Genomic DNA, 57,671 nt, shown 5'->3' with positions numbered 1-57,671 from the left:
ACACGCATCCGGTGGCCTTCGTCAACAATCGACTGACGCAATTCAGGTGTAACCCCGTAAAGCATCTGAAATTCGTACATGCTTTTCGGAATATTCATTTCCTGAATCATCTTTTTCGATTCGTCAACCAAATATTTATCGTGTGTAGCAATACCTGCGTACATTTTATTCTCGAACATGTATTTCAAGTCGGCCAGAAAATTTTCCTGCACTTCGTGGAAATCTTTAAATGCAATGTTTTCGGGTTCAACATAAATTCCTTTGCAAAGCCGGAAGCTTATTGGAGCATTTTCGGAATTCAGGTCGTTGAGTCCTTCAAGATCGCTTTTCGTGCGTCGCATATAGGCCTGAAGGACCAGACCAACGTGCTTTGGAAACTCCTGGCGCAGCTTCCTGAACATATCTATTTCCATATCGACACACTGCGAATCTTCCATGTCGATTCGAAGAAATGAATTTTTACTGGCGACCAGTTCAACAACCTCACGAAGGTAGTTGTAACAAACTTCCTGGTCAATCAGCAATCCAAAACTGGTTGGTTTTAACGAGAAATTTCCCTTAACGTTCTCGTCTGTAAAACGCTCGATCACTTCCAGGTATTCATTCTTGTTCTTTTCTGCCTCGTCGATTGAATGAATAAATTCACCAAGTATATCAATAGTAACTTCAATTCCTTTTTCGTTAAGCAGTTTCGATGCCAGCAAACCGTCCTCAATGGTTTCGCCCGCAATATATCTTTTCGAAAATACCCAGATCAGCTTTTTGGGCATGTAAGGAAGTATATTGGCTATTAATTTATTCAACATGGTAGATTTTACGTTATACAAAAAATTGTCATTGTCAAAAATACATTATAAGCCAAGTTCAATTCAATGATGTTTATCAGTGGAAGAATATGATTTACCGCATGTTTTTTATAGAAGTGATTGTAAATTAGTGAGATAAAAAAAGTTCCTGATTGAGTTATTGCATTTCAATGAAACAATTATCTTTGTCCGAACTTAAAAAAACAGTCGAACCGATACGTTGAATAAAAAAAGAAGTTAATAATGAAAGGAACATCATTAGTTGTAAGTGTACTATTATTTGTGGCAGTGGCTGTATTGTATGTGCTGCATTTTACCGGAAACAGCAAAAGTACTCAAGATAGACCGGTTATGAACGACGGAGGAACATCGGTCAATGGATTAAAAATTGCATATGTTAAAGCCGATTCAGTAATTCTGAACTACGATTTGTCGCAAGACCTTCATGACGAGTTCGCTAAAAAACAGGAAGCATATACAACCGAATACGGAACAAAACGTCAGAATTTCGAAAAAGAAGCTGCTGCTTTTCAGGAAAAATTACAACGGGGTGGATTTCTTACCGAGCAACGTGCTGTTCAGGAACGCGATCGCCTGATGGGAAAAGAGCAGGAAATTATGAAGCTCGATCAGGAATTGTCGAACAAACTGGCTGAAATTCAGCAGGCCAACAACAAACAAATTTTGGACAAGTTGATGGCTTACCTCAAAGAATACAACGAAATGGCACATTACGATTATATCTTTAATGGTGCAGATGTGTTGATCGGAGATGAAGCACATAACATCACTGCAAAAGTGTTGAAAGCTCTTAACGAAGAATACAACGCCAACAAGTCGGAATAGAAAATTTCTATATACAAATCAGAAATCCGGGTATTGCCCGGATTTTTTTTGCCTTTTATTTTAGCTTTGTAAGCCATGTTTGCCGATAAGTATTTACTTAAAAATCAGAATGTAGCATTCATTAAGGATGAGCCGGACAGAAACACCGGGATGATCGTTGTGATCCCGTGCTTATACGAACCGGATATTTTAACTACACTCGAAAGTCTGGCAAGTTGTGATGTTCCTGATTCGGTAACTGAGATCATCGTATTGATCAATCATTCTGAAACGGCAACCGGGGATGTGGCAAAGCAGAACAAAAAAACAAAATTACAGCTTGATAGTTGGATGCAACAGCATTCCTCCCATAAATTAAAGTTTTATGCGGTTGGTCCTTTTGAGTTGCGAAAGAAATGGGCCGGGGCCGGTTTGGCCCGCAAAAAGGGAATGGATGAAGCAGTTCGACGTTTTAACCACATTGCAAAACCGGACGGCATAATCGTATCGCTCGATGCCGACACCCTGGTCGAGAAAAATTACCTCGTTGAGATTGAGCGTCATTTTACAAGTAATCCAAAGCAAGTTGGTGCAACCATCGCATTTGAACATCCAAAAGAACAGCTCGATCCCAAACACCGCGAAGGAATTGAACTGTATGAACAATACCTGCTTTATTACAAACAGGCACTTCATTTTACGGGCTACCCGTATGCCATGTTTACCATTGGATCGGCATTTGCAGTTACTGCAGGGGCTTATGTGAAGCGGGGTGGAATGAACCGGCGACAGGCGGGAGAGGATTTCTACTTTTTGCAAAACCTGGTTCAAATGGGTGAAGTGGGTGAATTAACGCGCACAAAGGTCTACCCGTCAGCGCGTCTATCCAGTCGTGTGCCTTTTGGTACAGGCCCCATTCTTTCCAAATGGATGGACGGTGAAGAGGATCTGCTTAGAACCTACAACTTTAAGGCTTTTATTGATTTGAAAACGTTTTTCGATCAAAAACACATTTTGTATAAAATCAGTCGGGAGGAATACGAATCACTTTTAAATCTTAATCTGCCGGAGAGCATTTCTTCCTTTCTTTATGAAACGGAATTCTGGAAAGATGTGGAAGAATTAAACAGAAATTGCTCGAAAAAGGATACATTTATTAACCGTTTCTTTCAGAAGTTCAATGCGTTCAAAGTTCTGAAATACCTCAATTTCGTTCAGGAAAAATATTATCCGGCAGACGATTTAAGTACCCAAATGCAATTGTTGAGAACTTCAGTCCGGTAACATCCCTGTTTTGTTTCCTGATTACGGGCTTCAACGTTAATAATTTAAATCATTCTTAATAAGACAAGTTTGATTTAAGTTGCAGTATATCAGCGGTTAATACAAATGTGTGTTAATGCCGGATAATAATTTAAATTCTGAACTTTGTATTTTTGCCAAACTTTGTACTTTTGTCCCAAACGTTAATGTTAAACTAAAAATTCATTGTTATGGCATATGTAATTTCAGATGAATGTATTGCATGCGGAACTTGTTTAGATGAGTGCCCGGTTGACGCGATTGCAGAAGGAGATATCTATACTATCGATCCGGAGCTTTGCACCGACTGTGGATCATGCGCAGAGGTTTGCCCGGTAGAATGTATTTCGATCGACGAATAATCCGGACAACATAAAATTCAATAAAGCTCGCTTTTAGCGGGCTTTTTTTGTGTGTACCTATCACCTATAATCCCTGAAATCAATTTAGATGAACCTCAACCTCAACATTGTCTGATCCATATACATTTTTCCTTTAAGAAGCTATTAATCCGGAATATTTTCTTTCTGAAGATTACTAATTATCCCATCCTTCAGGAATTCTGACTAATTCATAAGAATTTTCTGCGCTGAGGCTGTTGATTTATTACTTCAATTTTGTACCTTTTTTTTATCAAACAGAACAGCATGAAATTACTTTTAGAAAATATAAGGGAACTGGTTCAGGTTGAAACTGAAAACCTTGAGTTTCGGGCGGGCAAGGAAATGGCCAAAGTGGATACAATAAAAAATGCATTTTTAATTATTCGCGACGAGATTATTGAGGATTTTGGTCCCATGAGCGAATTGAAAGATAAATACCACGATGACGATTTACTCATTGAAATTGATTGCTCCGACCGTCTGGTTTACCCCAGTTTTTGCGACTCACATACTCATTTGGTGTATCCGGCAGCCCGCGAAAGAGAATTTGTGGACCGCATAAAAGGTCTTTCCTACGAAGAAATTGCACGACGCGGTGGCGGTATTTTGAACTCTTCGAAGCTTTTACACGAAACTTCAGAAGAAGAGCTTTACAACAGCGCGATGGAACGTATTGTTGAGATCATTAAAATGGGTACCGGTGCTGTTGAAATTAAAAGTGGTTACGGGCTGAATCCGGAGGATGAACTAAAAATGCTGCGTGTTATTCGCTGGATCAGGGAAACTTCGCCAATTTGCGTACGATCAACTTTTCTTGGTGCGCATGCCATACCACTCGAGTACAAAAGCAATCCATCGAAATATGTCGATGTGGTGATCAACGAAATGATCCCTCAGGTAGCGGCCGAAGAACTGGCAGATTACATCGATGTGTTTTGCGACCAGGGATTTTTCTCGGTTGAAGATACTGAACGGATTTTAATGGCCGGTATGAAATATGGTCTCCGACCCAAGATTCACGCCAACGAACTGGGGCTTACCGGTGGTGTTCAGGTGAGTGTTAAATACAATGCTCTTTCCGTCGATCATCTCGAATTTATTGAGGAAGATGAGATTGCAGCGTTACACGGAACTGAAACCATGCCAACTGTTTTGCCGGGAGCCGCTTTTTTCCTGGGCATGAAATTGTCGCCCGTTCGCGAAATGATCGATGCCGGATTGCCCATTGCGCTGGCATCCGACTACAATCCAGGATCGTCGCCAAGTGGTAATATGAGCCTGATTTCGGCAATGGGATGTATTAAGTATAAAATGCTTCCTGAAGAAGTGATCAATGCAACCACTTTGAACTCGGCTTATGCGATGGGGCTGAACGAATCGTATGGCAGCATTGCAAAAGGTAAGATTGCGAATTTATTTATCACGTCCGAAATGCCCGGAATCGAGTACCTCCCTTATTCATACGGATCAAATCTTGTTGAAACTGTTATTTTAAACGGAGAAGTGCAATCTTTCTGAACGCTGTAAAAAATCATTCTCTTTCTGTGCTTTGATGGCTAATTTCGCCATGAACCATTAACTGATGTTTGGTTTTCAAAGTCTTTAAATATTGTATGTAATTATGAAAAAAATAATCGAATGCGTGCCTAATTTTTCTGAAGGCCGCAATGAAAGTATAATCAAAGAAATAACCGACGCGATTGAAAGTGTTGCGGAAATCAGCTTGTTGGATGTAGATCCGGGAAAAGCAACAAATCGTACAGTAGTCACTTTTGTTGGCGATCCCGACGATGTGATCGAAGCCGCGTTTCGGGGTATAAAAAGAGCCGCTGAACTGATCGATATGAGCAAACATCATGGCGAGCATCCACGATTTGGAGCTACCGATGTTTGTCCGCTGGTACCGGTGGCCAATGTAAGCATGGAGGAAGCCGTAGAATATGCTCGTAAATTAGGGAAAAGGGTAGGAGAAGAATTGGGAATTCCGGTGTTCGCCTACGAGTTTGCGGCGTTTAAAGACGAGCGTAAAAGTTTGGCCACTTGCCGGTTAGGGGAATATGAAGCCTTAAAAGAACGCATCACCACCAACGAATGGAAACCTGATTTTGGACCTGGCGGATGGAATAAAAATGTGTCCGGAAGCGGAGCAACAGCTATAGGCGCCCGTAATTTTCTGATCGCTTATAATATAAATTTGAATACCACTTCAACCCGTCGTGCCAATGCCATCGCTTTTGATGTGCGTGAGGCAGGCCGGGTAAAACGCGAAGGAAATCCGATCACCGGGAAAATTGTAAACGACGAGAACGGTGAGCCGGTTCGTATTCCGGGAACTTTGAAAAAAACACGCGCTATTGGTTGGTACATTGAAGAGTATGGCGTTGCACAAATTTCGATGAATCTTACAGATATTACTGTAACTCCGGTTCATGTTGCCTTTGATGAGGTTGCAGAAAAAGCACGCAAACGCGGAATTCGGGTCACGGGTTCCGAACTGGTAGGGCTGATCCCATTGCAGGCCATGTTGGATGCGGGTAAATATTTCCTGAAAAAGCAACAACGTTCAACCGGTATTGCGGATGAGGAGATCATAAAAATAGCCGTAAAATCGCTTGGACTGGATGAGTTGTATCCTTTTGATCCGAAGAAGAAAATTATCGAATATGTCATTGAATGCAAATCGGCAAAAAAGCTTATCGATATGACATTGACTCAATTTAAAGATGAAACGGCGTCAGAATCTCCCGCACCGGGTGGTGGTTCTATTTCAGCGTATGTGGGCGCGCTGGGTGCTGCGTTGGCTTCTATGGTGGCCAATTTATCATCGCATAAACGCGGCTGGGACAACCGCTGGGAAGAGTTTTCGGAATGGGCAGAAAAAGGTAAGCACTTCCACACTGCTTTGTTGAAATGCGTGGATGAAGATACGGATGCTTTCAACAAGATTATGGCCGCTTTTGGACTGTCCAAATCAAGTGAACAGGAGATTGCCGAACGCAAACAAGCCATTCACGATGCCACGAAAAATGCCATTGAAGTACCGTTGAAAGTAATGCAACTGGCACACGATTCCATGGAAGTAATGGCTGCAATGGCCGATTTCGGGAATCCAAATTCGGTGTCGGATGCAGGTGTTGGAGCACTTTGTGCACGCACAGCCGTTGAAGGAGCTTACCTGAATGTGAAGATCAACGCTGCAGGATTTAGTGACAAAGTTTTCGTGGAAGAAAAACTGGGGCTCGCCGAAGATCTGTTGAAGTCGGCCAAAGAAAAAGAACGGAATGTTCTTGAAGTGGTCAGCAAAAAAATTGAGGGATAACAGGTTAAAGTTATCCTTTTAAAGCAGTGATAAACTGGATTTTTCACTGCTTTAATTTTGCAATCTTGTCAGCTATCGATCCCCGCTCACTTACTCTGATGATCCAAAACAGGAACAAAATCCATTTTCCCGGTTGAATAATTATTTTGGTTTTTGCCGCTACTTTCTGGTCTCTGGCAGCAATTTCTTCCAACCAATTTGTGGAATTTGCTATCGCCATTTTTTGCGCATATTTCCAGGCACCTTTGCGTGCAATTTTCATGCTCCAGTCGATAATGTAATTATCTACCTTATTTAAAAGTCGGAGAATTTTTCGCAAAAACGGCCAGATCGAGGAAATTCCATGTTGTACTTCATCTACCATCGAAGCAAGAATTTCGTTGATGCGAATAAAATCTGCTTCCAGATCTTTGATGTTATCGGCGCCAGAGATTTCTGCTGCTGCAATTCCAAGATCCAGATTAATGTGCGCATTCATACCCAGCAAAAGATGTTGAACGACCAGAAGGTTTGAATTTCCGGCTTCATTAAAAGCAATCTCCCACGATTGTGTAGCCGGCTTTTGATTTTTGTAGTCGTAATAGGCATCGATATATCGTTTGGCAAATAATACATCCAGTTTTTCCATTCTTGGCCCGTCATCAAAAAATCCGGCGGTAATTTTTTCTTTAACTTTGATGGTTACTTTTTGGTAGAGCACAGCAAAATAGCCCATTGTGCTATTTTTGGCTGAAGATTCCAGAATTATTTCATCCAAAACTGAAATTACATCGTCGATATGGGTAAGCGGCTTCATTTGTTGGGCAAAGTTTATGTATTCATCAACAACAAAATACCGCCAGTGTTTAAACACAAAAGAATCCACCCCGATGGATTCTGTATTGTCAAACTACATTACACTGGTCTAATTGTTTGTTTTTTCCCAGTATTCTGAACAGCGATATTCCTCAGCTACTTTCAAAATTGAAAATCCCAGTTCAATTGCCCGAGAAAAATCATCGCAAGCTTTTTCTTTCTGGCCGAGTTCATATAAAGCAAGACCGCGAAGGAAAAAGGCATTTTTATTTTCCGGTTCCAAAGCAATTGCTTTGTTGCAATCTTTCACAACACCTTTCATGTCACCTGGAAATCGTGTTCCGGCCCGGTTGATCAGCGCGCGGGCATCATCCTGATTTTTCTCAAGATAAACATCAAGGTCTTTTCTTGCTTCTGCTGATTTTCCGAGCGCCAGGTAAATTCTGGCTCTTGACAGGTTCAATGTTGTATTTTGTGTTTCTGAAATCTTTTGGGAAAGCTCATCAAGAAGTTCCTCGAAATTGGGTTTTGCCCAAAATCCCATGGTCATTTTTGTGCGGCCATTACACATGTCTTCGATATAATCAAAAGAAAGGTAATAATCAGTTATTTCAAATTTGTATACTCCCGGATCCAGGCACATGGCACCTTCTTTATCACTAAACTCGACGGTGTTTTTATCGATTTTATAGTTGCTTACCACATCAACGCTTTGGTCATTGTTAAAATCAACTTCAACAATTCCGTCCTTTTTAAATTCCAGCGCAACTGGTCCGTTCTGGCTCATTCGAAGCCATTTCCCGATCAAGTCAGATTTGGTATTTTTCTGGGCAGTTAAGGTTACTGTTGTGATGCAAAATGTAATTAGTGCGACAAGTTTTAGTTTCATTTTAGGTATTGGATTTCGTTCATTTTTTCCGTGCGACTAGAATTACGATGAGAATGCGTGCAATTATAAAAGCAAACAGTCCTACAAGCGGTCCAACAAGAGCCATTTTTAAATGACTGGCAAACATGCTGGGGCTGATATCTCCCGCGGCCTGGATTTTGTCGAAAGCTTGAATCAAACCAATAGTGCGCCCCAAATAACCCCAGGCAATACAAAACCACGAAATGGAAACGATGAGCGATTTTGTTTTATCAAAATCGGTCTTTCCCAACATTGCACGAACAAAAAGCACAACCATTACAAGAAGTAAGATCAGAATTGGATAAGTGATATAAACACCTCCGTCGTTTAGAATCTCAATAAGATGCGACATAGCTTAATTTTTTTATGAATACTGAATCGAATTTACAGAAGATTCATTATCCATTTTTTTTATTGCGACCGGGTAAACAATTAAAATGCTTTTCGACGGATTTAAAGGTATAAAATGAAATTCAACCAAAAAACTGCAAAAGGCCGTGTAAAATGGTTCATTGGTCTATAAAGAACCGACGATTCAAAGAAAATGCGTAACATTGTTTGAATGAATTTGTTGCGTTTTATAAAGACAAGGCTGATTTGGGTGCACCTGTTGTTATGGATAGCGGTGTGGTTTTTCTTTGTATACTTTTTTAGCTACAACAACAACAATACACGATACATTTTATGGTTCTCCAGTCTGCTGCTGCCACTCACCATGGGCATTACCTATTTTATGGTTTACTTTTTAATTCCGCGGTATTTACTCACAAAAAAGTACTGGAAATTTGGGCTTTACACATTTTACCTGGTGGTATTTACCTCGTACGAAATTGTGTTGTTACTATACGGTTGTCTATATTTTCTGCTGAATTTCGATATAACCAATATGCCACCGATGAGCAAGAATTTTACGTTTGTAATTGTGCTTGTCGTATTAGTAGTTGGCTTTGTAAGTTTCGCAAGTTTGTTGAACCACAATTTCAAAACCCTGTCGAAAAACAAAGAGCTTCAGAATAAAATTCTGGAAACGCAACTTCAGCTAAAAGAACAGGAGTTGCATTATTTGAAGCGACAAATTCATCCACATTTTCTGTTTAATACACTTAATACGATATACGGATTTGCGCTAAAGCTATCGATTCATACACCGGAAATTATCTTGAAATTGTCGAACCTGCTCGACTATATTCTTTACCAGGTGGATAAACCGCGGGTAAGTTTAAAGGAAGAGGTTCTGCATATAAAAGAATACATCGACCTAGAGAAGATTCGTTTTAAGGATACTTTGAAAGTGATTTTTCTTGCTGATGAAATTGATGAAACGATTCAGATTGCACCCATGCTTTTAATTCCTTTTGTTGAAAATGCTTTCAAACATGGTAATTTGGTTGATGGCTTTTTGCAAATAAAAGTAGTGGTGAAACTTATTGGCAACCGTCTTGAGTTTTCAATCGATAATACGTATCTACAGGATGAGGAAGAAGAGAAAAACGGCGGAATTGGTTTGATAAATATTCATAAGCGTTTGGAGCTGAATTACAAAGATAATTACCGCTTAACCGGCAAGGTAGAAAGGCAGTGGTATTCGGCTAAACTTGTAATCGACGATATTAGAAAAGTAAAGAAGGATGAGTAATATAAAATGCATTATTGTGGATGATGAGCCCGTGGCGCGTGAGATTCTTGAAAGTCACCTTGCAAAAATCGAAAACGTTGAAATCTTAGGGAGCTGCAAAAATGCCATGGAAGCTTTTCAAATAATTAGCTCGCAGGAAGTTGATTTGATATTCTTGGATATCAATATGCCTGAAATATCCGGATTATCACTGGCCCGATCGATCAACAAGAACATTAAAATAATATTTACAACTGCATACCGCGAATATGCCGTGGATGGTTTCGACCTGCAGGCTGTAGATTATTTGCTGAAGCCCATTTCTTTTGAACGTTTGTTGCAGGGCGTCAATAAATATTTGAATGAAACGGTTCATGTGCCGCAGGAACCGCTACAAAAGATAAGTTCGGAAAGTGCAGAAACATTCTTTGTCCGGTCGGATCGAAAAATGGTAAAAATTGATTGCGATGAAATTCTTTACATCGAAAGCATGGCCGACTATATTCGTATTTTTCTGAAAACAAAAAATGTGGTAACCCGCGAAACCATTTCAAATATCGAGGCAAAATTGCCAAAGAATGAGTTTTTGCGTGTTCACCGCTCGTATATTGTGGCTCAAAATGCTATCGATTCATTTACCGCCGAGTACGTCGAAATTGGTAAAAAGCAAATCCCCATTAGCCGCAGCTACAAGAATGAAGTGCTTAAATGGCTGGAAGATTGATGCTTGCTGCTTATATAGATGACTTAACTGTTTTGAAGCGTTAAGGCTTCAACTTCTTCCATCAATCGTTTGTGTTTTGTAGAAGTCAATCCCAGTTTGTCCAACTCGTGCCTGTTGGCAAGAATTTGCCTGCAAAGAACAACGCCGGCTTCCATGAGTGCCTGTTTCTGTTTATGGGTTAATTGAGTAAGCGACGTTATTGGAAATAGGTGATGCTTTTCAATCCGATCTTTTAGCCCTGAATTTTTCGGGAAATCCCAACTCAGCATTTTCAGTCCGCTGCACATTCCGTAAGTTGTGGCATCTTCCGAGAATCGGGTATTGGTAACTACCCAGCCTTCGAATTCCAGATCTTCGTATTCCGGATCGTTTTTACGTCGCTCAATTATGTCGTTCATGCGCGAACGAATATAAAGCGGAACCTGTACATTTGATATTTTATCGGCACTGTTGTGGTATTTACATTCCATCAAACACTGGGTATTCGAGTTTGTGGCCACCACATCCACCTCGTGTTGCACGCAAATTCCTTGTATCAGCTGGCCGGTTTTCACTTTGTAGCCTTCAGCTTTCATTAGTTCGCCAACAAAATGTTCAAAAGGATAACCGGTTGGGCCGAGTTCCATAATTGCCTTTTTAAGTTTGTACCGGGCGGCTAAACTGCCGCGTTTTTGCCGCAACAATTTAAAAGCACGTGTATAAATCTTTTGAGTTGTCACGCCTTCATAAAGCCAGTTGACAATGTCGTTTACAATGAATGATATATTTGCTTCAGAAGCGCCGGCTTTACGTAGCGAATTTTCAAGTTTTTCTTGAGAGAACGGTTCCGTTTCTCCCGAAGCTTTTCTTACGAAATGTTTGTTCTGCATTGCTTCAGTTTGAATACCCTAAATTACCAATTTTCTGACTTAAACCATTAGGAGTTCATTATTACGAATGCGTTTGCTGGAATGCCACACCTCACAAGGTTTTTCTTGCCTGGTTTGAAGATGTGTTAAGTGTTTTATCCGAGCATGGAATTGGAGGGGGGCTTTGGGAATTTAAAGGGACTTTCGGGATACTGAATTCGGGACGTAAAGATGCGGATTACCAGGATTGGTACGGTTATAAACTGGATGAGGACTTATTAACGCTGCTTCAGAAATACTAGCCGAATATCATTTGTTGACTTGCTGAGAGAGGGACATAAAAAAGGACGGGTCAACACCCATCCTTTTCATCTAACTAAACCAATAAAACTAATCAAACCTAAACTTATGAACTAAAACTATGCTACAAATGTAAGTCAAAAAGCACATTGTTGGGTTAACAGAATGTTAAAAAATGTGTTTTATAACATCTTTTAAATCTATGCGCATTCGAGTCTGTCTATCGTAGATTTTGGAATTATATGCTAATGGATTTTGACAAGGTGTTTTGAGGATTTTGTGAAGGGAGCATAGTTTTGAGAGAGGACATAAAAAAAGGACGGGCCAACACCCATCCTTTTCATCTAACTAAACCAATAAAACTAATCAAACCTAAACTTATGAACTAAAACTATGTCTCAAATATAAATCAAAAATTCCATACAACAACTAACAAGGTGCTAAAAAAATGACACTTTTTGTATTCAATTTGTCTATGAAGTATAAGCTGGATCTATTAATATCTGAAAAAATCAGCAAATAGTATCAATATGATATTGCGCGTAAATGTTTTGCTGGACTGATGGTTTTTGGGCATAAAAAAAGGACGGGTCAATACCCATCCTTTTCACTAACTAAACCAATAAAACTAATCAAACCTAAACCTATGAACTAAAACTATGCGTCAAAGATACGGTGAAAAACATGAAACGAGCGTATTAAAATTAAAAAAGTGTATTTTTTACACCTTTTTTTAAGTGAATGTTAACTTGCAAACAAACGTTAATAAAAAAAGCCTACTGTTAAGCAACAGTAGGCTTTATGTATTTGAAACAATTATAGCTTATTTATCCTTACTATCTTTTGGGTCATCACCGGCAATGGAATCGCGCATTGAAGTGTCGGCCATAATGTTTTTGTATTTCATATAATCCATTACACCGAGATTGCCTGAACGGAATGCTTCAGAAATGGCGAGTGGAACCTGAACCTCTGCTTCAATTACTTTAGCGCGTGCTTCCTGTGCCTTGGCTTTCATTTCCTGCTCAAGCGCAATGGCCATAGCTCTGCGTTCCTCTGCTTTAGCCTGTGCAATATTCTTATCCGCTTCTGCCTGATCGATTTGCAGCACCGCACCAATGTTCTTACCAATATCTATATCAGCAATATCAATCGATAGAATTTCGAATGCAGTACCTGCATCCAATCCTTTCTCGAGCACTACACGCGAAATGAAATCCGGGTTCTCAAGTACTGCCTTGTGCGAGTGCGACGATCCGATAGAGGATACAATTCCTTCACCTACACGAGCCAGTACGGTTTCTTCGCCGGCACCACCCACCAATTGTTTAATGCTCGCACGAACAGTAACCCGGGCTTTTGCGATTAACTGAATACCATCTTTTGCTACCGCGGTAACCGGAGGAGTATTAATAACTTTTGGATTAACCGACATTTGAACCGCCTCGAAAACATCGCGGCCGGCAAGGTCGATTGCCGTGGCCATATTAAAGGGTAATTCAATGTTTGCTTTTGAAGCCGATACCAGCGCATGAACCACATTTGCAACGTGTCCGCCCGCCAAGTAGTGGGCTTCCAGAGCATCGCGGCTTAAAGGTACATCCGCCTTTGTTCCTTCAATAAGTGCACGAACGATAATTCCGGGTGGAACTTTTCGGAATCGCATCAGGAATAACTGGATCAGCGAAATTCGAACTCCCGAAACAAGGGCCGAAAACCACAAGCCGATCGGTATAAAATACAGGATGATGAAGAGGAGTACAATTACTCCGATTATCAATCCCCAGGTGCCAAGTGTCTCAATCATTTTATTTTTTATTTACAGGTTCAACAATAATTCTATTGGATATAATTTTTAATACTCTAATTTCGGTGTTGTGGTCGACAAAGGCTCCGGTTGATTGGGCTTCCACAACTTCGCCATTCACCCGCGCTTTCCCGGTTGGTGCTAGTCTTCCAATGCTTTTTCCGGTGTCGCCAACAGCAATCTTCTGGCTGTTAACGAATTCAACTTTACCGTCGATGTTTTTTTCGAGGATCATCTTTTTGCCTGTCCTCGATTTAAAGAAATAGTAAATCATGGCCGGTGCTACAATCAGTACCACCAGCAAAGTAATAAATCCGGCCGTGTTTCCCAGTTCGCTGAAAGCAATATAAACGCTGGCTCCCAGGAGCAAAAAACCTCCGATTCCCGCAATTGTAACACCCGGGATGACCGCAAACTCAATGAGTAATAGCACCAGTCCCAGCAGGATGAGTAGAATGATAGCAAATATCGACATAGTTTAGTCTATTGTGGCATTAAGTTCGCGTTCAATCAGTGCATCTTTCATGGGTTTAAGCTCTTCCTGGCTCCCTTTTCTAACGTCACATTTTCCCTTGTAATGAACCAGGAAAGTACACTGTGTGGCTTGCTCAAAATCGTGATCGCATACTTCGATCAATGCATCGATCACATAATCAAATGTATGCACATCGTCGTTGTGCAAAATCAGGAATTTCTCCTCTAACACCTTTTCGTTGGAATCCTGTATCGGGATATTTTTAGGCTCTCTTATCGTCATTTTTCCTGTTCGAGTTTTTTTGCCTCACTCAAAGTTATTCTTTTTCCGTTAAAATATGGCACAACAAATGCATCTTCTATGCCTTCCTGCCGCACCTGATTTTGCATTTTTACGGCATCATCGTAATTAGTCAGGTTGCCGGTAGTGTAAACTACAACACCACGGTCATCGGTATAATTCTCTATTTTACGGATATAGGATAATTTTTCGTAAAGCTTTTTTACATACGAGGGAAGACCACGACTGTAAGCTCCAATCTGAATTTTATAAACCAGTTCATCGGTATCGCCCGGTGATTGACTCGTTGCTGTGGCAGGAATACTTTGAGGAATTTCCTGTGGTATAATTATGGTTGTATCGAGCGGAGGATCAACGGTTTGGTCAGGAACTAAATAAGATCGGTCCAATGCTTTCAGGTGTTTGGTAAATTTCAGGCGATCTGTTTCGGATTGTGATTTCCAGAAATCGTCTTCAGCTTTAATGGCAAGTGTGTTGTATTCTTTTGTCTTTTTTTGAAGGGTAAATAATTCATTTTCGCCCGCAATGATCTTATTCCCCAACTGATCTCGTTGTGAAGTCGTTGTTGCCTGGGCATACGATTCGCGCCAGTTATTCATTAACGATTTTAATGAATCGAGCTGTGAAGCCGATTTTTGCCACATCAGAAAATTATGGAGTCCTTCACGGGTTTGAAAATTGGAGGTATCGATGTAGGTCATTTCACCGTTAATGGTAAAATCGATGCGTTCCGCTTTTGGTTGTTCAGGTACCGGTTCTTTAGCAACAGCGATTTGGAGGAGTGTATCGGTTGCCGCCGAGTCGATAGCCACCAATGCAGTGTCGGCCATTAAAGTATCGTTTCCCATTCCCGGATATACAGCTCCGCCAGCTACTGAAGCACTTTCTTCTATCCTGGCCTGCTCTTCTTCAGGGCGTGGAATAGGAGCTATAACGGCCTGTTCTTCTTCGTAAGGTGTGTAAGGATTGATGTGCTCTTCGCACTGTCTGATTTTTTCGGTTATGTTTAACTCGGCTTGTTCTTCGTTGCCAACCTGATTTTGATAAGTCTTATAATGCCTGATTGCATCTTCCCACCGGCTTTGTGCCTGGTATTGAATTCCCAGGTAATAATCGGTTTTCAGGGGCGCCTCCCCGGTACTCCCTTTTAATAAATATGCAATCTCCTTATTTTCGTAGTGCTGATTTTCAGTTCGGCAGGCACCATAAAAATAATTTACCATCAGGTGATCGGGATTCTTATCCAGTAATCCTTTTAACAATAATTCCGCCTCTTCATATTCCTGTTGATCGAACAGTTTTATGGCCTTCACCAAAGTGTTATCCTGTTCGCTTGCCAAATTTGAAAATGAAGCAAACAATAAAAAGAAGCTTGTTGTTACTAGTACGCAGGTTCTTCTAAAATCCATCAAAAAAACAAATTCAGTTTCTGATATGTAAATTTAACAAAAAACTGTGTTTTGAGAATTTAAATTAGTCTGAATTAAACCGTAGGAACTAATTTGGAGACCGCATAAATAACATTTAATAACTTATATTTGTAAAACGTAACAACTCAAAAAAATGACAAGCTTAAAAGTTGGAGACAAAGCTCCTGAATTTGAGGGAGTAAATCAGAATGGAGAAAAAATAAGCCTGAAAGATTACGCCGGAAAAAAATTGATCCTTTATTTTTACCCCAAGGACAATACACCCGGATGTACGGCCGAATCGTGTAACCTGAATGATAATTACGATGCGTGGCTGGAAAAAGGTTTTGAGGTTGTTGGAGTTAGTCCCGACAGTCAGAAGTCACATCAGAATTTTATTAGTAAATTTGGTTTTCGTTTCAATCTGATCTCAGACACTGAAAAAGAAATTCTGGAGGCTTACGGAGCCTGGGGATTAAAGAAAATGTACGGGAAAGAGTACATGGGAGTTTTGCGTAAAACTTTTGTGATCGACGAAAACGGAGTAATTCAGGAAATTTTTGACAAGGTAAAAACGAAAGATCATACCAACCAGATAATAGAAGCATTAAATTTATAAGCTAATCTTAAATGACCAAAGAAGAAAAAACCGAAATGAATAAGGAAAAGCTGAAAGCGCTTCAGCTTACAATGGATAAGATTGAAAAGAGCTATGGAAAAGGCTCGATAATGCGCATGGGCGACCACGGCGATGAAAACGTGCCGGCCATTTCTTCCGGATCCATTGCACTTGATGTGGCATTGGGAGTTGGAGGATATCCGAAAGGAAGAGTAGTTGAAATATATGGACCGGAGTCGTCGGGTAAAACCACTCTGGCCATTCACGCGATTGCCGAGGCTCAAAAAGCAGGAGGAATTGCCGCCATTATTGATGCCGAGCATGCTTTCGATCCTTATTACGCCAGGAAACTGGGAGTGAACATCGATGAGCTATTGATCTCGCAGCCCGACAACGGAGAGCAGGCACTGGAGATCGCCGATAACCTGATCCGTTCAGGAGCTTTGGACATTGTAGTGATCGACTCGGTGGCTGCATTAACGCCTAAAGCCGAACTGGAAGGTGAAATGGGTGATTCGAAAATGGGCTTACAGGCACGTCTGATGTCGCAGGCACTGCGTAAACTTACAGCCAACATCAACCGCACAAAAACATGCTGTGTTTTTATTAACCAGTTGCGTGAGAAAATCGGTGTAATGTTTGGTAATCCGGAAACCACAACTGGTGGTAATGCTTTAAAATTTTATTCTTCGGTTCGATTGGATATTCGTCGAATTGGTCAAATAAAAGATGGCGATGAAGTCAACGGAAATCATGTGCGGGTGAAAGTGGTGAAAAACAAAGTGGCACCGCCATTCCGCAAAGCCGAATTTGACATTATGTATGGCGAAGGAATCTCAAAATCAGGTGAGATCATCGATTTGGGAGTACAGTTCAATATCATTAAAAAGAGTGGATCGTGGTTTAGTTACGGCGAAACCAAACTCGGGCAGGGACGCGAAACCGTTCGCACGCTGATTGTTGATAATCCTGAGCTGGCTCACGAGCTGGAAACCAAAATTATTGAAGCCATTACAGAACCTCAAACGACCGTTTAAGCGAAAAATAATGACAGAATATACCGGATGAATTGGTTCTGTCGATTCATCCGGTTTTTTTATAAGCAATTTTGAATGGAGAATAAATCTCCGTAAAGCATTGGAAAAAAGAGAATAAAACTTAACTAAAGAAGTATTAAACGAATCCCTAATGTTCGGACAAGTTTAATAAGATACCATTTAAATAAACAATTTAATTGTATGAAAGTCTTGAAATTTGGTGGAACATCCGTAGGTTCTGCCGCAAACATTAAACGAGTGAAGCAGATCGTTCTTGCAGAAAAGGACGATGTGATTGTAGTAGTGTCCGCGCTGGGCGGAATAACCGATAAAATTCTAAATGCAGCAACCAATGCTGCAACGGGAACAGGCGACTTTCATACAGAACTTACGGAAATTAAAACAAAGCACGAGGAAACTCTTCAGGAGCTTTTTAACGGCTCAGGAAAAGTACAGGAACTGGTAAATAATTTGCTCGATGAGCTGGAGCAGATTCTTACAGGAATTACTCTGGTTGGGGAATTAACGGCTAAAACGCTTGACCGTATCGCCGGGATTGGCGAACGCGTTTCATCGCACATTGTAGCCCATTATCTTGGGGCCGATCGTAAAGATTCATCGGAATTTATCCGCACCAACAGTAATTTTGGCAGAGCTTCAGTTGACTTTAACGTTACCAATCAGAAAATTCGTGATGCATTTTCCGGCTTTAGAGGAAAAGCAGTTGTTCCGGGATTTATTTCAAAAAACAATAAGGGTGAATTTACTACACTTGGCCGTGGAGGATCTGACTTTACTGCCGCAATTATTGCTGCTGCCCTCGATGCCGAGATCCTGGAAATCTGGACCGATGTAAATGGGTTTATGACCGCTGATCCACGTGTGATCCGAAAAGCGTATACCATTCCTGAACTAACTTATTCTGAAGCAATGGAGCTTTCGCATTTCGGTGCAAAAGTAATTTATCCCCCTACCATTCTGCCGGTTTATCAAAAGGGAATTCCAATTCAGATTAAAAATACATTCGAGCCTGAAAACGCCGGAACAAAGATCATTAAAGGCGTTAAAAACGGACTCGACCGACCAATCAAAGGTATTTCATCCATTTCGGGCATCACCTTGTTAACGATTCAGGGAATTGGTATGGTAGGAGTAACCGGTATCTCGATGCGATTGTTTACGGCGCTGGCCAGTGTTAACGTCAATGTTATTCTTATCTCGCAGGCATCTTCCGAAAATTCAATAAGTATTGCAATCGAGGAGAAAGCGATTGAAGTGGCAGAAGCGGCGATCAGGGAAGAGTTTGAAAAGGAAATTAACAGCGGACAGGTCAATAAAATTGAGCTGGAAAGCGGAGTCTCAGTGGTTGCAATTGTTGGTGAGAACATGAAGCACACTACGGGTATTGCCGGAAAACTTTTTTCTACCATTGGTAAAAGCGGTGTAAATATAATCGCCATTGCGCAGGGTGCTTCGGAGTTGAATATTTCGTGGGTGGTGAAAAACGAGGAGCTGCGTAAAACACTGAATGTAGTTCACGAATCCTTCTTCCTGTCGGAGTTTTTGGAGATCAATGTTTTTCTGATGGGAATTGGAACGGTCGGTGGCAATTTATTGCAGCAATTGCAGCAGCAGCAGAATCGTTTGCTGAAAGAAAAACACCTGAGAGTAAAACTTACCGGCGTGGCCAATTCGAAGAAAATGGTTTTTCACCGCGATGGAATTGAAATTGAAAAATTTAGGGAGTTGCTTGAAAATTCAGACCATGTTTCGGGTTTACACGCTTTTGTTGACGAAATGGAAGCGATGAATATTTATAACTCCGTTTTTGTTGATTGTACGGCCTCGGAAGACGTTGCAGCACTTTACAAAAGGATTCTTGGTTCCAATATTTCAGTGGTGACAGCCAATAAAGTAGCGGCATCGTCGGAGTATTCAAACTACGCCGAACTGAAGAAAATTGCCAAGCAGAAAGGTGTGAAATTCTTATTCGAAACCAACGTTGGCGCCGGATTACCTATCATTAATACGCTTAACGATTTAGTGAATTCAGGCGATAAAATCTTAAAGATTGAGGCGGTTCTTTCGGGTACTTTAAATTATATATTCAATACCATTTCAGAAGATGTGCCATTCAGTAAGACCATTAAAATGGCAAAGGAAGAAGGGTATTCAGAACCCGATCCAAGAATTGATTTAAGTGGTGTTGATGTGGCCCGAAAAATACTGATCCTGGCGCGCGAGTCAGGTTACGTGCTTGAAATGGATGAGATTTTAATCGAGCGTTTTGTGCCCGATTCATTGTTCGATGGCACACTCGATGAATTCTGGTCGGGGATCAAATCGCTTGATACGGAATTTGAACAACGACGAAAAGTACTGGATGCTGAAAATAAAAAATGGCGTTTTGTAGCGCGTTTCGAAAACGGTAAAGCTTCGGCTGGTCTGGAAGAAGTGGATGCAACGCACCCGTTCTATGACCTGGAAGGAAGCAACAATTTGGTGATGTACACCACCGAACGTTACGACGAATTCCCGATGTTGATAAAAGGTTATGGCGCTGGTGCCTCGGTTACTGCGGCAGGTGTTTTTGCCGATCTAATCAAAGTGTCCAATATCTAATTACCAGAGTCTTTTAGGGCGATTAAAACAGCAACAACGATGAAGTATATAATAATATTAGGTGATGGTATGTCGGATGAGCCACTGGCAAAATACGGCAATAAAACACCACTGCAAATGGCCATTAAGCCACACATCGACTGGCTTGCAAAGCACGGGCAGTCGGGAATGCTAAAGACGGTTCCGGAGTCGATGCATCCGGGAAGTGAAATTGCAAACATGGCCGTTTTGGGCTACGACGTGGAACAAGTATTTGAAGGTAGGGGAGTAATCGAAGCTGCCAGTATGGGAGTTACGCTCGAACCGGGCGATCTTGGAATGCGCTGTAACTTGCTCACCATTGAAAACGAGAAATTAAAAAATCATTCCGGTGGTCATATTTCTTCAGAGGAAGCCGGAGAACTTATACGCTACCTCGATGAAAAACTGGGCAGCGATACCATAAAATTCTACCCCGGAGTTTCGTACCGGCACTTGCTGGTTATAAAAGGTGGAATAAAATATTTCGATTGTACGCCTCCACACGATGTCCCCGGTACTCCTTTCCGCGACGTTTTACCGAAAACGCGCACTGAAGAAGCAAAAGCCACTTGCAATTTGATTACCGATTTAATTATGAAATCGCAGGAATTATTGGCTGCACACCCAATTAATCTGAAACGAAAAGAGGAAGGAAAGGAACCGGCAAACAGCATTTGGCCTTGGTCGCCGGGTTATAAGCCGGCCATGCCAACATTAAAAGAAATGTTTGGCATTGAAAAATCAGCAGTTATCTCAGCTGTCGATCTGATTCAGGGAATAGGTGTTTTTGCCGGAATGGATGTGATAAAGGTGGATGGTGCTACCGGATTGTACGATACCAATTACGAAGGGAAAGCAAAAGCCGCAATCGAGGCTTTAAAAGATCACGATTTTGTTTACCTGCATATCGAAGCCAGTGATGAGGCCGGACATGAAGGCGATGTGGAGTTGAAGACAAGTACCATTGAATACCTCGACCGGCGGGTGGTGAAATACATTTTGGAAGAAACATCCAAAATGGAGGAGGATATCGCTCTGGCTATTTTACCCGATCATCCGACGCCCTGTGCATTAAAGACACATACCCGCGAGCCTGTTCCTTTTTCGATTTACAAGCCCGGAAATGAGGCCGACGGTGTGCAGGTTTACGACGAATTTGACCCGCGAAAAGGAGTACTTGGTTTGCTGAAAGGCGACGAGTTTATCCGTGAATTTTTGGGTAAAAGATAAAACCGGAACCTCACCCGATAGATTAAATTTATGATATATGTCATGTGTTTTAGACGGAGAAATCTCACCTTTTCTGTTTAATGGATACTTTTGAAAACGAATATGAAGTATTACAGTACTAATAAAAATACACCTGAAGTAACCTTGCAGGAAGCTGTCGTAAAAGGATTGGCTGCCGACAATGGTTTGTTCATGCCTGAACGGATTGAAAAGTTTGATCCCGAATTTTTTGAGAAGATCGATCAGCTTTCATTTCAGGAAATTGCTTACGAAGTGGCACTGCGTTTTTTTGGCGAAGATGTCGACCACGAACATCTAAAAGAGATAGTTTACGACACCCTTCAATTCGATTGCCCGGTGGTAAAGGTTACGGATTCTATTTATTCACTTGAACTGTTTCATGGGCCAACGCTGGCATTTAAAGATGTTGGTGCACGTTTTATGGCTAGGCTGCTCAATTATTTTCTGGAAGAAAAAGATCAGCAGGTCAATGTTCTGGTAGCCACATCGGGTGATACCGGAAGTGCAGTTGCAAATGGATTTTTGGGCGTTGAAGGGATTCATGTACATGTGCTTTACCCTAAAGGGAAGGTGAGTAAAATTCAGGAGGTACAGTTTACTACGCTCGGACAAAACATAACTGCTCTCGAGATTGAAGGTACTTTCGACGATTGTCAGCATCTGGTAAAAATGGCATTTCTCGATAAGGAACTTAACGAAAAAGTAATACTTACTTCAGCCAACTCAATCAATGTTGCACGCTTTTTACCCCAGGCATTCTATTATTTTAATGCTTACGCAAGGCTAAAAGAAGCCGGTGTTATCAACGGTAAAGAGCTCGTGGTTTCGGTGCCCAGCGGAAACTTTGGGAATCTGACCGCCGGATTGATCGCTGCTGAAATGGGACTTCCGATAAAACAGTTTATTGCCGCCAATAATGCCAACGATGTGGTTTTTGAATACCTCCAAACCGGAAAATACAATCCTAGACCATCGGTTGAAACCATTGCCAATGCCATGGATGTTGGGGCACCCAGTAATTTTGCCCGGATTTTGGATTTGTATGACCACTCGCACCAGCTAATTTCAGAAAAAATTAAAGGCTTCAGATATTTCGACGAAGAGATTCGAAAAGTCATTTATGAGGTTTATCAGCAAACAAATTACCTGTGTGATCCTCATGGCGCCTGTGGTTTTCAGTCTTTAACTGAGTTTCTTAAAGATGGGCAGATCGGAGTTTTTCTCGAAACGGCTCATCCGGCCAAATTCACTGAAACAGTGGAAGATGTAATTGGAAAAGGAAGAGTAAGGCTACCCAAAAAGCTGGCAGCTTTTATGACCGGAGAAAAACAATCGATTGAAATGGATTCTGCTTACGAGTCGTTTAGAAAATATTTGTTGAAATAACATGTATTTTTTTGAAAATGAACAAATAAGCACCCCTATGGTTTTTAAATTAGGATTAACAAAGGTACAATCTGTATCAAAATTGAAATAGTATATTACTTTTGTATAATCAGAGTTTATCAAAGATGAGCTCAAACTAAATGTTAACAAGATCAAAATATGAGACAACTAAAAATTACCAAGCAGGTAACTAACCGCGATACCCTCTCGCTGGATAAGTACCTGCATGAGATCGGGAAGGTAGAGTTGTTGTCGGCTGAGAAGGAAGTAGAACTGGCCAAACGCATTAAGAAAGGAGACCGCGAAGCACTTGAAACGCTGATCAAAGCGAATTTAAGATTTGTAGTTTCGGTTTCCAAACAATACCAAAATCAAGGTCTGAGTCTACCTGACCTGATCAACGAAGGCAACCTGGGGCTGATAAAAGCTGCTGAACGCTTTGATGAAACACGCGGCTTTAAATTTATATCCTATGCAGTATGGTGGATCCGCCAGTCGATTTTACAGGCGCTGGCCGAGCAGGCAAGAATTGTACGACTGCCTTTAAACAAGATCGGATCAATCAACAAAATCAACAAGGCATTTAATAAGCTCGAGCAGGAATTTCAGCGCGAACCAACTGTCGAAGAAATTGCCGAGATCATGGAATTGCGGCCTGACCTGGTAGAAGATTCCATGAATTCATCCAATGTACACGTTTCGATGGATGCTCCCCTTCGTGAAGAGGAGGCCAATAATATGTACGATGTGATGATGAACGAAGATTCTCTGAAACCCGATGAGGAGCTGATGGATAACTCTTTACGTCAGGAAATTGAGCGATCGTTAGCTACACTTGGCGACCGCGAAGCTGAAATCCTACGTTATTATTTTGGCTTGAAAGGTTATCAACAGCATACCCTGGAAGAAATTGGCGATGAGTTTGGCCTCACCAGGGAACGGGTGCGTCAGATCAAAGAAAAAGCAATTAAGAAATTGAAAAACCAATACCGTAACCGATTACTAAAATCGTACCTCGGAAAATAAATAAAAGCGAATGAAGCGATTGGTGGCACCCTCCATTCTATCGGCTGATTTTAACAACCTTGGCAACGACATTGAACTGATTAACCGAAGTGAAGCAGATTATATTCATTTCGATGTAATGGATGGTGTCTTCGTTCCAAATATTTCATTTGGTATTCCTGTACTTCAGCAGGTAAATAAAATAGCACTAAAACCGCTCGATGTTCATCTTATGATCGTTGATCCAGATCACCTTATTGAGCCCTTTGTAAAAGCCGGAGCCTCGATAATTACCGTGCATTATGAAGCCTGCAAACATCTGCACCGGACAATTCAGCACATTAAATCGTTTGGCACAAGGGCGAGTGTTTGTCTGAATCCGCATACTCCTGTTGAATTATTGCAGGATATTATTCATGAACTCGACATGGTTTTGCTGATGTCGGTAAATCCAGGATTTGGCGGGCAGGAATTCATTCATAACACCTATAAAAAAGTACGGCAACTACGAAAAATGATCGACGATATTGGTTCCGATTGTCTGATTGAAGTGGATGGCGGTGTTAATTACGAAACCGGGAAAAAACTTTTTGAAGCCGGAGCAAATGTGCTGGTAGCAGGAAGTTTTGTTTTTAAATCCAAGGATCCTGAAGCGATTATTTCAGGATTGAAGCAACTTTGATTTCTTTTCGATCTGAATACACTCCTCACTGTTTTGTTCGATAACAACACGCGGTAAATCACGGAGTTGGCATTCGGCAGAACATTCGCCGCAGTTATGAACATGATTGATCTTTTGTTCTCCCGATTCGGATTTTTTGGCTATTTTCTTTCGTCCAAATCGTTTCGCAAATTTCATTAATGTAACGGCTACTGCCGCACCAATGATCATGTATGTGATTATTTCCTGCAACATTATATAAAAAGATTTCCTACGTTATGAACAACAAAGGCTGCTAACCATGCTAAGCCTGTAGTGTAAAGTACGGAAAAAACTGCCCATTTCCACGAACCGGACTCATTTTTTATGGTGGCAACCACGCCAATACAGGGGAAATAAATCAGTATAAAAACAAGGAAAGCTAGGGCTGTTGGTGTCGTAAATATTTTTTCTCCTATTTTTTCACCCGACACAAATACCTCGTCTTTGAGTTTTTTCTGCAAACTAACCGTATTTTCATCGTTGTTGGTTTGGTAGAGTACACCCATGGTACTCACAACAATTTCTTTTGCAGGTAAGCCGGCAAGCAGCGCAATACTCATTTTCCAGTCAAATCCCAAGGGGCGCATCACCGGTTCAATAATACGTCCTGTTCTTCCCAGGTAGGAGTTGATCAGGCGGTCGGATTCACGGGCATGTTCTATTTCCGAAACTTGTTCGGTTTTTGCCTTCTCACTCAGTTGTTCGTTGTTTTCAACGCTTGCAATTTGTTCGCTGAAATGCTTCGATTGTTTTGTTTCCCGCGGAAAATATTCAAGTGCCCAGATAATGATCACACCCAAAAGAATGATCGTCCCGATTTTTTTCAGGTAATGCTGCGTTTTATCCCACATGTGATAGAGCACATTTCGCAATGTGGGTAAGCGGTAAGTGGGCAGTTCCATCACAAAAGGTGTCTCTTTGTTTTTAAACACGGTTTTATTCAGTATTTGCGCAGTGAGGAACGCGAAGATAATCCCAACGGCATAGATTCCAATCAGTATTAGCGCCTGGTATTTCATAAAGAAAGCAGAAATGATAAGTATGTACACAGGCAAGCGTGCACTGCACGACATAAAGGGAATAATGAGCATCGTCAATATCCGGTCACCCCGGTTGCGCATCGATCGTGTAGCTAATATGGCCGGGACATTACAACCAAATCCCATGATCATGGGAATAAACGATCGGCCATGAAGTCCGAAACGGTGCATGATCGTGTCCATAATAAAAGCTGCACGTGCCATGTATCCCGATCCTTCGAGGAGTGAAATAAAGAAAAAGAGAATGAGAATGTTGGGCAAAAATACCAGGACACTTCCTGTACCGCTGATAATTCCGTCGACCAGCAAATCGTTTAACATGCCGTCGGGAATTATCCTGTGCACCAGATCACCAAGGGCGGCTACCCCGGCATCTATCCAGTCCATGGGGTAAGCACCCACTTTAAAAGTGGTCCAAAACATCAGAAACAGCAGGGCTGTGAATATTGGAAAACCAAAGTATTTATGCGTCAGCACGCTGTCAATCTTCTCCGACCGTGTCTTTTTCCCTTCCTCCGGATTCGCGTAAGTTTCCTTTAACGCTCCTGAAATAAAACTGTATTTCGCATCGGTAACAACCGTTTCACTATCTTCATTCTGAAGCAACTCAATTTTCTTGATTTCCTTGTCTGTGATCTTCCGTATCTCATCGAAATTGGCATAATTCGATAGCAACTCAAAAATCTGCTTATCTTTCTCCAGTAGTTTTATCGCAATAAAGCGCGAGGAGATTTTATCCGTAATCGGCTTGAACTCCTTAACTTTCTGCCTAATAATTTTAATCGATTCTTCCAGATCTTTGCCATAGTTAATGTGAATATGCCTGGCAAATATGTCTTTTCCCTCAAAAACTTCAATGGCTTTATCTATTACAGCATCAATGCCTTTGCCTTTTGAACTGACGGTTGGTACCACCGGAATCCCAACAAGTTTGGCCAGCTCTCCCTGGTCGAGTTCCAGCTTTTTCTTTTGCATTTCGTCGAACATGTTCAGTGCGATTATGGTGCGCACATCCATGTCGATTAGCTGGGTGGTAAGAAATAAACTGCGTTCGAGATTTGTCGAATCAAGTACATTAATTATAATGTCCGGCGTTTGTTCGTATATGAATTTCCGGACATAAATTTCTTCGGTAGAATAAGCCGTAAGACTGTATGTTCCCGGTAAATCGTAGAAATTGAATTTATATCCTTTTGCCTTAAATGTGGCTTTGTGAATGTCAACTGTAACTCCGCTGTAGTTTCCCACTCGTTCTTTCGCGCCTGAAATGGCATTAAATATGGTGGTCTTTCCACAGTTCGGATTTCCGACAAGAGCGATATTTATGGTGCGGGTACGCTCCGAATGATCGGTTAGATCAATGTTTCGGTCGATGGTGCCTTCGAAATTATTAGAATAAATTTTGTACTCGTTTAACTGCACCACCTCAATCATTTCACATTCCGACTTGCGCAGTGAAACGTTGTAATTTAATATTTTAAATTCGGTGGGACCATTAAAAGGAGACTTCTTGATTACTCTGACTTCTTTCCCACGGATGAATCCCATTTCTGAAATTCTTTTGCGGAATGATCCGTGTCCTAATATTTTGGTAATTATAACAGGCTCGTTATGTGTGACCTCGCTTAATTTCACTTCTTCCCTTCGTCTCTTTCTTTTTGATTTAATTTAAATAAAAATAAGCCCACAAATATATTCAATTTTCAGTCATTAAAAATAAAATTGAAATCTTCTTTACATAGTAAGGACAAGTGGTTATTTTTGTTCAAAGATAGATGGAGTATGGAGGAAGATAAATATTACCAGAACATACAAAAAGCACTGGAAGATTTACCTGACAACTTCAGCATTTTGGAAGAGCGGATTGACATTGAGGTTCAGATGAAATATTTTGAATACACGAAAGAAGCCGCGCGACAGGAAAATGCCGAAGACAGTTTCGAAAAAAGGGAAGAGCTTTTTGATGATTCGGTGGATGAGGAGAGAAAGAAAGAGATTTTAACGGCTATTGCGGTTTACGACGATGTGAAGGCATATCGTATGCTGGAGAAGTTTGTAAAAGAATCGGAAGGTTTGTTAAAGCAGTGGGGAATACTGGCGCTTCAGGAAAGCAGGATGCTGATGCAGAGTTCGTTACTCGATGAACAGCAGGTGTTTATTTCGACCGGCTTAGGTGGAAAAGGGAAAAAACTGAGGTATTTTGTAGTATTTCTTAGCGAAGACCAGGAAGAGCTACTAAGCGATACGCAGCAGAAGTTATTAAAAGATGAGCTTATTTTTGAGTTAAAAAAGCACGAAGGCATTTTTGAATCGATGGATTTTATGGAAGGCTTTTCTTCGACCTTGATTATGTTGCCGTTGAATGTTGAGGTAAAATCGGTTTTTCAGAATGTAATAAACGAGTGTAACCAATATGGTGGATTTTTGCAGGAAGATTTGATCATCACCAACGTGAAAGTGTTGTCGCGGGGCGAGATCATTCAATTGATCCACCAGAAAAAAAGTGAAAAGAATGACGAACTGGACGACGAATAAGATAAATGTAGCTATTCAGGTTTTACCGGAAGGCGAAGGAAAAATTAAATATACTTTGGTTGATGAGGCGATACTTGCCATCGAAAAGTCGGGATTCAGATACAAAGTCTGTCCGTTTGAAACGGTGGTGGAATGCACCTACGAAGAGCTGCCGGGATTGCTGAAAAACATCCATGAAGCCTGTGAAAATGCAGGAACCGAGCGAATGCTGACCAACATGAAAATACAAGTGAATTTTTCGGGCGATGTTACCATCGGGGACAAAATGGAAAAGTATTCCTAAATTGAAGTAAATTTTATCGGTTTTTTACAAATAAGTTTTATATTTGCACCGCTTTTAAAGCAAACACGATCCGGACCTGTAGCTTAATTGGATAGAGCACCTGACTACGGATCAGGAGGTTAGGGGTTCGAGTCCCTTCAGGTTCACTTAAAAATCAGAGAGTTGTAAGATTTAATTCTTGCGACTCTTTTTTTGTTTGCACAAAATTTGCACAAATATCATTGTTTCCTTACGACTTTGAATTTTCATGGACCATCGTAATATTGCCAATTTATTTAATAAATATTTGAGGAGATATAATTAGTTGTTTTTCCTTTACTTTAGTACCCCAGCTTAGTGTGTATGGTAGAAGTATCAAAAAAAGTTTTAAGGATATTTTTTATCCTTCTGATTATCTCATCGTCACAGAAATGTTTAGGACAAAACCGGAAAATAAGCGGAAAAGTTCTTGATTCTAAGAGTTTTGAGGAGATTCCTTATGTTAATATCTCAGTTGTCGGCACTCTGCTTGGAACAATGTCGGACATTACAGGGGAATTTACATTGTCTGTTCCGGTAAATTCAAAATATACAGTTGGATTTTCCTGTCTGGGGTACCAATCCCAGGAAGTTGCCATTTATTCCGACACTACTTTTACTGTTTTGCTTAAACCTACTTCGGTTGAGGTCAAAGAGATTACAATAACACCCGACGAAACGGCTTATTCAATTATAAAAAAAGTAGTCAGGAACAAACCTATTTATGCCCTTGAAAATTGTACCAGTCAGGAATATGAGCTTTATACAAAGGGTTTGGTTATTTTCAGAAAGTTCAATTATAAAAAAGATTCATCGCTAAATACACGCCTCTTCAAAAAGGAATTTGAACAATTTGCAGTGGTTTCGGAAGATGATAATGTTCCAGGAATTCCGGGATATATGATTGAAAGTCTCTCAAAAGTATATACTTTGAAGTTCCCAGAAAGGGAACGGCGCGATATGCTATCGTTAAATATCGAGGGAACAATTTTTAACCAGACAGAAATGCTGGATGAGTTGATTAATAATCAACTACAAATAAATCTTTATAACAATCAGGTTCAATTATTTAATAGAACATTCATTAGTCCGCTGGCAAATTCAGGCAAAATGTTTTATAAATATGCCTTATCCGACACTGTTCTTGTTGCAGGTGAACGGTGTCTAGAAATTCATTTTTTCCCAAAACAAAAAGAGAACCTGTGTTTTTCAGGCACACTCTGGATAAGCGAATCTACTTTTATTCCCAAAAGAATTAGTGCGCATACTTCCATTAAAACCGATATAAATTTTATTGAAAACATTCATATATATCAGGATTTTGAACAAATCAATAACATAAGTGTACCAACTGAATTGAGAATCGGGATTACGGCACTTAACCTTTTAGTTAATGTGTTGAGTGTAAAAGATAAATATATCCTATCGGAACCCAAACCAACCTCCTTCTATACCGAAAAATTAACCTCTGATCGGCTCAAAACAAATAAATTTAGTTTGGAGGAAAAAAGACAAAAATACTTTTCCGATTTCGATAACCTGGCTTTAACCAACCTTAACGACCTTTCGAACAATACGAAGATAAAGGCCTTTTCTAAATTAATAGAAATGTCGATTACCGGTTATTATAAAACCAGTAATTTTGATATTGGCCCATGGATACTGGGATACTCGCACAATCCTATTGAAGGAAACCGGTTTCGGTTGGGGGGAAATACCACTGCAAATCTAAGCCCCAGGTTTAACATCGACGGCTATATGGCTTATGGAATTAAAGATGACAAGCTAAAAGGCTCTATTAATACTCAGTTCTTTTTTGATAAAAACCGATGGGGACTTGTTGGCTTCAGGTATGGAAGCGACCTGGTGAATATCGGCACACAAAATCCGTTTGAGCAGTTGGATGCTTTTTTTGCTCTTACTTCTGCCATAAAAGGCGGTTTGTATGTTAATCATGTTAACTTGAAATCAGTTTATGAGCAAATAGATGTTTTTCAAAGATTTACAATAAAGGCATCTTTTACAGTATCTGATTATAAACCTGCAGGCGATGATTTTGTGTTTGCCTTTTATGCAGATGATGCGAAAACGGAAATTGCTACAGATTATCGTTCGACGGAAATTAAGGGGAGTTTGCTGTTTCATCCCGGGAACAATTATGTTGTCGATGGAAACCGACGTTTTTTAACCAGCAATAATTCATTTCCTTTAGTAGAATTATCATTCACAAAAGGGATAAAAAATTTGTTCGGTGGAAACTTCGGCTACCATAAGATTAATCTGTCTTTAAAACAGAAGATTTTAACCTCCGGATTTGGTTATTTCAACTACCTAACCAGTTACGAGCAAACATTTGGACAAGCAGTTTATCCGTTATTGAATGTACTTGAGGGGAATGAATCTACCTGGCGCTCTTCTTCTGCATTCAATCTTGTTGACAACGGTACTATCGTTGCTGACCAACTTCTTTTAGCCCGTGCCGAGTGGCATTTCGATGGCAGTATCGCTCGTAAGATTCCTTTAATTAAATTTTTAAATATTCGCCTGCTGACTGGGGTAAACATAGCTGTGGGAAGATTTAATGAAAGTAGAAATGGTCATTACGATGCAGACAACAATCCCGGTGGAATCTTATCTTTTACCAATCCTTCGGGCCTTCCAACAAGTGCATTTCAGCCTCTGCGAAAAGGTCAGCCCTATTCTGAGATGTATTGGGGAATAGAAAATATTTTCAAAATATTTAGGCTGGATTTCATTTATCGTGCGAATTCTTATTATAAAGATTATTCATCAGAGTTTGGATTGAAAATTAGTGGAAGGTTTGGATTTTAAATTATCTGAAACAGATTTTACAACTACATACCGGAAGTAAGTGATACAACAAAACAAATTGTCTAATTATTTTATTTTCACTATTTTGAATATAAAAAATTAACTTTATAACAACTAAATTAAAACCAAAAGACAACGAAAGCCTGTATTTAATAATTTGAATGGTACATGCTTCGGTAACATTTTATTTATGAAATGCTTCAATCGTAGGTTTTACTTCATATTTCTTGTTTTTATTTCTCTTGTCCCGATAAATGTCATGGCCTTAAGAAATATGCCTACTTTGCAACATTTCGATAAAGTGAATATTCATGATAAAGATACTGTTGAAGATAATTCAGTAAAAAAAGTATCAAAATTTGACGAAATAAATAAAAAGGCTGAAGAGCTTTTTAAAATTATTCCGGTACCAATAATTTCCTATTCCCAGGAAGCCGGGAATGTGTTCGGTCTGACAAAATTCAATGCCTTTCGGATAGATAAAAACGATACCTTATCTGATTACTCAAAAATATCAGAAGTTTTTACCTTCTCAACTAAAGGCCATATCAACGCCTCGATATCGACTAATCTTAATTTTTCGGAGAATAAGTGGATGGTAATGGGCTATGTTAATTACAAAAAGAGGCCCGAATACATATTAGGTATTGGTAATGATGTTAAGAAGGAAGATGCTGAGTTAATTACTATCGATCGGGTTAAGTTTTTCAACATTGTACTTCGAAACATTACCTCCCATTTTTATCTGGGCACAGGAGTAGATCTTAATAACACTTTCAAGGTTGAAAAAGATTCCACCAGTTTTCTTATTAAAAACAATATCACAGGGAAAGATGGTGGATTTACACTTGGATTGGGACTCACTGCTGCTTGGGATAGCAGAGATAATAAATACAATGCTCACACCGGAACATATGCACTACTTGGCTATCTATATTATCCGAAAGTGACTGATGTAACCACTGAATTTCATACCTTTCAATTCGATCTTAGGCATTTCTTTGTTCCATGGAAGAAACATGTTATTGCAATGCAACTGGCCACAAACTATTCTTCCGGCGATGTGCCGTTTTATGAGTTGTCGAAGTTGGGTGGAGAGGAGCGTATGCGTGGTTATTATGAAGGAGCTTTGCGCGATAAGGTTTTGTTGGACGGACAGATTGAATATCGGATGCCTGTTTGGAAAATATTCGGAATAGTAGGATGGGTAGGTTGTGGAAGAGTTGCCGATAAATACAGCAACCTTTCATTAGATGGCTTTCGCCCAAGTTATGGATTGGGGCTTCGCATTAAAGTGGATAGTGCCAGTGATATCAATATGAGATTGGATTTTGGAAAAGGAATAAAAGGTGTTAGTGGATTCTATATTAATTTTGCTGAAGCTTTTTAAAAATAGATTGCTGAATTTTAGTGGGATTCGTGTCCGATCAGTAAAATATGTTTGTTATTGATTTATAAATACTTTCATTTCACTGGAAGCAATTAGGCGGCCATTTTTATTAAATACTTCACATTTCACTATTTCAACGTTCATCACTGTATTCGTTCTTGTTACAACAGTGGTTATTGTAGTTAAAAGTAAAGGCAATTCATTGATCGCTACCTTTTGAATAGCACCTATGTAGCCTATTTTTATATCCTTTGCAGCCTGCCTGTATTCATATCCTACTCCTGCAGCAGCTGTTTGGGCCATGTTTTCAATTAAACCTTCAGCAGCAAAAACCTTATCCCGGGCAAAATAGTGGTCGGGCGATAAATAAAATTTTGATTTAAAACACTGCTTATCAAATTCGATAAGTTTATCGACTAAAATAAATGGTGCCCGTTGAGGAATAAGTTCTTCTATTTTATATGCTTTCAATTTATTTTTTCTTTATTTCAAATAAGGTGTGGCTAACTCCGATATTATCGTACTCGTTAACCACTTTTAAATTTGCCTTTTCAATTAATTTTGTCATATCCGAAGAATGGTACATTTGACTGTTCCCATTTGCCATATTGGTAAAATACAATGAAATAGCATGCAAACTGTAAGTTGATGCTTTATATTTTTGACGATCCCAGTAAGTTTCCAGAATATACAATGACCCCGTTTCATCCAGGGCATCGTGTGCACGTTGTAGCAGAGATAAAATCTCATCTTTTGAAAAACAATCCAGAAACTGGCTCATCCAAATAATGTTGTACGCTTTTGGGAAGGATACAGAAAGATTAAGCAAATCTGCTTTTAGGGTTTTTATCCTGTCAGAAAGCCCGGCCTTGGCTATATTCTTTTCGGCCACGGCGATTTGTCCGGGTAAATCCATAATTGTTATCTGGTTGTTCGAATTATAATTTGCGCATTTTATTGCAAACTTACCGGTATTCCCACCAATATCAAGAATTTTATTTGTATCATTTCTGAATAGTATTTCCATCACTTCTGTAAAAGCTACATCAGAATAGTAATGATCAAAATCGAACCAGCTTTTTTTTACATCCTCAGGCAATTCAGACAGTCCTTCGTAAATACTCTGCCAGTTTCCAAAAACCTCTAATCCTGCTGGCCTTCCCTCTTTTATTGAATCGGAGAGGTAGAAAGATCCACGATAGTTCACATCATGTGTAAAATCCATATTGACTCGTGTCAGCTCATCGCTTTCAATAAAATAACCGGTTTTTGTTAATTTGTAAATATCATTTTCAACATAAACTAATTCCATGCTTAAACCGGCCTCTAAAAGAACTTTGGCTCCGTAAACAGAAATGCCAATTGCATTTGCAACAGTTTGCAAGTCAGCACCCTTTTTATTTTTCAGGAGATAATTTAATATGCCAAGATCTCTCAAGGTTTTTGCAGCCTGAAACATCATAGGCGCAAACGCAATCTTTTGTGCATCGAGTTTAGCTTTTACAGCCTTTTTATTGTCGTTCCCGTAATTTAACATAGCTTATTATTCCCAGAATTTATAAAAATTATACCACTGTTCTGGATATTTTAATACAATTCGTTCAAGATTTTTTATATATTCTTCAATCAGAAAATCAATTCGCTCATTTATATTATTTGCAGGTACCCGGGAGGTATTATATATGGGTTCCGATGCATAAAAATGATAATGTTTCCTCGATTCTTTAGTTGCAAAAGTAAAAATAACTGGTTTTTTAAACTTTACAGATAGATAAAAGGGGCCAATCGGAAATTTAGCTTTCCGTCCCAAAAAATTATATTCCGAAGTTTTTGAACCATCGATAAACCTGTCGCCAAGTAAAATAACAAATTCATTCTTGTCGAGGGCACTTTTTATTTCAAATAAATAGTTGAAATCATCGCCAACATCAATGATGTTCATTTTTCTCAGCACTTCCGACTTTTCGAGGACATCTTTAATCTCAGCTCTTTCATTCCTTTTCATTATGATGTTGGTCCTGACATTGATACGGTCCATTAATTGTCCCGCAATTTCCCAGTTCCCAACATGAGCACCAACAATTATCGCTCCCTGTCCCTCTTGAGCAAGTTTTTGAAGGTATTTTTCACCTTCAAAGTCAAAAGAAAGTGAGGAACTGGCCCCAGATAGAAATGCCGTTTTATCCAATAACGAAATCCCAAAAGAGTTGAAATTTCGATAAGCGTACAATTGTGATTTCCAGTAATTAAACTGGTGTATTTCCTGAAAGTAATGAAGAATGTGTGCTTTTTCTTTCTTCGAAAAAAGAAAGAAATAGAATGCGACAAAATGTAATAAAAAATATGAAATTCCCAATCCTGTTTTTTGGATCAGGAGGATGAATATTTTGTATCCCAAAGGAGTACCTTTAGATTTACCTTTCCACTCCGTCATTTGGCACCTTTCCCATTTGTGCTTCAATGTACGCGTATAAATCAGAGAGCAATTGAATGTTTAGTAAATCCTCATTATTTACTTTAATACCAAATTCCTTTTCAACAACAATAACAATATCCACGAAATCTAAACTTTCAATGGCCAAGTCATCTTTTAAGTGTGCATCGGACACCAGTTTATCAGCATCAATTTCGAACTCTTCCGATAAAAACTCATTAACCTTTTCGATAATTTTTTCTCTATTCATTTAGTGAATTTTGCGGTAAATATAAGTGATAAAAATAGTATTTCAAACCCTTGATAGAACTTATGGGATTAGTATATTTGCACTTATCTGACGCTTATCAAAAAGCGAACTACAGGTACGCTCAAATCAGAAAAATGAATAGTGAAAATATTGTACACGAAAATAATTTTGTAGAAATAGACAGGAAACTAACTGTTGATGATGTAGATAAAATACTAAAGTTAAAGAAGCAAGTAAAAGTAGGAGAATTTAGCCGGGAAAAAGTTCTTTCTTCATTCGAAATACTTAAGGAATTTGTAAAGACTAATGTAATTTACGGTGTAAATACAGGTTTGGGACCAATGGCTCAATATCATTTATCTGCTGATGACAGAGTCAATTTGCAGTACAATCTTATCAGAAGTCATGCTTCAGGCGCTGGTGAAATGTTATCGCCGGAATGCGTTAAAGCAATAATGATAACGCGTTTGAAGAACCTTAGTCTTGGTTATTCTGGGATACATCCTGATTTATTAGATATTTTAGAAAGCCTTATAAGTGAAGATATTACGCCGTACATGACAGAACATGGAGGCGTAGGTGCAAGTGGAGATTTGGTTCAGTTAGCACACCTTGCACTTGTTTTAATTGGTGAGGGGGAGGTCTATTATAAGGGGCAATTAAGACCTACATCCGAAGTCTTTACGCTTAAAAATATTAATCCAATAAAAATGCACATTCGTGAAGGATTGGCTTTAATGAATGGCACTTCAGTGATGACGGGAGTAGGGATAATAAATTTGCTGGAATCTAAAAGATTATTTAACTGGTCCTTGTTAGCCTCGGCAATGCTAAATGAGTTGGTACAATCGTTTGACGACCATTTTTCGCCAGAACTAAACCGCGTAAAAAAGCACGAAGGCCAACAATTGGTCGCTTCGGTATTGAGGGAGATTACTAAAACGAGTTGTCTTATTCAACAGCGTGAATTTTATGATGTAAATGCTCCCAAATCTGAAAAATTCAGCAAAAAATTTCAGGAATACTATTCTTTACGGTGCCTGCCTCAAATTTTAGGACCAATTTGGGATACGATTAAAAATGCGGAGACTGTAGTTGAGAATGAACTTAATTCAGTAAGCGACAATCCAATTGTTGATTTTGAATCACGTCAAATATTTCATGGAGGAAATTTCCACGGCGATTACATTTCGCTTGAAATGGATAAGCTAAAAATAACAATAACCAAGTTATCGATGCTGCTGGAAAGGCAACTGAATTTTTTATTGAACGATAAATTAAACGGAATTTTACCGCCGTTTGTTAATTTTGGAATACTGGGATTAAACTTAGGAATGCAGGGTGCGCAATTTACTGCAACCTCTACTGTTGCCGAAAATCAAACGCTATCGAATCCGATGTATATTCACAGCATCCCTAACAACAACGATAATCAAGACATTGTAAGCATGGGAGCCAATTCGGCGTTTTTAGCAAAAAAAGTTATCGGGAATACAACACAAGTGTTGGCCATCCATCTGTTAACTTTGGTACAGGCAATCGATTACCTGAAGTATGAAGATAAATTATCAGAAATGGGCAGGAAAACATTTCATCAGATCAGGGAATTGGTACCCGTTATTATTGAAGACCGAATTATTTATAAAGAGATCAATGCAGTTAAAGATTTTATTGAAAACAATTCACCTGATTTACTTAACTAATACAGAATGATTAATGCACTTATAACCGGAGCTTCGAGAGGAATTGGAAAGGCCGTGGCGCTAAAATTAGCGGCCATGGGATTTCATGTAATTGTGAATTATAACAGCAATAAAGACAAAGCACAGGAAGTAGTTGAAAGTATTTTAAATTCAGGAGGTTCTGCCGAAGCATTAAGATTTAATGTGGCAAATGCTGATGAAGTAAACAAAGTGCTCGATGCCTGGAAAAAAGCCAATGCAGAAAAAACAATACAGATTTTAGTGAACAATGCTGGTATAACCAATGATAGCCTGATGGTATTTATGGATAATGAAAATTGGGAAAATGTTATAAATACAAATCTTAATGGGTTCTTTCACGTTACTTCCCAACTTCTGAAAGAAATGGTGCTTTCAAAATATGGCCGGATTATAAATATTGTTTCTTTATCGGGATTAAAAGGCACACCCGGGCAAACCAATTATTCGGCATCAAAAGGAGGAATAATTGCAGCAACAAAAGCATTGGCACAGGAACTGGCGAAAAAGAAAATAACTGTAAATGCCGTAGCTCCCGGTTTTATCAAAAGTGATATGACTGTTGGACTGCCGGAATCGGAACTGAAGAAAATGATTCCTGCCAATCGTTTTGGCACCCCTGAGGAAGTGGCAGAGTTAGTCGGTTTTTTAGCTTCAGAAAATTCATCATATATTACAGGAGAGGTGATTAACATCAACGGAGGGTTATACAGTTAATAAAGTATTGTTTTTACTATGAATAGAAGAGTTGTAATCACAGGAATGGGGATTTATTCAGTTTTAGGTAAAAACCTGGAACAAGTAAATGAATCGCTGAAACAGGGAAAATCAGGAATTGGTATCGATAAAGACCGTATTGATTTAGGATTTATTTCTCCGCTGACAGGAATTCTTGAACGACCGGATTTAAAAGGCATATTGTCGCGCCGCCAAAGGGTTGGATTACCGGAACAAGGTGAATATGCGTACATGTCAACAATAGAAGCCTTGAAAAATGCCCAAATGGATGAGCAGTTTTTAGATAATAACGAGGTTGGAATTCTTTTCGGTAACGACAGTTCTGCAGTTCCGGTGATAGAAGCTGTAGATAAGATAAGAGAAAAAAGGGATACGATGTTGGTTGGTTCCGGGTCTATTTTTCAATCGATGAACTCAACGGTAACAATGAATTTATCGGTGATTCTTAAACTTCGGGGGATAAATTTTACAATTAGTGGTGCCTGTGCAAGCGGGTCTCATGCTATTGGCATGGGGTATTTACTTATAAAACAGGGACTCCAGAACGCGGTAATTTGTGGTGGGGCCCAGGAAGTAAACGCCTATTCCATGGGAAGTTTTGATGGAATCAGAGCTTTCTCAACACGGATTGATGAGCCAGCCAAAGCGTGCCGCCCATTTGATAAAGACCGGGATGGGATTGTCCCTTCAGGTGGGGCTGCAAGCGTAATTCTTGAAGACTATGAAAATGCTGTTAAAAGAGGAGCTCCGATTTTAGGAGAACTTATCGGTTATGGTTTTTCTTCGAATGGTGACCATATTTCTGTACCAAATGTTGATGGGCCAAAACGTTCAATAGAAAGAGCATTAATGGATGCAGGGCTTCAATCAAAAGAAATAGATTATGTAAATGCCCATGCTACTGCAACACCGGTTGGCGATTTGAACGAAGCCCAGGCTTTGGCACACTTCTTCGAAGCAACAAACACGCCCGTTAGTTCAACCAAATCGATGACAGGCCATGAAATGTGGATGGGCGGAGCCAGTGAAATTATTTACTCGATGTTAATGGCTCAAAATTCATTTATTGCACCTAATATTAACTTTGAAAACCCGGATGAATATTCGGCAAAACTGAATATTATCAACAAAACACAGGAAAAGGAGATAAATACTGTTTTAAGCAACTCTTTCGGATTTGGAGGGACCAATTCTACTTTGATATTCAAAAAATTACAGAAAGTATAATAATGACACAACAAACGGGATCAAATGAATATCTTGTTTCCTTCCAATCGTAACGCTTTAAAATTATAGCAGCCTTTTATCCTTATGAAATAAAGATGTCGAAAGTATATGTACACGGAAATAATATAACGAGCTCCTTAGGATTGAATTCGCAGGAGAATTTTTCAATGCTCGTTTCAAATACCAGTGGTATCCGGTATCATAATACTGGAGATATTTATGGTGAAATCCCGCTTTCCAAAATCGACAAAGACAAATTTGAGAATCGTACCAGGCATGAAAAAATCCCGGATGATTTTTCATTTTTTGAAAAAACAATGCTGTGGTCCGCCAAAGATTCCATCTCGCAAAGCAATATTGACGTTTCTTCCGACAAAACGATTTTCATCATTTCAAGCACAAAAGGGAATATAGAGTTTCTTGGAGCAGAGCATCAAAACCAGGATTTCAGATTGTGGCATTCGGCTCGTAAAATTTCCAGTTATTTTAATAATCCCAACACACCCGTAGTTGTTTCCAATGCCTGTATATCGGGGGTTCTAACGATTAATACTGCAGCACTTCTACTCAGAGAGGGAGTTTATAAAAATGCAGTTGTTATTGGTGCCGATGTAATAAGCGAATTTATTATTGCAGGTTTTATGTCTTTTCATTCGCTCAGCTCTAATCCATGCCGGCCATTTGATAAAAACAGAGATGGTCTGACCCTGGGAGAAGCTGCGGGAAGTATCGTTTTAAGTTCGTTGCATAAGTCGGAGTTTGAGATTTTGGGAGGTGCCAGCTCAAACGATGCCAATCATATTTCGGGACCTTCACGAACCGGAGAAGGACTATATCTTGCAATAGAGTCAGCCATTAAAAATTCCGGGATTACACCTAAACATATCAATTTTGTATCAGCTCACGGAACCGCCACGCTTTACAACGACGAAATGGAGGCTTTGGCACTCCATCGAAATAAGCTTGAAGAAGTATCTACAAATAGTTTTAAAGGGTACTGGGGACATACTTTAGGAGCTGCCGGGGTTATTGAAACCATCGCCACACTAAAATCGATGGAGAACAATTATATGATAAGATCCCTGGGATTCGACGAAAACGGAGTAAGCAGAAACCTTAATATTCTGGATGAAAACCAGAAACAGGAAATAAATTTTGCATTGAAAACCGCTGCGGGATTCGGGGGAGCAAATGCTGCTATCATCCTTAAAAATGCTGCCCTATGAGTCTGAATATTGTAGTACAAATATCATTATCAAATTCAGGAATCCGGGTACAGGGGAAAGAAGTACTCACCGATTCCGGGAGTGACCAATTTTTAAATTCGGCCTACAAAAGCTTACGGATAAAATATCCCAAGTTCTTCAAAATGGATGATTTGAGTAAGCTCGGATTTATAGCAAGTGAATTGTTATTAGGAACAGAAGAGGCAAAAAATTTAATTGACAAAACTGAGAAAAATAAAATTGGCATTGTTCTCCAAAATTCCGATTCATCAGTTGATGTCGACCGCAAACACCTAAAATCGATAGCGGATAAAGAAAATTATTATCCAAGTCCGGCGCTGTTTGTTTATACTCTTCCGAATATTGTAATGGGAGAAATTTCAATACGCAATAACTTCAAAGGCGAAAATGCATTATTTATATTTGAAAAATATAACGCAGAATTTAACGAGTTGTACATTAACTCCTTATTTCGTCAGAATAAGCTGGAAGCATGCATTGGCGGATGGTTTAACGCGAATAACGGGATTTATCAGGCAGAGTTTTATCTTGCGGCAAAAGAATAGTATTGAGTTTTATTGAACGATGAGTAATTTACAATAAGAAGCTTATTATGGAAAACTTAAAAGAAAAATTAAAAAAACAAATAATTGAGGCACTGAATCTTGAGGAAGTTGAAGAGAACGAAATAAGCACATCTGACCCTCTTTTCGGCGATGGATTAGGACTTGATTCAATTGATGCTTTGGAGTTGATTGTTTTGCTTGAGCGCGAATATGGTATAAAAATAGATGATGCCACCAAAGGCAAAGAAATTTTTTACAGCATTGATTCCATAGCAGCGTTTATAGAATCGGAAAAAGATAAATAATGAAGGATGAATGAAGTTGTAATTACCGGGATAGGTGCAATTTCTGCTATCGGGAATACTGTTGACCAGATATACGACTCCCTAAAAAACAGCAGACATGGCATTACAGCTATGTCTGTTCTGAAAAGTAACCTGGCAAACATTTATCCGGTTGGTGAAATAAAATTAACGAACGACGAATTACAACGAATGAGCCCGGTAAAAGGGAAACATTCCCGAACAACATTACTTTCCTCTCTTGCAGTATCAGAAGCCGTAAAATGTGCAAAGTTAGACGAGAAATTAATAGAGAGTACAAGCTTCGTTTCTTCAACTACCGTGGGAGGAATGGATACAACCGAAAATTGTTATTTCGACTTTAAGAATGCCCAAAATCTGGAAATCGCACAAATTCATCCTTGCGGTAATCATTCATCAGAAGTTGCGGCAGTTTTTGGATTGAACAACAATGTACTAACGCTGAGTACTGCTTGTTCTTCTTCTTCGAATGCAATAATTGTTGGAGCAAGATTAATAAAAGCCGGTTTAGTCGACAGGGTAATTGCCGGAGGTTCAGATGCTTTATCAAAATTTACGTTAAACGGGTTCAAAAGCCTTATGATTTTGGACGAAGCGCATTGCAAACCCTTTGATGCCGAACGAAAAGGGCTCAATCTGGGTGAAGCAGCTGCCTATATAGTGTTGGAGAATAGCAAAGTAGCACAAAAACGAAATATTAAGGTCCTTGCGAAATTAGCAGGATATTCCAACGTAAACGAGGCCTATCATCAAACAGCCTCATCGCCAAATGGCGAAGGAGCGTTTCAAGCCATGACAAAGGCATTGCAAATGGCAAAAATCACTACCGCACACATTGATTACATTAACGCTCACGGAACCGGAACCGAAAACAATGATGCCTCTGAATCAACTGCTATAAACCGTTTATTTGATAATACAGATATATTTTTTAGCTCAACTAAAGCATTTACAGGCCACACTTTAGCTGCCTCCGGGGCACTTGAGGCCGTTATCTCTGTTGTAGCTATTCAAAAAGAAATGATCCCTTCCAATCTTAATTTCAAAACAAAAATAGAAGGCATGAGACTTACTCCGCTTACCCATTTTAAAGAATACACAACACGAAATGTAATTTCCAATTCTTTTGGTTTTGGCGGAAATAATACAACACTCGTTTTTAGCCGGATGAATTAGACCATTCAACTGTTATTGATAATATGGAAACAAGGCTATACATAAATGGTACAGGAAATATCTCGAAACTGAAAGATTTTGAAGAATCGTGCGCAGAGGTGTTCGAACCTGATTATCGTGAACTGATAGCCGCACCGAAGCTGCGAAGAATGAGTCGTATAATGAAGATGAACAGTTATGCTGCTCTTTCTGCTATTAAAAACACCAATACAGAAGCTCCGGAAGCAATTAATTCAGCCACAGGTTATGGCTGCCTTTCTGACACCGAAAAATTCTTACAAACATTTTTGGAGAATAAAGAACAATTTTCCAATCCCTCGGCTTTCATAAATTCTACCCACAATTCGTTGGCCGGTAATTTGGCGCTCCTGCTTGGAATTAAAGGCCAAAATTTCACATTTGTCCATGAACAGAACAGTTTCGAAAATGCATTGATTGATGCTGCCCTTGGATTTGAAGAAGGGAGCTTTCAGAATATTATGGTGGGAGGTGCCGACGAAAAAACAAGTCTTGTAGATACTATTTCAGAAGGATTATCGTGTAAGCCGAAAGGAGAAGGAGCCGCCTATCTTTATATTTCGAAAGTTAAAACAGACAGTAGTTTTGCTGTAATACGCTCAATAAATCTTGATTTTAAGAATACAAATCTTAACGATTTCGTCTTTAGTATTCTGGAAGAAAACAAATTAATACATAACGATTTCGATTTCTTAATTAATGGAACAAGCCTGAAATTGCCTGATTTTTCGAATCAAATAATGGCTTCCGGATTCACAGGAGATTATCCTACTGTTGCAGCCTTGCTTGTCGTATGGGCCTGTGAAATTCTTAAAAGTCAATCCATAAAATTTCCGGTAGTTGAAAACGGAACTTACCAGCGTATTTTGGTAATCAATAAATATCCCAGAGGCGCCAAATCAGCAATAATCGTAGAGAAAGCATGAAAGCACTCAGCACACATAAAAAAGTTCTGCTGTTGTATTTGTGTGTACTAATTGTTCTTATGGTTTTGGTATATGTAAACCATATACCTTTTTATCCCCTCGTATTATCATTTATTGCATATTTAATTCTGTTAATTGCCGGTTCTTCTTATTTGCGACTTCAATATTACATGCCGGTTAAGAACCAGCTTAACGATAAAACAAAAGTTGCTTTAACCTTTGATGACGGACCAGATTCCGAAGTTACCCCTCAATTATTAGCGGTGTTGGAAAGACACAATGTTAAGGCCAGTTTTTTTTGTATCGGGGAGAAAATAGAAAAGAACAAAGAACTTGCACAGCGTATTGTTGCCGAGGGGCATATACTGGGCAACCACTCGTATCACCATTCAAATTATTTCCCTATATATTCAGTCACGAATATTTGTAATGAGCTCGACAAAACAAATATCCTTATTGAGGAAATAGCAAAACAGAAGAACGTTTATTTTCGGCCGCCATTTGGGGTAACAAATCCGTCAATTGCCAAAGCTGTGAAGAAAATGAATCTGAAAGCTATAGGCTGGAATGTACGCACATTTGATACCGTAAGAAGAAATGAAAAACTACTGAAGAAACTAAATAAAAAGATAACTGGCGGGGAGATTATACTTTTTCACGACACCCATATTGCATTAGTTGAAATAGTTGATAGTTTTATAGAATCGTGCAAAAAGAAAGGATTAGAATTTATTACAATACAAAATATATGATTCAGCGAATTTCCATTGTTATAGTATTAATATTTTATGTTATTGCAACATACGGACAGGAAACTAAGTTTGAGCAGGTTGTCCAGGATTACGAAGCGGTAATTCAGAAGCTTGATTCTGTTGCAAAAATCACGCGCACAATCCGGAGTGATTTTGTTCAAACTAAACATCTTACCGTTTTGGAAGAAGATATCGTAAGCAAGGGCAAATTTATCTTTTCGAAACCTTCAAATATAAAATGGTCGTATTTAGAACCTTACATTTACCAAATCTCGTTTATAGATTCAAAATTAACCATAAATAACGATGGGAAAGTTACCGAACACGATGCCAACTCAAATGAAATTTTCAGCGAGATAAACAATATTATTTCGGGGATGATTAACGGGTCTATTATGTCAAGCCCAATGTTCAACGTAACCATGTTACAGAATAACAAACAATACCTGGTAGAATTGGAACCGAAAAACAACGAGTTCAAACGTTTTATAAACCGAATAAAATTATACCTCGGCAAGGATGATTTTATGGTTTCACAAATCGTCATGGAAGAAAGTGCTGATGATTATACTGAAATCACTTTCCAAAACAGAAAAATAAATACTCCCGTTTCTGATTCAGACATAATAATAAATTGATTAAAATTGAAATGGACATTAAAAATAGCAGTAATAGCATCTCTTGTACTTGTATTTCAGTCGTGTTCAAATTTACATCTGAGGTATAAAAAAACTGACGATCTCGCAAACGAGGCAACAGGCCTGTCGTGGAAATTAAATAAAGCTTTATACAAAGCCAGAATCACATTCTTTAACAAGGAATACTCCGGGCTCATGTTTTTTAAAGAATATCCCGAAACAAAAGATGTCAGAATGATTTTCATGTCGGAGTTTGGCTTAAAATTTTTCGACTTGAAATTAGACAAAAACGGAACTGTGACCACTGAATACATTATAGATGAACTTAACCGGAAATCAATCATCAATACTTTGAGCACCGATTTCAGGTTGTTGTTTTTGCATTTCAAAGAAACGGATTGTAAGAAATATTTTTCGGGAAAGAACAAAACATATATGCAAAAATGCAAAAAAGGGAAATTCCGGTACTCCTATTTTTTCAACAACAATAATAAAATAGAAACAATTAAATATGCTTCTTTCTTTAGGAAGAAAGTAACGATTGAGTTAAAGGAATACGAAAATAATATTCCCGGAAATGTAACCATAAAACATTTTGGTATTCCTTTAAAGCTAAATTTGAATTACATAAAATAAATACAGTTTGGATAGAGCTTTTGAAATAACACATATTGAAGAAAATCAAAACAAGATAACAGCTTCAGTTAAATTAAAAAGGGAGCACGCGGTTTTTTCCGGGCACTTTCCCGACAAATCGATATTGCCCGGAGTTGTAGAAATAGAGTTGGTTCGTGAAATAATAAACCGGCACTTTAAGAAAACATTCGAATTGAAAACGGCTAAAAGTATAAAATTCGTTGGAATGGTCATTCTCGATGAAGTGGACGAAGTGTTTGTTGAATTATCGGTTTTACAAAACGAGGATTCACCGGATCTGAAAGTAAACGCAATTATTAAGAATAACGACCAGCTTTTCGCTAAATTAACCGGAATCGACTTTGTCCAGTAATGGAAGAAAAATATTCAGCAATATTATCCGAGACTCTTGTTGTTATTCCAACTTACAACAACAATAGAACTGTTGCCACGATTATTAACGAAGTTCTGCCGATTGCGGAAAATCTACTGGTTGTAAATGACGGTTCTACTGATAATACTTCCGAGATTCTTAAAACATTTGGAGATAAAATTGTGGTCATTGTAAACCCAGTTAATAAAGGGAAAGGATACAGTATCAGACGTGCATTTAAGTATGCGCTGCAAAATGGTTATAAGTATGTGATTACGCTCGATTCGGATGGACAACATTTTGCGAATGATATTCCTGAATTTATTAAGGATGTGATACATAATGGCCCCTCTTTAATTGTTGGCGCGCGAAATATGAATGCCACAAATGTTCCGGGGAAAAGTTCATTTGGTAATCGTTTTTCAAATTTCTGGTACTGGGTGGAAACAGGCGATAAACTCGAAGATACGCAGTCCGGTTTCAGACTGTATCCGATAGAACTGATGAAAGATATCCATTTTAAGACCAATAGATTTGAATTTGAAGTCGAAGTCCTTGTCCGAACCCAATGGAATTACATCAAAGTGAAAAACATACCTATTAAGATTCACTATGAAACGCCTGAATTACGTGTTTCCCATTTTAAACCGGTAACCGATTTTGTGCGCATTAGTATATTAAATACCGTTTTATTTCTGATAGCCTTTTTATACATCCATCCGCGTAATCTTTTCAAATATTTTTCAGAAAATAACATCGTTTCTATTATAAAGGATGTACTCAAAAAGCACAACGAAACTCCGTTTAAAATAGCTTCAGCAATGGGATTTGGAGTATTTATGGGAATAGTTCCGTTCTGGGGATTTCAGATGATGCTCGCTGCGCTTTTTGCACACCGATTGAAATTAAACAAAGCGTTGGTTTTACTGGCTTCAAACATTAGTATTCCACCAATGATCCCGATACTTATTTACATGAGTTATCAAACAGGTTATTTGGTTTACAACGGGACTTTCGACAGAATTTCCAATATTTTTCACATTGCAGATTTCATAATAAATGAAGGTGTATATAACGCACTAACTGCGCTGGGCAACAGTATTCTGTATTATTTGGTAGGGAGTTTCATTTTTGGAATATTATCCGGATTATTGACATGGGGTCTTACCATGGTATTTATTAAAATCAAGCAACGCGTGTTATAATGGGAAATGTTCTTTTACACATACATAATTTTGTATTAAAGCACAAGATCTTTTCAATTACCACAATTGCCATTGTAGTTTTTGCTTCTGTTTTTTCCATAACCCGGCTCCGGTTTAATGAAGATGTATCCCGATTCTTTCCTGACTCGGGCAATAGTGCACAATTACGCTATATTATGAACGAATCGACTTTAATGAATAAAATCATCTTCACTATTCATAAAGATTACGATTCGACATCGGTGGAGCAATTGGTTGATTTTTCAAACGATTTGATTTCAATTCTTGAGGCGGATTCGATTCGTACTTTACTAAGTAATCAGCGGTACGGGATTAGTGAGTCGGATTTAATGAGCGTAATGGATATTGTAAGAAATAATTTACCCCTCTTTCTCGACTCGTCCGATTATGAAGAAATTGACCGAAAACTTCAACCTGACTCGATAAAAAATACAGTTGATGCGGGTTATAAAAGCCTGCTGTCGCCTATCGGATTTGTTTCTTCGCAATTCTTTTTAGAGGACCCGTTTAACCTTTCCGGAATGGGATTGAAAAAGGTTGACGCCTTTAATTTCAGCAAAGACTTTACTACCTACAAAGGGCATATTTTCAATACCGAAAAGTCCGATATGTTCTTATTTGCAAACTTGAAAAAGGGAAACAGCCCCGAGGCAAACCGGTATTTTTTTGATGTAATCAGCAAACATTTAAAGGAATTAAAGCAGGAAAAAATATACGCCGGTATCGAGCCTTATGTTTTAAGTGGCACTTTGGTCGCCCTGCAAAATGAAGACCGGATTAAAAAAGATGTTACCATTACCGTATCCTTAACAATCTTACTGCTACTACTCCTTGTTTGGTATTTTTTCAGAAAACGAAGGGCTTTGTTTATCATTTTTTTACCAACTCTATTGGGAAGTGTTGTTGCCCTAGGCACCTTATCTCTTTTTTCGAAAGAGATTTCCTTAATGTCCCTTGGGATTGGGGCAATTCTTATGGGTATGACCGTCGATTACTCCTTGCACATTTATTCTCACTACCGGCAGTATGGCTCAATAAAAAAAATGCTAATGCAGGTGAGCTCACCGATAATACTGAGTACGATAACAACAATGTCGGCCTTTTATGTGTTAAACCTAGTAAGGTCTCAGGTTTTAAGCGATTTGGGAATCTTCTCGGCATTAAGCATATTTTTCGCTGCCATATTTGCTTTAACATTATTACCTGTTTTAATAAAAACAGATAAGAACCCGGAGCCGGGAAATACTTTCTTCGATTCGTTAAGCAACAGCAAAATTTATGATAATAAAAGATTAAGGCTACTACTATTTATTCTCACCGGGATTTTCTTAGTTGTTGGTGGCAATGTCCCTTTCGATTCGGACATGATGAAAAGCAACTACATTTCAAAAGAAACAGCAATTGCCGAAAACCACACAAGTAAGTTCGTAGAGCAAACATCAGATAACCTGTATATTATAACCCACGGCAAAAATTTGGACAGTGTTTTAAAAAGTAACAGCGAGGTCAATTTTTTACTCGATAGTCTAAAAGAAAAAGGAGTCATCAATAATTATTTATCCGTTAATAATCTAATAAAACCCAATGCGGAACAGGAAAAAAAGATTGCGGACTGGAAGGATTATTGGTCAGAAAAATTCGGAAAAACAAGAACAGAACTGGAATCGGAAGCAGCTATTGTTGGATTAAAAAACAATGCTTTCAAAAAGTTTTATCATCTGGTGGAGAAGGACTACCACAACTTATCAGAAACAGATCGTGAAAAACTCTTGGATTTATTATTCAGCGATTTTATTGTTAGAAATGACTCCATGATTGCTGCAATTTCAGTAGTAAAAGTCGATGAAATTGAAGCAGCAAAATCAATAATCGATGCCGGATTACATTCAAATTCCTGGTCGTACAATAGTCGTGCGTTTGTAAACAATTTAATTTTAGGGATTAAGAACAGTTTTTCAAACATCGTCTATATTTCACTTATCGTGGTTTTCATGATTTTGCTTCTTTATTTTGGAAGAATAGAATTGACTTTAATTACCATGGTTCCAATTTTATTTGGATTTATATGGATCGAGGGGATAATGAGTTTATTAAACATGAATTATAACATTTTTAATATTATCGTTTTATCATTCATCTTTGGTCTTGGGATTGATTATGGCATTTTTATCACAAAAGGAGTACTTCAAAAATACGCATACAATCAGGCTGTTGTTGTTGAATACAGGGTATCCATCCTGCTGTCGTACCTGACGACTACAATCGGGATGGGATCGCTGATTCTTGCTAAACACCCCGCCTTACATTCTATTGCAATTATGGCGATTATTGGTATTTCTTCCACATTACTGATTGCTTATACCATTCAGCCGGCACTGCTAAAATTTCTGCTGTATAATAAAGGGGAAAAAAGAAAAAGTCCAGTTACGCTGACTGATTTTATTTTTTCGCTGTTGGGTTTAACCGAATTTGTTTTGGGCGCCGTCTTCCTAAGTTTAACTGCTGTAATATTCCGGATAATCCCGGTCGCCATTAAAACAAAAAAAATATGGTTTCACATTTTACTTCAGAAATTTGCAAAGGGTATTCTATACTTGCATCCTGTTAGTTCCAAGAAAATTATAAACGAACACGGAGAAGATTTCCGAAAGCCTGCTGTAATAATTGCTAACCACCAGTCGCATATCGATATTATGATGATTTTACTTCTTCATCCCAAAATATTGATATTAACCAACGACAGGAACTGGAATAACAAACTTTTTGGTTTTATCATAAAATATGCCGACTTTTTGCCGGTCTCAATTCATCACGAGGAATTGATTAATAAATTACGACCAAAGGTTAGCGAAGGCTACTCGATAATGATATTCCCGGAAGGAACACGGTCGGCTGACGGCGTGCTTAAACCCTTCCACAGAGGCGCCTTTTTACTGGCACGTGAACTGAACCTGGAAATCTTACCTGTTATTTTGCATGGCATTGGAACAATGTTGAGCAAAGAAGAATTCTTCGTTCACAAAGGGCATATTTTAATTAAAGTGTTACCTCGCCTTACTATTAATTCGGGAGATTATGGGAAAAGTTTACTAAAACAATCCCGGAATGTCTTCAGGTATTTTTCCAGTGAATACAATAAGCTCAGGAAGGAAATAGAAACCCCTGGATATTATCGAAACACGGTATTAAGCAGCTATCTTTTCAGGTCGCCTCAGATTGAATGGTATATGAAAATTAAGATCAGGATGGAAGATAATTACACGTATTACCACAACCTGATTCCAATGGAAGCCACAATTTCTGATTTAGGCTGTGGATATGGTTTCCTGATTCATACCTTGGCACAGTGCTCCGAACAAAGAAAATTTGTAGGAGTTGATTTTGATTGTGATAAAATAGCTGTTGCCAAAAACAATGCGCTCACGAACAATAAAACAAGATTTTACTGTTGCGATCTCACCGATTATGAACCAGAAGAATCGGATGTGTTTATTTTAAACGATGTACTTCATTACTTGTCAGCAAAAGACCGATCCGATTTATTGAGAAAAGTATACTCAAAAATGAACAATAACGGTTCTATTGTTATTAGAGACGGCGATAAAGATTTAAAACACAAGCATAAAATCACCGAGCTGTCGGAGGTAATTTCAACATCCATAAAATTTAATAAAGCAAACTTCCGTGACCTGGATTTTCTTAGCCGCCAGGAAATTATTTCGCTTACAAAAGAACTGGGAGCACATTTAGAAATTGCAGACAACACCCGGTATACTTCCAACATCACATACATAATAAGAAAGGAACCAGATGAATAAGTACGATATAATCATAATCGGGAGCGGTTTGGGAGGACTTCAAACAGGATATATCTTAAGTAAAGAAGGTTATAGGGTATGCATTTTGGAGCAAGGTTCACAAATCGGAGGTTCAATTCAGAATTTTGTACGCGATGGTGTTATTTTCGATACCGGGGCACATTACATCGGGTGTTACGATAAAGGACAGACATTATATCGTTATTTCGATTACTTTAATCTGAACGATAAGTTGGTAGTTCATAGAATGGATCAAGACCGCTTTGACGAGATTAGCTTCAGAGACAATGGAAAGGCATATCCTCATGCCCTGGGATTCGAAAATTTTGCTGAAAAATTAATTCAAAGTTTTCCTGCCGAAAGCAAGGCAATAAATACTTATGTTGCCGATATTAAGAATATTGGAAACGATTTCCCCTTGTTTAGTTTAAATGGAAGTACAACTTATTCCAGTATTGACCAAAATTTCCATACACCAATTTCAGACTATCTTTCTTCGTTAACCAATAATCAAAGGTTAAAGGCCGTGCTGGCAGGTTCTAACTTTTTGTATGCAGGCCAGAGCGGAAAAACTCCTTATTATGTCCATGCTCTTATTTCAAATAGTTATATTCAAAGTTCATATCGTTTAGTAGGCGGAAGCGGGCAAATAGCCAGACTGCTTTTTAAAGGGATCTTGGAACTCGGAGGTACTGTATTAAAAAACAAGAAGGTGGTAGAGATGAAGATGATTGGTAAAAATATCGAACGATTAATTACGTCAAGCGGAGAAGAGTTTTTTGCCAAAAACGTCATATCAAATGCTCACCCAGTACCCACTTTTAAAATGTTGCCTGAAGAGATTACTAAAAAGATATATTTTAAAAGGCTATCAAATCTGGAAAACACAATGTCGGTCTTTAGTCTTTATATTATTTTCAAAAAAGATTCTTTCAGGCATTTCAATTTTAATATACATCACCACGAAAATCACAATGTTTGGCTGAATGTAAATTATAATGAAAAAAAATGGCCTTACAATTATATGTTTTTCACACTACCCGGGAGAAGCAACTCTAAATATGCTGAAGGTGCCATTATCATTTCACCAATGCGCTATTCTGAATTTGCCCGTTGGGAAGGAACCCAAACAAAAAATCGGCCTGCGGAGTACTATAGTTTAAAGGACGAAAAAAAGGAAATGTTGCTTTCTTTTGTTGAAGAACGCTTTCCTGAAATCAGAAACAGTATCGAATCCGTTTATTCTTCTACACCGTTAACGTACCGCGATTATACAGCTACACACGAGGGCTCGATGTATGGTATTGCACGTGATGCCACGAATTTAGGCAGTATTTTGGTGATGCCAAAAACAAAAATTCCGAACCTGTTTATTACAGGACAAAATGTAATTATGCATGGAGTACTCGGGATTACTGTTGGCTCGATTCAAACGGCAGCAAATTTTGTCGGTCGGGAAAAATTATTGGAACAAATTAGGTAAAACTTTATGCGAAAGGACATATTAATAATTGGAGGGGGGTTGGGAGGTTTGATTTGCGGTATCCTATTGCAAAAGAATAATTTTAATGTTTCTATCGCTGAAAAAAATAAAAGAGTTGGCGGCTTATTGCAAAACTTTAAACGAAAAGGATGCACTTTCGATGTCGGGATGCATTACATAGGCTCTGCCGAAAAAGGACAAATCGTTTATAAAATTTTAAAATACCTGAATATTTACGATAAAATCAGCCTGCACGAAATGGATACAAGTGGATATGAGGTATTTAAAATTCAGGATAAAACTTATACATTTCCTAAAGGTTGGGAGGCATTTAAAAACCGGCTGTCAGAATACTTCCCCAACGAAAAAGTGGCCATCGTCAAATATGCTGAAACCGTACAGGAGGCATCCAACTCTTTCGACATCATAAATTTACGCTATCCTGTGAGTTTGAACTTCGGAAAGAACAAATTTGCCGAAACCGGAATTTACGATTTCATCGACGAGCTTACAGGTAACGATGAATTAAAAAGGGTACTCTCGCTCATGAATTCGATGTACGCCGGGCAAAAGGATAAAGCTTCGTTATATACCCATGCCGTAATCCATAATCATTACAGCCAAAGTTCGATGAAAATTGAAGGAGGCGGAGAAGAAATAGCAAACGCACTGGAAAATGAATTTGTTTCTCATGGCGGAAAGATTTTTGTGAATGAGTTTATCCATAAATTCGAAACTAAAGACGGATTAATAGAAAGCGCATTGAGCAAATCGGGTCATAAATTTAAAGCTGATTATTTTATCTCAGGGTTCCATCCATCGTTAACAATCGATATGATTGAAGGGAATTATTTGCGTAAACCCTATCGCAAAAGAATGCAACAGCTGGAGAATACCATTTCAACATTTAGCATACACCTCGTCCTTAAAAAACCAACATTTCAAAATTTCAATTTCAACTTTCACCGCTATCTTCAGGATGAAGTGTGGGGAGCAGATTCATACCATCCGGACACCTGGCCGCAAAGCTATTTAATTTATACGCCCTACAACAGGGAAAGCACGACCAAATGCCTGAGTGTTTTCACATTTATGAGCTATTCCGAAGTAAAAAAATGGGAAAATGCAACAAACGAAAGCCATACCGAAAGTTACAAACAATGGAAAGAACAAAGAGCCCAAAAGTTGCTTAAAGTTGTTGAAAAGGATTTTCCCGAAATAATCGGAAACATTGACGACATGGAAGTTCTGACACCGTTGAGCTACAAAGATTACCTAAATAACAAACAGGGGGAATGTTACGGGATTGTACACGACTACAAAGAAGTTTTAAAGTCGCTGGTACTCACAAAAACACAAATTTCCAACCTGTACTTTACGGGACAAAATGTAAATATGCATGGTTTTTTAGGTGTTTCCATCGGAAGCCTGTTAACTGCCGGAAATTTTATCGACATTAACAATTTAGTGAAATCAATATCAGAACAAGAATAAATGAAGAAAAAGATACTACTCCTGCTCGCTGCGCTTATTATTGTTTTCGTTGTGTTATTTATTCGCGATATTAGGGTTGAGCCACCAAAAGTAGAATATCAGAAATATGCCGAAACACCGAGAGTTGAACTGGCAAAAGATTCTTACAGGATTGACAGAAACTGGCTGCGTAAAAACGATAAGGGGCTTTGGGAGATGTATGTTGAAGGAAGCCCCGTGGAGATGGGCGTTTACGAGGGGAAACTGGGCAAAGAATTAATTTATAAACAGGAAGAGTCTTTTGTCAGCCAGATAAAAAAAATGATTCCATCGGAGTCTTATTTAAAAATGCTCAGGATTTTTGTAGCCTGGTTCAACCGCGATATCGACGAATACATTATCGATGAATATAAGGAGGAAATATTTGGAGTTTCCTTATCCACTTCGGATAAATTCAGTTTTATTGCCGATGGATACCAACGCATGCTGAGCTACCATGGTGCGCATGACATAGGACATGCTTTAGCAGATTTGGCTTTAGTAGGTTGCACTTCTTTTGCGGCGAACCAGAATAGTACAGATTCATCGTTGCTCGTTGGCCGGAATTTCGATTTTTATATAAACGATAGTTTTGCTAAGAATAAAATTATTGCTTTTGTCAATCCGGAATCCGGGTATAAATTTGCCTATGTTACATGGGCCAGCATGATTGGCGTTGTGTCCGGCATGAATATAAAGGGCCTTACTGTAACCATAAATGCTGCAAAATCAGACATTCCCACAAAAGCACGTACGCCTATTTCGTTGCTCACTCGCGAAATTTTGCAATACGCTTCCAATATTGACGAAGCTATTGAAATAGCCAATAAAAGAAAAATCTTTGTGTCCGAATCAATCCTTGTTTCATCACCGTCTGATAACAAGGCTGTTATCATTGAAAAATCACCGACAAAATCGGATATTTTCTCCAGCAAATCATCAAAAATAGTATGTGCGAACCATTTTCAGGGGGCGCTGTTCAAAGACGACCCAATCAACAAAAAAAATATTTCGGAATCGGCATCGCTATACAGGCAGCAACGATGCACCCAATTACTCGAAGAAAAATCCGATACATTCAGTGTGTACGATGCTGCTGAAATTTTAAGGGATGCCAAAGGGCTAGACGGGAAAGACATTGGTTTGGGAAATGAAGAAGCAATGAATCAATTAATTTCTCACCATAGTATAATATTTAAACCAAAACATTTACAGTTGTGGGTTTCAACCAGTCCATATCAACTGGGTGAATACCTTTGTTACGACCTCAATAAAATCTTTTCTTCAGACTCCGTCCCCGGTAACCAGGAAACGATATACCAGGAAACAAAAAATATCAAAGCAGACACCTTACTTTATTCTGAAAAATTTGCCAATTATAAACAGTTTAAAAGATTAAGATCAGAGCTTTTAGAAGCAATAGATAATAAGGCTGTTATTGAGAATGATACGCTGCTCGGATTTGAGAAATCAAATAAAAATTATTTCCAGGTTTATGAAATATTAGGCGATTATTATTCTTTACACAACCAACATAAAAACGCAGTGAAGGCTTATCAAAATGCTTTAGACTGCGAAATACCAAATACCTGGGAAACGAATAAAATAGAGAAAGCCCTAAAAAAACAAATAGAAAAGAATGGATACTAAAGCAATTAATCAGGGATTAATCAAAACTGTTCTTTACCTGGCTAAGAAGTCTCCTTATTACAAACGACTTTTTTCGGATACAGGCATCGATCCCTATACAATACAATCTATAGATGACCTGAAAAATATTCCTACTACCTCAAAAACAGAACTACAAAATAATAACAGCGATTTTTTTTGTATAGAACCTTCTGACTATGCCGATATAGTTTCAACATCAGGAACTTTAGGTGAACCTGTAGTAGTGCCTTTAACAAAAAACGATATCAGGCGATTGGCTGTAAACGAGGCTGGTTCATTTACAACAGCCGGGGTAAACAACAACGACCTTGTTCAATTAATGGTTACCCTTGATATGCGTTTTATGGCCGGCTTAGCTTATTTTGAAGGAATCCAGAAAATAGGGGCTGCAACACTTAGGATCGGCCCCGGTTCGCCGGCAGTTCAATTGGAGAATATCAGAAAATTTAGCCCGACTGTATTAGTGGGAGTTCCGGGATTCATCTCAAAAATTATAGATTATACCGAGAAAAATAATATAAATATCAATCACACGTCCGTTAAGAAAATTATTTGTATCGGCGACGCCATTCGCGATGAAAAATTCGAGCTTAATTCAATCGGAAAACGAATAAAGGAAAGATGGCATATTGATTTATATTCTACCTATGCTTCAACAGAAATGGCTACTTCTTTTACCGAATGCAATGCAGGGAAAGGAGGGCATTTGCAGGAAGATCTTCTGGTTGTAGAGATACTTGATGATGAAGGGAATGTTCTACCTTATGGCGAGTTGGGAGAGGTAACTATCACAACTTTAGGCATTGAAGGTATGCCGTTGCTAAGGTTTAGAACCGGGGATATGGCATTTTTGGTTGACCGTGTATGCGAATGTGGAAGAAACGCGGTTCGAATTAGTCCGATTATCGGAAGAAAAGAACAAATGATAAAATACAAAGGAACAACACTATACCCGGCAGCAATAATTGATGTTTTAAATAAATATACCAGTGTTGTTAATTATTACATTGAAGTTAATACTGATGATAACGGAATTGATCAGATTCAAATAGCAATTGCCATCGAAAATGAAACAGAAGCAGATGAATGTCTTTCAAATCTGAAGGACAGTTTTAAAGTAAGTCTCAGGGTTGTTCCAAACATATTTATTAAATCATCGAAGGAAATAATGGAACAAATTAGTAAAAACCAGGGGCGTAAACCGAAATTATTTTTTGATTATCGTCAAAATATTTAATGAATCATCTACAATTATGAAAAAGCTATTATTAATGCTGTTATGCGGAAGTCACTTTCTGCTGAATGTTCAGGATTTAGAATCTTACAAAAAAGATAACACTATTACAATGTTTGGTGTTGACTATACCCAAACATATTTTGTTGGAGAAGATGGATTCAATGATCCCATCGCAATAGCCAATCAATTTCCCCAGAAATGGAATGTTCTTTTTTATGCTGAATCTGATAAATATAGCATAGAAAAGTACATGTTAAAGGCATCGGTAACTTATTCTTTAAGTAAAATTGAAGAAGTCAATAAGACAATTACAAGCGAAGATGTAAAATCAAGAATTGTGAATGAAATTCCGGAAGGCAAGCTATTAACTAAAGAAGGCGCTGAAAAACTTGCCTTATCTAAGCATTTGAAAGGAGAAACGAAATATGGTGTTATATTCTTCGCATCTGAATACAATAAAATTACAGGAGTTGGCTATTACTATGCAGTTGTTCTGGACATTGGAAATAATAGTGTTATTTTTTCCAAAAAATTACAAGGAAAAACAGGAGGATTCGGATTCAGGAATTATTGGGCATCTACGTTCCATGATTCGTTAAAGCAATTTAGGAGTGAACTGAAAAAGGGGATCTACTGATTGATGATTATTACTGAGATTACTTTTGAATCCACAGTTTCGTGGAAATCGTAATTTCACTTTCAGATTAAAAACAAATCCATCAATATTAAATTGGATATATGATTCCAATTTTCATCATTCTTTAGCTATTGCGGCTACGGATCAGGAGGTTAGGGGTTCGAGTCCCTTCAGGTTCACCAGAAAAGAGTTGGAGTTTATACTTCAACTCTTTTTTTTTTGCACAATACTTCACAAAAGCACCATAGTTCTCAGATTTCCCAAAAATGGAGTCATGAACTGCTGAATTGTAACCCGAATCATTTTTAAACCCATTGTCATTCTAATCCCAGAAATTGGGTGTTCACTTTCATAATTAACAGGTAATCAGAATTCAGCAGGGCGTTTATTCGAGGCTTCTTTTTATGCATTTGATTCTTGTGGGAAATAATTTCTGGTTCCTAATCTAACGTCAGTTCGACATAAGAAACACAATAATTTATTAGAAAAGAAACAAGGTTTTGTTTATATTTAAGTATCTCAC

53 protein-coding genes and 1 tRNA gene (1 of these 54 running past the window's edge) are annotated in these 57,671 nt (G+C 38.7%); 39 read left to right on the top strand and 15 right to left on the bottom strand.

What is annotated here, in order from left to right; translation table 11 throughout:
* Nucleotides 1-806: the 5' portion of a proline dehydrogenase family protein gene (locus tag WFY05_RS21985; RefSeq protein ID WP_340115099.1), read on the bottom strand. The gene continues 106 nt to the left of window position 1, outside the view; only the first 806 of its 912 coding nucleotides appear in the window; its start codon is at nucleotides 804-806; its stop codon lies off the left edge, out of view.
* Nucleotides 807-1,049: 243 nt separating this feature from the next.
* Here WFY05_RS21985 and WFY05_RS21980 point away from each other — a divergent pair, with 243 nt between their 5' ends.
* The 5 genes from WFY05_RS21980 (at nucleotide 1,050) to ftcD (ending at nucleotide 6,635) form a co-directional block, all read left to right on the top strand.
* Nucleotides 1,050-1,652, top strand: a complete 603-nt coding sequence (locus WFY05_RS21980) for an OmpH/Skp family outer membrane protein (RefSeq protein WP_340115098.1) — start codon at nucleotides 1,050-1,052, stop codon at nucleotides 1,650-1,652.
* A gap of 75 nt (nucleotides 1,653-1,727) precedes the next feature.
* The gene (locus WFY05_RS21975) at nucleotides 1,728-2,915 is read left to right on the top strand and encodes a glycosyltransferase family 2 protein (protein ID WP_340115097.1); all 1,188 of its coding nucleotides are present in this window, start codon (nucleotides 1,728-1,730) and stop codon (nucleotides 2,913-2,915) included.
* A gap of 209 nt (nucleotides 2,916-3,124) precedes the next feature.
* Nucleotides 3,125-3,295, top strand: coding sequence for a 4Fe-4S ferredoxin (gene fdxA / locus WFY05_RS21970; RefSeq protein WP_340115096.1), 171 nt, complete (start codon nucleotides 3,125-3,127; stop codon nucleotides 3,293-3,295).
* Between the two features lie 285 nt (nucleotides 3,296-3,580).
* The gene (gene hutI / locus WFY05_RS21965; RefSeq protein ID WP_340115095.1) at nucleotides 3,581-4,834 is read left to right on the top strand and encodes an imidazolonepropionase; all 1,254 of its coding nucleotides are present in this window, start codon (nucleotides 3,581-3,583) and stop codon (nucleotides 4,832-4,834) included.
* A 103-nt stretch (nucleotides 4,835-4,937) separates the two neighbouring features.
* Nucleotides 4,938-6,635, top strand: a complete 1,698-nt coding sequence (gene ftcD, locus WFY05_RS21960; RefSeq protein WP_340115094.1) for a glutamate formimidoyltransferase — start codon at nucleotides 4,938-4,940, stop codon at nucleotides 6,633-6,635.
* 43 nt (nucleotides 6,636-6,678) lie between these two features.
* Here the strand turns inward: ftcD and WFY05_RS21955 are convergent, their stop codons facing one another.
* From WFY05_RS21955 to WFY05_RS21945, 3 genes are all read right to left on the bottom strand, one after another.
* Nucleotides 6,679-7,431 (bottom strand): DUF5995 family protein, encoded by a 753-nt coding sequence (locus tag WFY05_RS21955; RefSeq protein WP_340115093.1) that lies wholly within the window; start codon nucleotides 7,429-7,431, stop codon nucleotides 6,679-6,681.
* A gap of 108 nt (nucleotides 7,432-7,539) precedes the next feature.
* Nucleotides 7,540-8,319, bottom strand: a complete 780-nt coding sequence (locus WFY05_RS21950; protein ID WP_340115092.1) for a tetratricopeptide repeat protein — start codon at nucleotides 8,317-8,319, stop codon at nucleotides 7,540-7,542.
* A 19-nt stretch (nucleotides 8,320-8,338) separates the two neighbouring features.
* Nucleotides 8,339-8,692, bottom strand: coding sequence for a MotA/TolQ/ExbB proton channel family protein (locus tag WFY05_RS21945; protein ID WP_340115091.1), 354 nt, complete (start codon nucleotides 8,690-8,692; stop codon nucleotides 8,339-8,341).
* A 210-nt stretch (nucleotides 8,693-8,902) separates the two neighbouring features.
* Between WFY05_RS21945 and WFY05_RS21940 the strand changes: the two genes are divergently transcribed.
* Nucleotides 8,903-9,976 carry a sensor histidine kinase gene (locus WFY05_RS21940; RefSeq protein ID WP_340115090.1) on the top strand — a complete coding sequence of 358 codons (1,074 nt, stop codon included), beginning with the start codon at nucleotides 8,903-8,905 and terminating at the stop codon, nucleotides 9,974-9,976.
* Nucleotides 9,969-10,679 (top strand): LytR/AlgR family response regulator transcription factor, encoded by a 711-nt coding sequence (locus WFY05_RS21935; RefSeq protein WP_340115089.1) that lies wholly within the window; start codon nucleotides 9,969-9,971, stop codon nucleotides 10,677-10,679. Before WFY05_RS21940 ends, WFY05_RS21935 begins: the two co-directional genes overlap by 8 nt.
* Before the next feature lie 23 nt (nucleotides 10,680-10,702).
* Here the strand turns inward: WFY05_RS21935 and WFY05_RS21930 are convergent, their stop codons facing one another.
* Nucleotides 10,703-11,548: an ATP cone domain-containing protein gene (locus WFY05_RS21930; RefSeq protein ID WP_340115088.1), complete on the bottom strand. Its 846-nt coding sequence runs from the start codon at nucleotides 11,546-11,548 to the stop codon at nucleotides 10,703-10,705.
* A 122-nt stretch (nucleotides 11,549-11,670) separates the two neighbouring features.
* Between WFY05_RS21930 and WFY05_RS21925 the strand changes: the two genes are divergently transcribed.
* Nucleotides 11,671-11,829, top strand: coding sequence for a hypothetical protein (locus WFY05_RS21925; protein ID WP_340115087.1), 159 nt, complete (start codon nucleotides 11,671-11,673; stop codon nucleotides 11,827-11,829).
* Nucleotides 11,830-12,650: 821 nt separating this feature from the next.
* Here the strand turns inward: WFY05_RS21925 and floA are convergent.
* From floA to WFY05_RS21905, 4 genes are read right to left on the bottom strand one after another with little or no spacing between them, the layout of a single operon-like run.
* Nucleotides 12,651-13,634, bottom strand: coding sequence for a flotillin-like protein FloA (gene floA / locus WFY05_RS21920; protein ID WP_340115086.1), 984 nt, complete (start codon nucleotides 13,632-13,634; stop codon nucleotides 12,651-12,653).
* A 1-nt stretch (nucleotide 13,635) separates the two neighbouring features.
* The gene (locus WFY05_RS21915; RefSeq protein ID WP_340115085.1) at nucleotides 13,636-14,109 is read right to left on the bottom strand and encodes an NfeD family protein; all 474 of its coding nucleotides are present in this window, start codon (nucleotides 14,107-14,109) and stop codon (nucleotides 13,636-13,638) included.
* A gap of 3 nt (nucleotides 14,110-14,112) precedes the next feature.
* The gene (locus WFY05_RS21910) at nucleotides 14,113-14,391 is read right to left on the bottom strand and encodes an ATP-dependent Clp protease adaptor ClpS (RefSeq protein ID WP_340115084.1); all 279 of its coding nucleotides are present in this window, start codon (nucleotides 14,389-14,391) and stop codon (nucleotides 14,113-14,115) included.
* Nucleotides 14,388-15,818: an SPOR domain-containing protein gene (locus WFY05_RS21905; RefSeq protein ID WP_340115083.1), complete on the bottom strand. Its 1,431-nt coding sequence runs from the start codon at nucleotides 15,816-15,818 to the stop codon at nucleotides 14,388-14,390. Before WFY05_RS21905 ends, WFY05_RS21910 begins: the two co-directional genes overlap by 4 nt.
* A 154-nt stretch (nucleotides 15,819-15,972) precedes the next feature.
* On the opposite strand from WFY05_RS21905, the gene bcp reads away from it, so the two are divergent.
* The 7 genes from bcp to rpe all read left to right on the top strand — a co-directional run bounded on the left by bcp (nucleotide 15,973) and on the right by rpe (nucleotide 24,441).
* Entirely contained in the window at nucleotides 15,973-16,437 is a 465-nt protein-coding gene (gene bcp / locus WFY05_RS21900; protein WP_340115082.1) for a thioredoxin-dependent thiol peroxidase, read from the top strand.
* An 11-nt stretch (nucleotides 16,438-16,448) separates the two neighbouring features.
* Nucleotides 16,449-17,474, top strand: a complete 1,026-nt coding sequence (gene recA, locus WFY05_RS21895; RefSeq protein WP_340115081.1) for a recombinase RecA — start codon at nucleotides 16,449-16,451, stop codon at nucleotides 17,472-17,474.
* Between the two features lie 201 nt (nucleotides 17,475-17,675).
* Entirely contained in the window at nucleotides 17,676-20,096 is a 2,421-nt protein-coding gene (thrA, locus tag WFY05_RS21890) for a bifunctional aspartate kinase/homoserine dehydrogenase I (RefSeq protein WP_340115080.1), read from the top strand.
* Between the two features lie 39 nt (nucleotides 20,097-20,135).
* The gene (locus WFY05_RS21885; RefSeq protein WP_340115079.1) at nucleotides 20,136-21,347 is read left to right on the top strand and encodes a cofactor-independent phosphoglycerate mutase; all 1,212 of its coding nucleotides are present in this window, start codon (nucleotides 20,136-20,138) and stop codon (nucleotides 21,345-21,347) included.
* Nucleotides 21,348-21,449: 102 nt separating this feature from the next.
* Nucleotides 21,450-22,754: a threonine synthase gene (gene thrC, locus WFY05_RS21880; RefSeq protein WP_340115078.1), complete on the top strand. Its 1,305-nt coding sequence runs from the start codon at nucleotides 21,450-21,452 to the stop codon at nucleotides 22,752-22,754.
* A 159-nt stretch (nucleotides 22,755-22,913) separates the two neighbouring features.
* Nucleotides 22,914-23,780 (top strand): sigma-70 family RNA polymerase sigma factor, encoded by an 867-nt coding sequence (locus WFY05_RS21875; RefSeq protein WP_340115077.1) that lies wholly within the window; start codon nucleotides 22,914-22,916, stop codon nucleotides 23,778-23,780.
* 10 nt (nucleotides 23,781-23,790) lie between these two features.
* The gene (rpe, locus tag WFY05_RS21870; protein WP_340115076.1) at nucleotides 23,791-24,441 is read left to right on the top strand and encodes a ribulose-phosphate 3-epimerase; all 651 of its coding nucleotides are present in this window, start codon (nucleotides 23,791-23,793) and stop codon (nucleotides 24,439-24,441) included.
* Here rpe and WFY05_RS21865 read toward each other — a convergent pair.
* Both WFY05_RS21865 and feoB read right to left on the bottom strand, forming a co-directional pair.
* Complete coding sequence (locus WFY05_RS21865; RefSeq protein ID WP_340115075.1) at nucleotides 24,421-24,675, bottom strand: hypothetical protein; 255 nt, start codon at nucleotides 24,673-24,675, stop codon at nucleotides 24,421-24,423. The genes rpe and WFY05_RS21865 overlap by 21 nt on opposite strands.
* A complete protein-coding gene (feoB, locus tag WFY05_RS21860) occupies nucleotides 24,675-27,137 on the bottom strand; it encodes a ferrous iron transport protein B (protein ID WP_340115074.1) in 2,463 nt (820 codons plus the stop codon). Before feoB ends, WFY05_RS21865 begins: the two co-directional genes overlap by 1 nt.
* Nucleotides 27,138-27,284: 147 nt before the next feature.
* On the opposite strand from feoB, the gene WFY05_RS21855 reads away from it, so the two are divergent.
* The 5 genes from WFY05_RS21855 to WFY05_RS21835 all read left to right on the top strand — a co-directional run bounded on the left by WFY05_RS21855 (nucleotide 27,285) and on the right by WFY05_RS21835 (nucleotide 32,560).
* Nucleotides 27,285-28,037 (top strand): hypothetical protein, encoded by a 753-nt coding sequence (locus tag WFY05_RS21855; protein WP_340115073.1) that lies wholly within the window; start codon nucleotides 27,285-27,287, stop codon nucleotides 28,035-28,037.
* Complete coding sequence (locus tag WFY05_RS21850; RefSeq protein WP_340115072.1) at nucleotides 28,015-28,320, top strand: thiamine-binding protein; 306 nt, start codon at nucleotides 28,015-28,017, stop codon at nucleotides 28,318-28,320. The genes WFY05_RS21855 and WFY05_RS21850 overlap by 23 nt, the downstream gene beginning before the upstream one ends.
* A gap of 72 nt (nucleotides 28,321-28,392) precedes the next feature.
* Nucleotides 28,393-28,466: transfer RNA gene (locus WFY05_RS21845), tRNA-Arg, on the top strand.
* Nucleotides 28,467-28,662: 196 nt separating this feature from the next.
* Nucleotides 28,663-31,170: a DUF5686 and carboxypeptidase-like regulatory domain-containing protein gene (locus WFY05_RS21840; protein ID WP_340115071.1), complete on the top strand. Its 2,508-nt coding sequence runs from the start codon at nucleotides 28,663-28,665 to the stop codon at nucleotides 31,168-31,170.
* 259 nt (nucleotides 31,171-31,429) lie between these two features.
* Nucleotides 31,430-32,560, top strand: coding sequence for a BamA/TamA family outer membrane protein (locus WFY05_RS21835; RefSeq protein WP_340115070.1), 1,131 nt, complete (start codon nucleotides 31,430-31,432; stop codon nucleotides 32,558-32,560).
* 54 nt (nucleotides 32,561-32,614) lie between these two features.
* Here the strand turns inward: WFY05_RS21835 and WFY05_RS21830 are convergent, their stop codons facing one another.
* The 4 genes from WFY05_RS21830 to WFY05_RS21815 are packed head-to-tail and all read right to left on the bottom strand — an operon-like array spanning nucleotide 32,615 to nucleotide 35,244.
* Entirely contained in the window at nucleotides 32,615-33,031 is a 417-nt protein-coding gene (locus tag WFY05_RS21830; protein WP_340115069.1) for a hotdog family protein, read from the bottom strand.
* A gap of 1 nt (nucleotide 33,032) precedes the next feature.
* Nucleotides 33,033-34,097 carry a class I SAM-dependent methyltransferase gene (locus WFY05_RS21825; protein WP_340115068.1) on the bottom strand — a complete coding sequence of 355 codons (1,065 nt, stop codon included), beginning with the start codon at nucleotides 34,095-34,097 and terminating at the stop codon, nucleotides 33,033-33,035.
* Nucleotides 34,098-34,103: 6 nt separating this feature from the next.
* Nucleotides 34,104-34,994: a lysophospholipid acyltransferase family protein gene (locus tag WFY05_RS21820; protein WP_340115067.1), complete on the bottom strand. Its 891-nt coding sequence runs from the start codon at nucleotides 34,992-34,994 to the stop codon at nucleotides 34,104-34,106.
* The gene (locus WFY05_RS21815) at nucleotides 34,975-35,244 is read right to left on the bottom strand and encodes an acyl carrier protein (RefSeq protein ID WP_340115066.1); all 270 of its coding nucleotides are present in this window, start codon (nucleotides 35,242-35,244) and stop codon (nucleotides 34,975-34,977) included. The genes WFY05_RS21820 and WFY05_RS21815 overlap by 20 nt, the downstream gene beginning before the upstream one ends.
* Nucleotides 35,245-35,306: 62 nt before the next feature.
* On the opposite strand from WFY05_RS21815, the gene flxA reads away from it, so the two are divergent.
* The 19 genes from flxA to WFY05_RS21720 all read left to right on the top strand — a co-directional run bounded on the left by flxA (nucleotide 35,307) and on the right by WFY05_RS21720 (nucleotide 57,148).
* Nucleotides 35,307-36,947 (top strand): flexirubin biosynthesis tyrosine ammonia-lyase FlxA, encoded by a 1,641-nt coding sequence (gene flxA / locus WFY05_RS21810; protein ID WP_340115065.1) that lies wholly within the window; start codon nucleotides 35,307-35,309, stop codon nucleotides 36,945-36,947.
* 6 nt (nucleotides 36,948-36,953) lie between these two features.
* Nucleotides 36,954-37,682 (top strand): flexirubin biosynthesis SDR family reductase FlxB, encoded by a 729-nt coding sequence (flxB, locus tag WFY05_RS21805; protein ID WP_340115064.1) that lies wholly within the window; start codon nucleotides 36,954-36,956, stop codon nucleotides 37,680-37,682.
* A gap of 18 nt (nucleotides 37,683-37,700) precedes the next feature.
* On the top strand, nucleotides 37,701-38,930 hold the full coding sequence (locus WFY05_RS21800; protein WP_340115063.1) for a beta-ketoacyl-[acyl-carrier-protein] synthase family protein: 1,230 nt from the start codon (nucleotides 37,701-37,703) through the stop codon (nucleotides 38,928-38,930).
* Between the two features lie 95 nt (nucleotides 38,931-39,025).
* Nucleotides 39,026-40,156: a beta-ketoacyl synthase N-terminal-like domain-containing protein gene (locus WFY05_RS21795; RefSeq protein WP_340115062.1), complete on the top strand. Its 1,131-nt coding sequence runs from the start codon at nucleotides 39,026-39,028 to the stop codon at nucleotides 40,154-40,156.
* On the top strand, nucleotides 40,153-40,722 hold the full coding sequence (locus WFY05_RS21790; protein ID WP_340115061.1) for a beta-ketoacyl-[acyl-carrier-protein] synthase family protein: 570 nt from the start codon (nucleotides 40,153-40,155) through the stop codon (nucleotides 40,720-40,722). The genes WFY05_RS21795 and WFY05_RS21790 overlap by 4 nt, the downstream gene beginning before the upstream one ends.
* Nucleotides 40,723-40,769: 47 nt before the next feature.
* Nucleotides 40,770-41,027 carry a phosphopantetheine-binding protein gene (locus WFY05_RS21785; RefSeq protein WP_340115060.1) on the top strand — a complete coding sequence of 86 codons (258 nt, stop codon included), beginning with the start codon at nucleotides 40,770-40,772 and terminating at the stop codon, nucleotides 41,025-41,027.
* 6 nt (nucleotides 41,028-41,033) lie between these two features.
* Nucleotides 41,034-42,221 carry a beta-ketoacyl-[acyl-carrier-protein] synthase family protein gene (locus WFY05_RS21780; RefSeq protein WP_340115059.1) on the top strand — a complete coding sequence of 396 codons (1,188 nt, stop codon included), beginning with the start codon at nucleotides 41,034-41,036 and terminating at the stop codon, nucleotides 42,219-42,221.
* Between the two features lie 23 nt (nucleotides 42,222-42,244).
* The gene (locus WFY05_RS21775; protein WP_340115058.1) at nucleotides 42,245-43,165 is read left to right on the top strand and encodes a beta-ketoacyl synthase chain length factor; all 921 of its coding nucleotides are present in this window, start codon (nucleotides 42,245-42,247) and stop codon (nucleotides 43,163-43,165) included.
* Nucleotides 43,162-43,917, top strand: a complete 756-nt coding sequence (locus WFY05_RS21770) for a polysaccharide deacetylase family protein (RefSeq protein ID WP_340115057.1) — start codon at nucleotides 43,162-43,164, stop codon at nucleotides 43,915-43,917. Before WFY05_RS21775 ends, WFY05_RS21770 begins: the two co-directional genes overlap by 4 nt.
* Nucleotides 43,914-44,555, top strand: coding sequence for a flexirubin biosynthesis/transport protein LolA2 (gene lolA2 / locus WFY05_RS21765; protein WP_340115056.1), 642 nt, complete (start codon nucleotides 43,914-43,916; stop codon nucleotides 44,553-44,555). The genes WFY05_RS21770 and lolA2 overlap by 4 nt, the downstream gene beginning before the upstream one ends.
* A gap of 6 nt (nucleotides 44,556-44,561) precedes the next feature.
* The gene (gene lolB2, locus WFY05_RS21760; RefSeq protein ID WP_340115055.1) at nucleotides 44,562-45,191 is read left to right on the top strand and encodes a flexirubin biosynthesis protein LolB2; all 630 of its coding nucleotides are present in this window, start codon (nucleotides 44,562-44,564) and stop codon (nucleotides 45,189-45,191) included.
* A 7-nt stretch (nucleotides 45,192-45,198) separates the two neighbouring features.
* Nucleotides 45,199-45,564, top strand: coding sequence for an ApeI family dehydratase (locus WFY05_RS21755; protein ID WP_340115054.1), 366 nt, complete (start codon nucleotides 45,199-45,201; stop codon nucleotides 45,562-45,564).
* Nucleotides 45,564-46,769 (top strand): DUF2062 domain-containing protein, encoded by a 1,206-nt coding sequence (locus WFY05_RS21750; protein WP_340115053.1) that lies wholly within the window; start codon nucleotides 45,564-45,566, stop codon nucleotides 46,767-46,769. The genes WFY05_RS21755 and WFY05_RS21750 overlap by 1 nt, the downstream gene beginning before the upstream one ends.
* Nucleotides 46,769-50,608, top strand: a complete 3,840-nt coding sequence (locus WFY05_RS21745; protein WP_340115052.1) for a 1-acyl-sn-glycerol-3-phosphate acyltransferase — start codon at nucleotides 46,769-46,771, stop codon at nucleotides 50,606-50,608. The genes WFY05_RS21750 and WFY05_RS21745 overlap by 1 nt, the downstream gene beginning before the upstream one ends.
* Entirely contained in the window at nucleotides 50,601-52,091 is a 1,491-nt protein-coding gene (locus tag WFY05_RS21740) for a phytoene desaturase family protein (protein ID WP_340115051.1), read from the top strand. The genes WFY05_RS21745 and WFY05_RS21740 overlap by 8 nt, the downstream gene beginning before the upstream one ends.
* Before the next feature lie 6 nt (nucleotides 52,092-52,097).
* Nucleotides 52,098-53,585 carry a phytoene desaturase family protein gene (locus WFY05_RS21735; protein ID WP_340115050.1) on the top strand — a complete coding sequence of 496 codons (1,488 nt, stop codon included), beginning with the start codon at nucleotides 52,098-52,100 and terminating at the stop codon, nucleotides 53,583-53,585.
* Entirely contained in the window at nucleotides 53,586-55,253 is a 1,668-nt protein-coding gene (locus WFY05_RS21730) for a C45 family autoproteolytic acyltransferase/hydrolase (protein WP_340115049.1), read from the top strand.
* Nucleotides 55,243-56,511, top strand: coding sequence for a flexirubin biosynthesis putative acyl-CoA ligase FlxY (flxY, locus tag WFY05_RS21725; protein ID WP_340115048.1), 1,269 nt, complete (start codon nucleotides 55,243-55,245; stop codon nucleotides 56,509-56,511). Before WFY05_RS21730 ends, flxY begins: the two co-directional genes overlap by 11 nt.
* A 16-nt stretch (nucleotides 56,512-56,527) precedes the next feature.
* Complete coding sequence (locus tag WFY05_RS21720; protein WP_340115047.1) at nucleotides 56,528-57,148, top strand: hypothetical protein; 621 nt, start codon at nucleotides 56,528-56,530, stop codon at nucleotides 57,146-57,148.
* The last annotated feature ends 523 nt before the right edge of the window (nucleotides 57,149-57,671 follow it).

The organism is Maribellus mangrovi (assembly GCF_037646455.1).
Classification (GTDB): domain Bacteria; phylum Bacteroidota; class Bacteroidia; order Bacteroidales; family Prolixibacteraceae; genus Draconibacterium; species Draconibacterium mangrovi_A.
Note: the sequence above shows the minus strand (reverse complement) of the source record. Positions and strands in the feature narration are given on the sequence as shown.

Excerpts from the sequence above, each read along its gene's own strand:
- WFY05_RS21855 (WP_340115073.1), top strand. The coding sequence starts at position 27,285 with ATGGAGGAAGATAAATATTACCAGAACATACAAAAAGCACTGGAAGAT.
- flxY (WP_340115048.1), top strand. The coding sequence starts at position 55,243 with ATGGATACTAAAGCAATTAATCAGGGATTAATCAAAACTGTTCTTTAC.
- WFY05_RS21950 (WP_340115092.1), bottom strand. The coding sequence starts at position 8,319 with ATGAAACTAAAACTTGTCGCACTAATTACATTTTGCATCACAACAGTA.
- WFY05_RS21885 (WP_340115079.1), top strand. The coding sequence starts at position 20,136 with ATGAAGTATATAATAATATTAGGTGATGGTATGTCGGATGAGCCACTG.
- fdxA (WP_340115096.1), top strand. The coding sequence starts at position 3,125 with ATGGCATATGTAATTTCAGATGAATGTATTGCATGCGGAACTTGTTTA.
- thrA (WP_340115080.1), top strand. The coding sequence starts at position 17,676 with ATGAAAGTCTTGAAATTTGGTGGAACATCCGTAGGTTCTGCCGCAAAC.
- WFY05_RS21980 (WP_340115098.1), top strand. The coding sequence starts at position 1,050 with ATGAAAGGAACATCATTAGTTGTAAGTGTACTATTATTTGTGGCAGTG.
- WFY05_RS21820 (WP_340115067.1), bottom strand. The coding sequence starts at position 34,994 with ATGACGGAGTGGAAAGGTAAATCTAAAGGTACTCCTTTGGGATACAAA.
- WFY05_RS21745 (WP_340115052.1), top strand. The coding sequence starts at position 46,769 with ATGGGAAATGTTCTTTTACACATACATAATTTTGTATTAAAGCACAAG.
- WFY05_RS21835 (WP_340115070.1), top strand. The coding sequence starts at position 31,430 with ATGGCCTTAAGAAATATGCCTACTTTGCAACATTTCGATAAAGTGAAT.
- WFY05_RS21825 (WP_340115068.1), bottom strand. The coding sequence starts at position 34,097 with ATGTTAAATTACGGGAACGACAATAAAAAGGCTGTAAAAGCTAAACTC.
- WFY05_RS21875 (WP_340115077.1), top strand. The coding sequence starts at position 22,914 with ATGAGACAACTAAAAATTACCAAGCAGGTAACTAACCGCGATACCCTC.
- WFY05_RS21945 (WP_340115091.1), bottom strand. The coding sequence starts at position 8,692 with ATGTCGCATCTTATTGAGATTCTAAACGACGGAGGTGTTTATATCACT.
- WFY05_RS21795 (WP_340115062.1), top strand. The coding sequence starts at position 39,026 with ATGTCGAAAGTATATGTACACGGAAATAATATAACGAGCTCCTTAGGA.
- WFY05_RS21740 (WP_340115051.1), top strand. The coding sequence starts at position 50,601 with ATGAATAAGTACGATATAATCATAATCGGGAGCGGTTTGGGAGGACTT.
- WFY05_RS21915 (WP_340115085.1), bottom strand. The coding sequence starts at position 14,109 with ATGTCGATATTTGCTATCATTCTACTCATCCTGCTGGGACTGGTGCTA.
- ftcD (WP_340115094.1), top strand. The coding sequence starts at position 4,938 with ATGAAAAAAATAATCGAATGCGTGCCTAATTTTTCTGAAGGCCGCAAT.
- WFY05_RS21730 (WP_340115049.1), top strand. The coding sequence starts at position 53,586 with ATGAAGAAAAAGATACTACTCCTGCTCGCTGCGCTTATTATTGTTTTC.
- bcp (WP_340115082.1), top strand. The coding sequence starts at position 15,973 with ATGACAAGCTTAAAAGTTGGAGACAAAGCTCCTGAATTTGAGGGAGTA.
- WFY05_RS21840 (WP_340115071.1), top strand. The coding sequence starts at position 28,663 with ATGGTAGAAGTATCAAAAAAAGTTTTAAGGATATTTTTTATCCTTCTG.
- lolA2 (WP_340115056.1), top strand. The coding sequence starts at position 43,914 with ATGATTCAGCGAATTTCCATTGTTATAGTATTAATATTTTATGTTATT.
- WFY05_RS21940 (WP_340115090.1), top strand. The coding sequence starts at position 8,903 with ATGAATTTGTTGCGTTTTATAAAGACAAGGCTGATTTGGGTGCACCTG.
- WFY05_RS21720 (WP_340115047.1), top strand. The coding sequence starts at position 56,528 with ATGAAAAAGCTATTATTAATGCTGTTATGCGGAAGTCACTTTCTGCTG.
- WFY05_RS21850 (WP_340115072.1), top strand. The coding sequence starts at position 28,015 with ATGACGAACTGGACGACGAATAAGATAAATGTAGCTATTCAGGTTTTA.
- WFY05_RS21770 (WP_340115057.1), top strand. The coding sequence starts at position 43,162 with ATGAAAGCACTCAGCACACATAAAAAAGTTCTGCTGTTGTATTTGTGT.
- WFY05_RS21800 (WP_340115063.1), top strand. The coding sequence starts at position 37,701 with ATGAATAGAAGAGTTGTAATCACAGGAATGGGGATTTATTCAGTTTTA.
- WFY05_RS21905 (WP_340115083.1), bottom strand. The coding sequence starts at position 15,818 with ATGGATTTTAGAAGAACCTGCGTACTAGTAACAACAAGCTTCTTTTTA.
- WFY05_RS21930 (WP_340115088.1), bottom strand. The coding sequence starts at position 11,548 with ATGCAGAACAAACATTTCGTAAGAAAAGCTTCGGGAGAAACGGAACCG.
- thrC (WP_340115078.1), top strand. The coding sequence starts at position 21,450 with ATGAAGTATTACAGTACTAATAAAAATACACCTGAAGTAACCTTGCAG.
- recA (WP_340115081.1), top strand. The coding sequence starts at position 16,449 with ATGACCAAAGAAGAAAAAACCGAAATGAATAAGGAAAAGCTGAAAGCG.
- flxB (WP_340115064.1), top strand. The coding sequence starts at position 36,954 with ATGATTAATGCACTTATAACCGGAGCTTCGAGAGGAATTGGAAAGGCC.
- WFY05_RS21775 (WP_340115058.1), top strand. The coding sequence starts at position 42,245 with ATGGAAACAAGGCTATACATAAATGGTACAGGAAATATCTCGAAACTG.
- WFY05_RS21735 (WP_340115050.1), top strand. The coding sequence starts at position 52,098 with ATGCGAAAGGACATATTAATAATTGGAGGGGGGTTGGGAGGTTTGATT.
- WFY05_RS21780 (WP_340115059.1), top strand. The coding sequence starts at position 41,034 with ATGAATGAAGTTGTAATTACCGGGATAGGTGCAATTTCTGCTATCGGG.
- WFY05_RS21955 (WP_340115093.1), bottom strand. The coding sequence starts at position 7,431 with ATGAAGCCGCTTACCCATATCGACGATGTAATTTCAGTTTTGGATGAA.
- rpe (WP_340115076.1), top strand. The coding sequence starts at position 23,791 with ATGAAGCGATTGGTGGCACCCTCCATTCTATCGGCTGATTTTAACAAC.
- flxA (WP_340115065.1), top strand. The coding sequence starts at position 35,307 with ATGGGATTAGTATATTTGCACTTATCTGACGCTTATCAAAAAGCGAAC.
- WFY05_RS21815 (WP_340115066.1), bottom strand. The coding sequence starts at position 35,244 with ATGAATAGAGAAAAAATTATCGAAAAGGTTAATGAGTTTTTATCGGAA.
- WFY05_RS21750 (WP_340115053.1), top strand. The coding sequence starts at position 45,564 with ATGGAAGAAAAATATTCAGCAATATTATCCGAGACTCTTGTTGTTATT.
- WFY05_RS21865 (WP_340115075.1), bottom strand. The coding sequence starts at position 24,675 with ATGTTGCAGGAAATAATCACATACATGATCATTGGTGCGGCAGTAGCC.
- floA (WP_340115086.1), bottom strand. The coding sequence starts at position 13,634 with ATGATTGAGACACTTGGCACCTGGGGATTGATAATCGGAGTAATTGTA.
- hutI (WP_340115095.1), top strand. The coding sequence starts at position 3,581 with ATGAAATTACTTTTAGAAAATATAAGGGAACTGGTTCAGGTTGAAACT.
- WFY05_RS21785 (WP_340115060.1), top strand. The coding sequence starts at position 40,770 with ATGGAAAACTTAAAAGAAAAATTAAAAAAACAAATAATTGAGGCACTG.
- WFY05_RS21910 (WP_340115084.1), bottom strand. The coding sequence starts at position 14,391 with ATGACGATAAGAGAGCCTAAAAATATCCCGATACAGGATTCCAACGAA.
- WFY05_RS21790 (WP_340115061.1), top strand. The coding sequence starts at position 40,153 with ATGAGTCTGAATATTGTAGTACAAATATCATTATCAAATTCAGGAATC.
- WFY05_RS21935 (WP_340115089.1), top strand. The coding sequence starts at position 9,969 with ATGAGTAATATAAAATGCATTATTGTGGATGATGAGCCCGTGGCGCGT.
- WFY05_RS21975 (WP_340115097.1), top strand. The coding sequence starts at position 1,728 with ATGTTTGCCGATAAGTATTTACTTAAAAATCAGAATGTAGCATTCATT.